Origin of the sequence: Bradyrhizobium sp. th-b2, assembly GCF_000426785.1 — a bacterium.
Lineage (GTDB): Bacteria > Pseudomonadota > Alphaproteobacteria > Rhizobiales > Xanthobacteraceae > Bradyrhizobium > Bradyrhizobium septentrionale.
Window position 1 is genome coordinate 1 of the sequence record NZ_AUGA01000052.1, and the last position, 49,817, is coordinate 49,817.

Annotated in this window: 47 protein-coding genes, 1 tRNA gene and 2 pseudogenes; 31 read left to right on the top strand and 19 right to left on the bottom strand. The window is 65.1% G+C overall.

Going from position 1 to position 49,817, the window contains the following annotated elements:
* Positions 1-86: 86 nt before the first annotated feature.
* Genes K359_RS54290 through K359_RS0137785 form a run of 5 tightly spaced genes read left to right on the top strand, consistent with a single transcriptional unit; the run spans position 87 to position 1,770 of the window.
* Entirely contained in the window at positions 87-488 is a 402-nt protein-coding gene (locus K359_RS54290) for a hypothetical protein (RefSeq protein WP_051346633.1), read from the top strand.
* Between the two features lie 49 nt (positions 489-537).
* Positions 538-801: a hypothetical protein gene (locus tag K359_RS0137770; RefSeq protein WP_029083877.1), complete on the top strand. Its 264-nt coding sequence runs from the start codon at positions 538-540 to the stop codon at positions 799-801.
* Positions 798-1,166: a hypothetical protein gene (locus tag K359_RS0137775; protein ID WP_029083878.1), complete on the top strand. Its 369-nt coding sequence runs from the start codon at positions 798-800 to the stop codon at positions 1,164-1,166. Before K359_RS0137770 ends, K359_RS0137775 begins: the two co-directional genes overlap by 4 nt.
* Entirely contained in the window at positions 1,166-1,564 is a 399-nt protein-coding gene (locus K359_RS54295) for a hypothetical protein (protein ID WP_035977817.1), read from the top strand. The genes K359_RS0137775 and K359_RS54295 overlap by 1 nt, the downstream gene beginning before the upstream one ends.
* Positions 1,561-1,770, top strand: coding sequence for a hypothetical protein (locus K359_RS0137785; RefSeq protein WP_029083879.1), 210 nt, complete (start codon positions 1,561-1,563; stop codon positions 1,768-1,770). The genes K359_RS54295 and K359_RS0137785 overlap by 4 nt, the downstream gene beginning before the upstream one ends.
* Positions 1,771-1,797: 27 nt before the next feature.
* Here the strand turns inward: K359_RS0137785 and K359_RS0137790 are convergent, their stop codons facing one another.
* From K359_RS0137790 to K359_RS0137810, 6 genes and pseudogenes are all read right to left on the bottom strand, one after another.
* Positions 1,798-2,136: a hypothetical protein gene (locus K359_RS0137790; RefSeq protein ID WP_029083880.1), complete on the bottom strand. Its 339-nt coding sequence runs from the start codon at positions 2,134-2,136 to the stop codon at positions 1,798-1,800.
* A 33-nt stretch (positions 2,137-2,169) separates the two neighbouring features.
* The gene (locus K359_RS0137795) at positions 2,170-2,409 is read right to left on the bottom strand and encodes a hypothetical protein (protein WP_029083881.1); all 240 of its coding nucleotides are present in this window, start codon (positions 2,407-2,409) and stop codon (positions 2,170-2,172) included.
* A gap of 61 nt (positions 2,410-2,470) precedes the next feature.
* Positions 2,471-3,040: a PIN domain-containing protein gene (locus K359_RS0137800; RefSeq protein WP_084518645.1), complete on the bottom strand. Its 570-nt coding sequence runs from the start codon at positions 3,038-3,040 to the stop codon at positions 2,471-2,473.
* A complete protein-coding gene (locus tag K359_RS0137805) occupies positions 3,033-3,866 on the bottom strand; it encodes a hypothetical protein (RefSeq protein ID WP_029083883.1) in 834 nt (277 codons plus the stop codon). The genes K359_RS0137800 and K359_RS0137805 overlap by 8 nt, the downstream gene beginning before the upstream one ends.
* 4 nt (positions 3,867-3,870) lie before the next feature.
* Positions 3,871-4,038 (bottom strand): annotated as a pseudogene (locus K359_RS64860) (IS1595 family transposase); the annotation flags it as partial.
* Between the two features lie 281 nt (positions 4,039-4,319).
* Positions 4,320-4,396: transfer RNA gene (locus tag K359_RS0137810), tRNA-Arg, on the bottom strand.
* Positions 4,397-4,683: 287 nt separating this feature from the next.
* On the opposite strand from K359_RS0137810, the gene K359_RS0137815 reads away from it, so the two are divergent.
* The 7 genes from K359_RS0137815 to K359_RS0137845 all read left to right on the top strand — a co-directional run bounded on the left by K359_RS0137815 (position 4,684) and on the right by K359_RS0137845 (position 18,005).
* Positions 4,684-9,909, top strand: coding sequence for an alpha-2-macroglobulin (locus tag K359_RS0137815; RefSeq protein WP_029083884.1), 5,226 nt, complete (start codon positions 4,684-4,686; stop codon positions 9,907-9,909).
* A gap of 95 nt (positions 9,910-10,004) precedes the next feature.
* Positions 10,005-12,116: a penicillin-binding protein 1C gene (gene pbpC, locus K359_RS0137820; RefSeq protein WP_029083885.1), complete on the top strand. Its 2,112-nt coding sequence runs from the start codon at positions 10,005-10,007 to the stop codon at positions 12,114-12,116.
* A gap of 82 nt (positions 12,117-12,198) precedes the next feature.
* Complete coding sequence (locus K359_RS0137825) at positions 12,199-13,944, top strand: glycosyltransferase family 39 protein (protein ID WP_029083886.1); 1,746 nt, start codon at positions 12,199-12,201, stop codon at positions 13,942-13,944.
* A gap of 1 nt (position 13,945) precedes the next feature.
* Positions 13,946-14,791: a phosphatase PAP2 family protein gene (locus tag K359_RS0137830; protein WP_035977819.1), complete on the top strand. Its 846-nt coding sequence runs from the start codon at positions 13,946-13,948 to the stop codon at positions 14,789-14,791.
* A gap of 84 nt (positions 14,792-14,875) precedes the next feature.
* On the top strand, positions 14,876-15,655 hold the full coding sequence (locus tag K359_RS0137835) for a glycosyltransferase family 2 protein (protein WP_035977822.1): 780 nt from the start codon (positions 14,876-14,878) through the stop codon (positions 15,653-15,655).
* A complete protein-coding gene (locus tag K359_RS0137840) occupies positions 15,655-15,993 on the top strand; it encodes a lipid-A-disaccharide synthase N-terminal domain-containing protein (RefSeq protein WP_029083889.1) in 339 nt (112 codons plus the stop codon). Before K359_RS0137835 ends, K359_RS0137840 begins: the two co-directional genes overlap by 1 nt.
* 200 nt (positions 15,994-16,193) lie before the next feature.
* Positions 16,194-18,005: a M23 family metallopeptidase gene (locus tag K359_RS0137845; protein ID WP_029083890.1), complete on the top strand. Its 1,812-nt coding sequence runs from the start codon at positions 16,194-16,196 to the stop codon at positions 18,003-18,005.
* A 45-nt stretch (positions 18,006-18,050) separates the two neighbouring features.
* On the opposite strand, the gene K359_RS0137850 is transcribed toward K359_RS0137845, so the two are convergent.
* Together K359_RS0137850 and K359_RS0137855 are read right to left on the bottom strand one after the other, a co-directional pair.
* Positions 18,051-19,733 (bottom strand): Na/Pi cotransporter family protein, encoded by a 1,683-nt coding sequence (locus K359_RS0137850; RefSeq protein WP_029083891.1) that lies wholly within the window; start codon positions 19,731-19,733, stop codon positions 18,051-18,053.
* 167 nt (positions 19,734-19,900) lie between these two features.
* A complete protein-coding gene (locus K359_RS0137855) occupies positions 19,901-20,164 on the bottom strand; it encodes a hypothetical protein (RefSeq protein WP_029083892.1) in 264 nt (87 codons plus the stop codon).
* A 264-nt stretch (positions 20,165-20,428) separates the two neighbouring features.
* Between K359_RS0137855 and K359_RS0137860 the strand changes: the two genes are divergently transcribed.
* Together K359_RS0137860 and K359_RS54300 are read left to right on the top strand one after the other, a co-directional pair.
* Positions 20,429-20,674 carry a PilZ domain-containing protein gene (locus K359_RS0137860; RefSeq protein WP_029083893.1) on the top strand — a complete coding sequence of 82 codons (246 nt, stop codon included), beginning with the start codon at positions 20,429-20,431 and terminating at the stop codon, positions 20,672-20,674.
* Positions 20,675-20,815: 141 nt separating this feature from the next.
* Positions 20,816-21,649: a tetratricopeptide repeat protein gene (locus tag K359_RS54300; protein WP_051346634.1), complete on the top strand. Its 834-nt coding sequence runs from the start codon at positions 20,816-20,818 to the stop codon at positions 21,647-21,649.
* A gap of 42 nt (positions 21,650-21,691) precedes the next feature.
* Here K359_RS54300 and K359_RS0137870 read toward each other — a convergent pair whose 3' ends face one another.
* The 5 genes from K359_RS0137870 to metC all read right to left on the bottom strand — a co-directional run bounded on the left by K359_RS0137870 (position 21,692) and on the right by metC (position 27,503).
* Positions 21,692-22,963 (bottom strand): AAA family ATPase, encoded by a 1,272-nt coding sequence (locus K359_RS0137870; protein WP_029083894.1) that lies wholly within the window; start codon positions 22,961-22,963, stop codon positions 21,692-21,694.
* The gene (locus K359_RS0137875; RefSeq protein WP_156928869.1) at positions 22,960-23,703 is read right to left on the bottom strand and encodes a CpaD family pilus assembly protein; all 744 of its coding nucleotides are present in this window, start codon (positions 23,701-23,703) and stop codon (positions 22,960-22,962) included. The genes K359_RS0137870 and K359_RS0137875 overlap by 4 nt, the downstream gene beginning before the upstream one ends.
* A gap of 30 nt (positions 23,704-23,733) precedes the next feature.
* Complete coding sequence (locus K359_RS0137880; protein WP_029083896.1) at positions 23,734-25,203, bottom strand: type II and III secretion system protein family protein; 1,470 nt, start codon at positions 25,201-25,203, stop codon at positions 23,734-23,736.
* A gap of 13 nt (positions 25,204-25,216) precedes the next feature.
* On the bottom strand, positions 25,217-26,020 hold the full coding sequence (gene cpaB, locus K359_RS0137885) for a Flp pilus assembly protein CpaB (RefSeq protein ID WP_029083897.1): 804 nt from the start codon (positions 26,018-26,020) through the stop codon (positions 25,217-25,219).
* Positions 26,021-26,306: 286 nt separating this feature from the next.
* Entirely contained in the window at positions 26,307-27,503 is a 1,197-nt protein-coding gene (metC, locus tag K359_RS0137890) for a cystathionine beta-lyase (RefSeq protein WP_029083898.1), read from the bottom strand.
* Between the two features lie 324 nt (positions 27,504-27,827).
* On the opposite strand from metC, the gene K359_RS0137895 reads away from it, so the two are divergent.
* The 4 genes from K359_RS0137895 to K359_RS0137910 are packed head-to-tail and all read left to right on the top strand — an operon-like array spanning position 27,828 to position 32,344.
* Entirely contained in the window at positions 27,828-28,844 is a 1,017-nt protein-coding gene (locus K359_RS0137895) for an amino acid ABC transporter substrate-binding protein (RefSeq protein WP_029083899.1), read from the top strand.
* 24 nt (positions 28,845-28,868) lie between these two features.
* Positions 28,869-30,074, top strand: coding sequence for an amino acid ABC transporter permease (locus K359_RS0137900; protein ID WP_029083900.1), 1,206 nt, complete (start codon positions 28,869-28,871; stop codon positions 30,072-30,074).
* Positions 30,071-31,591, top strand: coding sequence for an amino acid ABC transporter permease (locus K359_RS0137905; protein WP_029083901.1), 1,521 nt, complete (start codon positions 30,071-30,073; stop codon positions 31,589-31,591). Before K359_RS0137900 ends, K359_RS0137905 begins: the two co-directional genes overlap by 4 nt.
* A gap of 12 nt (positions 31,592-31,603) precedes the next feature.
* The gene (locus tag K359_RS0137910; protein ID WP_029083902.1) at positions 31,604-32,344 is read left to right on the top strand and encodes an amino acid ABC transporter ATP-binding protein; all 741 of its coding nucleotides are present in this window, start codon (positions 31,604-31,606) and stop codon (positions 32,342-32,344) included.
* A 98-nt stretch (positions 32,345-32,442) separates the two neighbouring features.
* Here the strand turns inward: K359_RS0137910 and K359_RS0137915 are convergent, their stop codons facing one another.
* Positions 32,443-33,477, bottom strand: a complete 1,035-nt coding sequence (locus tag K359_RS0137915; RefSeq protein WP_029083903.1) for a cysteine synthase A — start codon at positions 33,475-33,477, stop codon at positions 32,443-32,445.
* A 205-nt stretch (positions 33,478-33,682) separates the two neighbouring features.
* Positions 33,683-33,880, bottom strand: a complete 198-nt coding sequence (locus tag K359_RS61965; protein WP_156928870.1) for a hypothetical protein — start codon at positions 33,878-33,880, stop codon at positions 33,683-33,685.
* Positions 33,881-34,083: 203 nt separating this feature from the next.
* Between K359_RS61965 and K359_RS0137920 the strand changes: the two genes are divergently transcribed.
* Genes K359_RS0137920 through K359_RS0137940 form a run of 5 tightly spaced genes read left to right on the top strand, consistent with a single transcriptional unit; the run spans position 34,084 to position 44,089 of the window.
* The gene (locus tag K359_RS0137920; RefSeq protein ID WP_156928878.1) at positions 34,084-35,562 is read left to right on the top strand and encodes an efflux transporter outer membrane subunit; all 1,479 of its coding nucleotides are present in this window, start codon (positions 34,084-34,086) and stop codon (positions 35,560-35,562) included.
* Complete coding sequence (locus tag K359_RS0137925) at positions 35,552-37,048, top strand: efflux RND transporter periplasmic adaptor subunit (RefSeq protein WP_029083905.1); 1,497 nt, start codon at positions 35,552-35,554, stop codon at positions 37,046-37,048. Before K359_RS0137920 ends, K359_RS0137925 begins: the two co-directional genes overlap by 11 nt.
* 48 nt (positions 37,049-37,096) lie before the next feature.
* Positions 37,097-40,225, top strand: a complete 3,129-nt coding sequence (locus K359_RS0137930; protein ID WP_029083906.1) for an efflux RND transporter permease subunit — start codon at positions 37,097-37,099, stop codon at positions 40,223-40,225.
* Entirely contained in the window at positions 40,222-43,326 is a 3,105-nt protein-coding gene (locus K359_RS0137935) for an efflux RND transporter permease subunit (protein ID WP_029083907.1), read from the top strand. Before K359_RS0137930 ends, K359_RS0137935 begins: the two co-directional genes overlap by 4 nt.
* 37 nt (positions 43,327-43,363) lie before the next feature.
* Positions 43,364-44,089, top strand: coding sequence for a tRNA-uridine aminocarboxypropyltransferase (locus K359_RS0137940; RefSeq protein ID WP_029083908.1), 726 nt, complete (start codon positions 43,364-43,366; stop codon positions 44,087-44,089).
* Between the two features lie 582 nt (positions 44,090-44,671).
* Here the strand turns inward: K359_RS0137940 and K359_RS0137945 are convergent.
* The 3 genes from K359_RS0137945 to K359_RS54305 are packed head-to-tail and all read right to left on the bottom strand — an operon-like array spanning position 44,672 to position 46,472.
* Complete coding sequence (locus K359_RS0137945; RefSeq protein WP_156928871.1) at positions 44,672-44,869, bottom strand: hypothetical protein; 198 nt, start codon at positions 44,867-44,869, stop codon at positions 44,672-44,674.
* A gap of 50 nt (positions 44,870-44,919) precedes the next feature.
* Positions 44,920-46,215 (bottom strand): hypothetical protein, encoded by a 1,296-nt coding sequence (locus K359_RS0137950; RefSeq protein WP_156928872.1) that lies wholly within the window; start codon positions 46,213-46,215, stop codon positions 44,920-44,922.
* Between the two features lie 2 nt (positions 46,216-46,217).
* Positions 46,218-46,472, bottom strand: a complete 255-nt coding sequence (locus tag K359_RS54305; RefSeq protein ID WP_051346635.1) for a hypothetical protein — start codon at positions 46,470-46,472, stop codon at positions 46,218-46,220.
* 364 nt (positions 46,473-46,836) lie between these two features.
* Here K359_RS54305 and K359_RS0137960 point away from each other — a divergent pair, with 364 nt between their 5' ends.
* Positions 46,837-47,427 carry a DUF4118 domain-containing protein gene (locus tag K359_RS0137960; RefSeq protein ID WP_156928873.1) on the top strand — a complete coding sequence of 197 codons (591 nt, stop codon included), beginning with the start codon at positions 46,837-46,839 and terminating at the stop codon, positions 47,425-47,427.
* Here the strand turns inward: K359_RS0137960 and K359_RS0137965 are convergent.
* Positions 47,372-47,710, bottom strand: a complete 339-nt coding sequence (locus K359_RS0137965) for a helix-turn-helix transcriptional regulator (protein WP_156928874.1) — start codon at positions 47,708-47,710, stop codon at positions 47,372-47,374. The genes K359_RS0137960 and K359_RS0137965 overlap by 56 nt on opposite strands.
* A gap of 87 nt (positions 47,711-47,797) precedes the next feature.
* Here K359_RS0137965 and K359_RS54310 point away from each other — a divergent pair, with 87 nt between their 5' ends.
* The 7 genes and pseudogenes from K359_RS54310 to K359_RS0137995 all read left to right on the top strand — a co-directional run.
* The gene (locus tag K359_RS54310; RefSeq protein WP_156928875.1) at positions 47,798-48,016 is read left to right on the top strand and encodes a hypothetical protein; all 219 of its coding nucleotides are present in this window, start codon (positions 47,798-47,800) and stop codon (positions 48,014-48,016) included.
* A gap of 124 nt (positions 48,017-48,140) precedes the next feature.
* Entirely contained in the window at positions 48,141-48,440 is a 300-nt protein-coding gene (locus K359_RS0137975; RefSeq protein ID WP_029083913.1) for a hypothetical protein, read from the top strand.
* Positions 48,441-48,451: 11 nt separating this feature from the next.
* On the top strand, positions 48,452-48,619 hold the full coding sequence (locus tag K359_RS61970) for a hypothetical protein (protein WP_156928876.1): 168 nt from the start codon (positions 48,452-48,454) through the stop codon (positions 48,617-48,619).
* Positions 48,616-48,861, top strand: coding sequence for a hypothetical protein (locus K359_RS54315; protein WP_035977824.1), 246 nt, complete (start codon positions 48,616-48,618; stop codon positions 48,859-48,861). Before K359_RS61970 ends, K359_RS54315 begins: the two co-directional genes overlap by 4 nt.
* A complete protein-coding gene (locus K359_RS0137985) occupies positions 48,858-49,124 on the top strand; it encodes a DUF2312 domain-containing protein (protein ID WP_029083914.1) in 267 nt (88 codons plus the stop codon). Before K359_RS54315 ends, K359_RS0137985 begins: the two co-directional genes overlap by 4 nt.
* Positions 49,124-49,606 carry an HNH endonuclease gene (locus K359_RS0137990; protein WP_029083915.1) on the top strand — a complete coding sequence of 161 codons (483 nt, stop codon included), beginning with the start codon at positions 49,124-49,126 and terminating at the stop codon, positions 49,604-49,606. The genes K359_RS0137985 and K359_RS0137990 overlap by 1 nt, the downstream gene beginning before the upstream one ends.
* Positions 49,603-49,817: pseudogene (locus K359_RS0137995) on the top strand (hypothetical protein); the annotation flags it as partial. The gene K359_RS0137990 and the pseudogene K359_RS0137995, both read left to right, overlap by 4 nt.

Genomic DNA, 49,817 nt, shown 5'->3' on the forward strand with positions numbered 1-49,817 from the left:
GTCGCCGGCGTCGGCGTCCTGGTCTGGTTCGTGGCCGACACGCTCGAGCAGCGTCGCCTAGCCGATTACCGCGCGGGGAAACACGCATGAGCTGGATCGTCGCGATCGTCATGCGCCTGGCCGGCGCCGCCGGCGTCAGTCTCTCGCCATTCGCGGCCGGCGCGCTGTTCGCCGGCGGCCTGGCTGTCGTCGCCGGCGGCGCCGCGATAGCCGGCGCCGCGCATCTCTACAACGCCGGCTTTAGCTCGGCCGATGCCAAATGCGAGGCGGCACAGGTCGCCGAGCAGAATGCTCAATTGCAGGCGCGCCTCGAGGAGAAGGATCGCCAGCTCGTTTTTGCCAACGCCCTGCAGCAGCGCGACGCCAAGCGCGCCGCGGAGGCCGAGGCGCAGCTCAAGTCAAACCAGGGGGCAATCGATGCAACGCCGGCTAACGCTAACAAGTGTTTTACTCGCGACATGTCTCGCCGGGTGCGCGGGGTTCGGTAGCCAAGAGCGGCTGCAGGCTCCGCCTCCGGATGCGCCGAACATTCCCGCGATGCCGGCGGACGTTGCGGCCTGCGAGCGGACGCCGGTCGATACGCCGGATCGCGACCTCAACGCCGGCGAGATCGAGCGGCTCTGGAAAACCGACCGCGCGGCGCTGGCAAAGGTCAATGCCTGCCTGCGTCGCGCCGTCTGCCAGTACCAGGACGTCCGCGAGGGCATCGGCCGCGTCGAGGGCGCGGCCTGCGAGAACATCACGCTGGCGGAAAAGCCGGCGCCTCGGTTCGGCCTGTTCAAGCGAAAGAAGGCGAAATGAGCGACGCGGTTACATGGGGCGCGATCGTCACGGCGATCGGCGCGCTGGCGACGATCGTCGGTTTCTGGACGCGCTACTCCGACCGGATCACAAAAGCCGAGGCCGCGGCGGCGGTTGCGGCCACGGCTGCGGCCGAGGCCAAGCGCGAGGCGCAGGCGGCATCCCAGCATGCCGCCGAGCTCGCCGCAAAGCTCTACCAGGTTGAGATCTGGTCGCGAGACGAGTTCGTTCGCAAGTCGAGTTTTGAAATGGTTGTGTCCAGGCTCGAGCGCGGTTTCGCCGAGCTCAAGCAGGACATTTCCGGGCGCCTCGATCGCATGACCGATCGGATCGAGACGATCAAGAGCAACTCTCCGCAGCACTGATGTTTCGCATCGTTGTCGCCGCCGCGCTCGTGCTGATCGTCGCGAGCTCGGCGGCCGAGGCGCGGCCACGCCTGGCGCGCGCCTGGCCGGCGCCGCAAACGCTCGGCGGCCGGCCGCATGGCTGTCCGCATGCGTTCTGCGGCTGCGGCGCAAGCCTGTACCTGTTCGGCCGCATCATTCCGCGGCTCAACCTGGCGGCGGCCTGGTTCGCTTTCCCGCGAGCTCGGCCGGCGCCGCGAATGGCGGCCGTGCGCCGGCATCATGTTTTCATCCTGGTCGAGCAGCTCGAGGCCGCGATCTGGCTCGTCCACGATTCCAACTCCGGCGGCGGCCTGACGCGCCTGCATGCGCGATCGCTCGCCGGTTTCATCATTGTCGATCCATCGGGGGGAACATGATTGATTTCGCTTACGACGCCGCTGCGCTGCAGGGCGTTTTCAACAATGCGGCGATTGCGCTCGCGATCGTCGCGGTCGTCCTGCTGGTGCTTTGGGTCGCCGAATACAAACTGCGCCAGCTGCTCGAGCTCGTCGCCTGGTCGGCCATCGCCTGCGCGGCGATTGCCGTCGTCACCTGGCTCGGTATCGCCGTTTGGTGGGACTGATCTGAGATGACGACTTCGACTTCGCGTTTAACCCTCGCTGATTTGAACGTTATCAGTCTGCTCTATCTTGGTCCCGACCCGAGATATCAACGCCCAGCCGCCCGATCCAGATTCATGGCCGCGCGCACCGATCAGAAGCAGAAGCTGGCGCGTGTGTTCGTCCTTTAAGCCGACGACACGGGACAAGCGCTGGATTGAATGCCAGGGATCCTTGCTGTCGGTCAGTATGGCCCTGAGAACACTCATCGCCCGCTGATCGAAATAGTCTGGCGTGTTTTTGGTCAGCCAAGCATTCAATAGCGTCGTTGCCACCGACCCGATGGTTCCGATCGCCGCACCCAATACGACCCAACCACCTTCAGCCATTGCCAGACCGTTTCCGCATCACCACAGCCTCGATCACAACGGCCCTATGCGAACCCACTTGCCATTCACCAGGCCGTCGATCCGCTTGAGAATTTCGGGATCAGAGCCTTCGCCAAAATAGACGTTATGTCCGTACAGCAAGCCGTCATCGCTTTCGTGTGGCTCTAACCTCCAATCGAGTTCGTCCAGTTCGTCGGTGGAAATTCCGAGCGCCGACGCGACAGCTTCCGCTTGCTCGCGCTCGTGCCGTTCCTCCAACAGTTCTTTGCTCATTCCGGCTCTCCTCGTATGGACCTTCTGTGGCCTCACCACAGTCACTCGCGTCATCTACGGCCTAGGCTTTGTCGGTGCCTGTTGCCTGGTTATTGACATCTTTCTCCGCTGTGGCCCGATCAATGGCTTCCTCAAGAGGCGTTTTTTCCGGCTGTGGCGGAGCCGGACGCGCGGGCGGATGACCGATCTTCAATTTGTTTCCATCGGGCCGGACTATTTGTCCGCTGAGGCCGATCAGATTCTCCCGATCATACGTATGCAATTCATCAACGTTGTTGAGCAGCGCCGTAGCGAGGTGAATGCCATCCTGTGGCTTCACGATCGCTGGATAGTTCCTGAGCAAACGCCTCGCCAATGTGCCAACGTCGAAGTCTACTTGAACTCGCGTCACGAAGTCCTGAAGTATGAAGTCCTCGAAGGGCACGTCCTCCGCGACGGTAAGGCTCCTTTGAACTCCGCCGCAAGGTCGCTTGTAGACCTCAGCTAAAGTGAAGTTTGACGTCCAAATCTCAACTTTGCCGCTTCTTGCTTCCTCCACCACGTAAGCGAGGGAATCAAATCTCTCTGCGTCCCCTTGGATCAACGAAATCCAGGCGCATGCATCCCAATAGTATCGCGGCTTATCAGCCAACCACGCCTTCCCTAAATCGCTCTAGATATTCGTTGATGGACAAACCGCCGGTAAAATCAGCATCGCGAATAGTAGTCAGGGGGACTGCCTTTGTTTCAATGCGGCCAATATCCTCGGCCACAACGAAAGAAATAGCTCGGCTTGGCGTATAACGAATGCGACCGCGAACCTGTACACGGCTGTGCTTCCAAAAGTCTTCGAAATCTGCCTTATCTGCAAACTTGGCTTGAAGAGCAGGGCTCAACACACACCAGACGATAGCCTTCGTCCGGGACTCGACTACTCCTATAGCGGGCTGATTCCTATAGGTGGATAGGTGAGCGAAGACACCTTCAATAGAGCCAACCTCGCCCTTGGTGCGAGGAAAGTCATAGAGGCTAAGCGTCGGGGATGCGGACAGGACAGCGACCGCAAGCCTGGCAAATCGAGGCGTAAGGACGATCTCTCCGCCCTGCTGGAAATCAACCTTCGTTGCGCCGACGCCATTCAAGTTGCGCTCATAAAGACGCTTGGCAGTCTTCAAGCGTTTGTCGTCCCATCCAGATGGAACATGGCCTGCGGCGATCTCTCGCATTCCATCGGCGACAAATTGCTTTTGAGCGCGGGCAACGACTGTGATGTCAACCGCAGGCTCGAAGCTGACAGCCTCGCCTTCGGCGTAGAAAGGACTGTTTGTGCTAGCTCTGGACAACCGCCATTCCACGGCAGTGTCACCCGCCGTGAGCAGATCGAAAACGTCCAGCACCTGCCGCATGGCATCCTGTACGGTCAGGACGTCGGGGTGAGCGCCGGAAGCGCTGACTGTCACTGTAACTTTCTCGGCCACGGCCTTAAAACTCTCGCGCGTCCGAGACGGGCGAGTCTCGGAAAGTCAGGCGCTTTCCAATCGTACCACGAATGGCACAACGTGTCCGCTCGACATCATCGATGCCAAGAGCCTCGCGCCTATCCTGACGGAAATCGAACTCTGCCAGATAACGGTTAAGATGTTTCTGAGAGACCGGGAGCTGTGCGGTATCGCGTCGTCGTGCCCGTCGTCCACCACAGAGAATCAACCTCGCGGCTAGTCTCGGAAATACGCGCTGGACTTGGTACACCACAGGAGATCACGTTCCGCTGTGCGAAATTGGTTCGGGAATTTTTCCGGGGATTTGGTGCAACATTCGGCCGCAAACAGCTGCATTGATCCGCATTCGTTCTACACAAACTGTGAATGCCTGTCCCGTGGATAAAGGGGGTAAATCCTTTTGATTTAAAAGGAATTTTCGCCCGTTTTCTTTGGCGATCCCGGCAGGATTCGAACCTGCAACCCGCGGAGTAGAAATCCGCTACTCTATCCAGTTGAGCTACGGGACCGTGGCCGCCTTGTAGCACCCGCAATATGAAAAATCCGCTTTCCCGCCAAGTCCGTCCGAACCGATTTCTGGGGGCGGACGACAAAGCGGAGCAGGGGTCCCCGCCCTGCGTTGGCCTGTCCAGTCCGCCGAGCCGGCATGAGCTGCCGCCGGGGCTGGTCAAAGGAAGTCGGCAATGCGACCTGCGACGTTTTCGTCCGTTCATATCAGCGCCTTCACTCCGTCACCTTTTCGCGCATTTTTGGCCCCAACGCGGCGCTCGACCGCGGGGCGTTCAGGAGCTCCATCATGATCGGATTGGTTCGTGCCGCCGCAGTCTGCACCGCGCTGGTGCTTGGCCTGGTGAGCGCCCAAATGAGCGCCCAGGCCGCGGACAAGGCCTTCAAGCGCGACGATCTCGCCGATTCCGCGATCAAGCTGGAGGCCCAGATCAAGAGCGAGGCCGGCGCCGTCAACAAATCGGCAGCGACCCTGCGCACCGATGCGGACTCAGCCTTCAAGCGCAATGATTTCCGCGGTGGGCTGCAGATCCTCGGCCAGATCGCCGCCACCACGCCGGAGGACGGCGCCAACTGGCTGCGGCTCGCCAGGACCGTGTTCCAGATCCGCTCCGCCAGCTCGAGCGAACAGACCTTCCTGATGGAGCGCGCCTCCACGGCCGCCTACATCGCCTATCAGCGGGCCGGCAATGCCGGCGAGGAGGCCGACGCGCTGGCCGTGCTCGGCAAGGCGCTGGCCGAGCGCAAGCTGTGGCGCCCGGCGCTTGATGCGTTGCGGATGTCGCTCGACCTGCGCGAGGTGGCCGATGTCCGCGGCCAGTATGAGAAGATGCGCGACGAGCACGGCTTCCGGCTGCTCGACTATACCGTCGATTCCGACGCGGCCTCGCCGCGGGCCTGCTTCCAGTTCTCCGAGGAACTGGCCAAGCGCGTCGACTTCGCGCCTTACCTCGCACTGGCCGGCACCGACAAGCCGGCGCTGTCGGCGGAGGGCCAGCAGCTCTGCGTCGACGGGCTGAAGCACGGCGAGCGCTACAACATCAATCTGCGCGCCGGCCTGCCGTCGACCGTCAAGGAGACGCTGCCGAAATCCGCCGAGTTCAACATCTATGTCCGCGACCGCAAGCCGTTCGTGCGGTTCACGGGGCGGGCCTATGTGCTGCCGCGGACCGGGCAGCGCGGTATCCCGCTGGTCAGCGTCAACACGCCGGCGGTCACGGTCGACGTCTTCCGGATCGGCGACCGCAACCTGATCAACACAGTGATCGACAGCGACTTCCAGAGCACGCTGAGCCGCTACCAGCTCTCCGATCTCGGCGACCAGCGCGGCGTCAAGGTCTGGTCCGGCGAGCTTGCGACCGCCACCACGCTGAACCAGGACGTCGTCACGGCGTTTCCGGTCGACCAGGCGCTCGGCGACCTGCAGCCGGGCGTCTATGTCATGACCGCCGCGGCCAAGGGGCCGGGCACCGACGACGACGGCACGCTGGCGACGCAATGGTTCATCGTCTCGGACATGGGCCTGTCGGCCTTCTCCGGCAATGACGGTATCCACGTCTTCGTCAACTCGCTGGCCTCGACCGAGCCGGTCGCCAATGCCGAAGTGAAGCTGGTCGCCCGCAACAACGAGATTCTCGCCACCCGCAAGACCGATGCGGCCGGCCATGTGCTGTTCGAGCAGGGGCTGGCTCGCGGTGAAGGCGGGCTGTCGCCGGCGCTGCTCACGGTGACGGGCGAGAAGGCCGACTACGCCTTCCTGAGCCTGAAGACCAACGCCTTCGACCTGACCGACCGCGGCGTCGCGGGGCGGGCGATCCCGGCCGGCGCGGACGCCTTCGTCTACGCCGAGCGCGGCGTCTACCGCTCCAACGAGACCGTCTACCTGACCGCGCTGCTGCGCGACGGGCAGGGCAACGCCCTCACCGGGACACCGCTGACCATGGTGATCGAGCGCCCCGACGGCGTGGAATTCCGCCGTACCGTGCTGCCCGACCAGGGCGCCGGTGGTCGGATGCTGGCAGTGGCGCTGAACTCGGCGGTGCCGACCGGCACCTGGCGGGCCCGCGTCTTCACCGATCCCAAGGGCTCCTCGGTCGGCGAGACCACCTTCATGGTCGAGGATTACATCCCCGAGCGGGTCGAATTCGATCTGACCAGCAAGGAGAAGATGATCAAAGCTGAAGTTCCAGTGGAACTTCAGGTCTCGGGCCATTTCCTCTATGGCGCGCCGGCCTCGGGCCTGCAGCTCGAGGGCGACATGCTGGTGGCGCCCGCGGCGGCCGGCCGGCCCGGCTATGCCGGCTACCAGTTCGGCGTCGACGACGAGCAGACCGCGAGCAACGAGCGGACCCCGATCGAGGACCTGCCGGAGGCCGATGCCAATGGCGCCGCCACCTTCCCGGTGAAGCTCGAGAAGGTGCCGACCTCGACCCGGCCGCAGGAGGCCCAGATCTACATCCGCATGGCGGAGACCGGCGGCCGGTCGGTCGAGCGCAAGATCGTGCTGCCGGTGGCCCCAGTGGCATCGCTGATCGGCGTCAAGCCGATGTTCGGCGACAAGAGCGTGGCCGAAGGCGACAAGGCCGAGTTCGACGTCGTGTTCCTTGCGCCCGACGGCAAGCAGCTGCCGCGCAACGGGCTGCGCTACGAGCTGTTGAAGCTGGAGTCGCGCTACCAGTGGTACCGGCAGAACTCGTCCTGGAACTATGAGCCGGTCAAATCGACCCGCCGCGTTGCCGATGGCGACGTCAACCTCGCGGCCGACAAGCCGATGCGCCTGAGCTTCCAGCCGCAGCCCGGCCGCTACCGGCTCGACGTGAAATCGACCGACGCCGACGGTCCCGTGACCTCGGTGCAGTTCGACGTCGGCTGGTATTCCGACGGCAGCGCCGACACGCCCGACCTGCTCGAAACCTCGATCGACAGGCCGGAATATCAATCCGGCGACACCATGACGGTGTCGGTCAACGCACGCACCGCCGGCAAGCTCACCGTCTATGTGCTCGGCGACCGCCTGCTGACGACCCAAAGCGTCGACGTCAAGGAGGGCACCCAGCAGGTCAAGCTCCCGGTCGGCAAGGACTGGGGCACCGGCGCCTATGTGATGACGACGCTGCGCCGTCCGCTCGATGCCGCCGCCGGGCGCATGCCGGGCCGCGCGATCGGGCTGAAGTGGTTCGGCATCGACAAGAAGACGCGCACGCTTGCCGTCGAGCTGTCGCCGCCGGCATTGGTGCGGCCGGGCTCGACGTTGAAGATCCCGGTCAAGCTCGGCGGGCTCAATCCCGGCGAGGACGCCAAGGTGGTGCTGGCTGCGGTCGACGTCGGTATTCTCAATTTGACCAATTACAAGCCGCCGGCGCCGGACGATTACTATCTCGGCCAGCGCCGTCTGACCGCCGAGATCCGCGACCTCTATGGCCAGCTGATCGACGGCATGCAGGGCACCCGCGGCCAGATCCGCAGCGGCGGCGACGCCGCCGGTGCCGAGCTGCAGGGCTCGCCGCCGACGCAGAAGCCGTTGGCGCTCTATTCCGGCATCGTCACGGTCGGCCCTGATGGGACTGCCGAAGTGAGCTTCGACATCCCCGAATTCGCCGGCACGGCGCGGGTGATGGCGGTGGCGTGGAGCGCTACCAAACTCGGCCGCGCCAATGTTGATGTGATCGTACGCGATCCCGTGGTGCTGACCGCGACCTTGCCACGCTTCCTGCTGACCGGTGACAAGGGCACCATCAGCATGGATATCGACAATGTCGAAGGCGCCGCCGGCGACTACGCGATCAGCGTCAAGGCGAGCGGCCCGATCAAGGCCTCGGGCAATCCGACCACGAAGGTGAAGCTCGCCGCCAAGCAGCGCTCATCGCTGTCGCTTGGCCTGGAGGCCGGCGGCGCCGGACGTGCCGATTTCGACGTCGACATTTCGGGGCCGAACGGGCTGACGCTGGTGCGTCACTATGCGCTTGACGTCAAGCCGGCGACCCAGGTGCTGGCGCGTCGCTCGATCCGCACGCTGGCGAAGGGCGAGAGCCTGACGCTGACCTCGGACATGTTCTCCGATCTCGTCCCGGGTACCGGCAGCGTCTCGATCTCGGCGAGCCTGTCTACCGCGCTCGATGCTGCCAGCATCCTGAAGGCGCTCGACCGCTACCCCTATGGCTGCTCCGAGCAGATCACGAGCCGCGCGCTGCCGCTGCTCTATGTCAACGATCTCGCCGCCGGCGCCCATCTTGCGATGGACACCGCGGTCGACCAGCGCATCCGCGACGCGATCGAGCGTCTCCTGGCGCGACAGGGCTCCAACGGCTCGTTCGGCCTGTGGTCGGCGGGCGGCGACGACGCCTGGCTCGACGCCTACGTCACCGACTTCCTGACCCGGGCCCGCGAAAAGGGCTTTGCGGTGCCGGACGTGCTGTTCAAGAACGCGCTCGACCGCGTCAGGAACTCGGTGGTCAATGCCAACGAGCCGGAGAAGGACGGTGGCCGCGATCTGGCCTACGGCCTCTACGTGCTCGCGCGCAACGGCGCGGCGCCGATCGGTGATCTGCGCTATCTCGCCGATACCAAGCTCAACAACCTGGCGACGCCGATCTCCAAGGCGCAGCTGGCCGCGGCGCTGGCGCTGGTCGGCGACAAGGCGAGGGCCGAGCGGGTCTATGGCGCGGCGCTTGATGCGCTGAACCGCAAACCCGTGATCGAGTTCGGCCGGGTCGACTACGGCTCGGCGCTGCGCGATGCGGCTGCGCTGGTCTCGCTTGCGGGCGAGGGCAATGCGCCGCGCACCACGCTGACCCAGGCCGTGCTGCGGGTCGAAGCTGCGCGCGGGCTCTCGCCCTACACCTCGACGCAGGAGAATGCGTGGATGGTGCTGGCGGCGCGCGCGCTCGCCAAGGAAACGCTGGCGCTCGACATCAATGGCCAGCCGGTCAAGACCGCGGTCTATCGGAGCTACAAGGCCGAGGAGATGACGGGCCAGCCGCTCCGGATCACCAACACCAACACCGGCGACGCGCCCGTGCAGGCAGTGGTCTCGGTGTCGGGCTCGCCGGTCACGCCGGAGCCGGCGGCTTCCAACGGCTTCAAGATCGAACGTGCCTACTACACGCTCGACGGCAAGCCGGCCGACGTCACCAAGGCGAAACAGAACGACCGCTTCGCAGTTGTCCTGAAGGTGACGGAAGCCAAGCCGGAGTTCGGCCACATCATGGTGGCCGATTATCTGCCGGCCGGGCTCGAGATCGACAATCCGAATCTGGTGTCATCAGGCGATTCCAGCACGCTCGAGTGGATCGAGGACGGCGTCGAGCCGAAGAACACCGAGTTCCGCGATGACCGCTTCACCGCGGCGATCGACCGGGGCGCCAACGACAAGTCGGTGTTCACGGTCGCCTATGTGGTACGCGCGGTGTCGCCGGGCAAATATGTGCTGCCGCAGGCCTATGTCGAGGACATGTACAATCCCTCGCGCTACGGCCGCAGCGGCACCGGCGCGGTTGAGGTCAAGCCGGCGAAATGAGTGATCGCGGAATGAGCGAAGACGCGCGTCCAGCACTCTCCTCGTCATCCCCGGGCTTGACCCGGGGATCCACGTCTGCGGCGTGTGAGGAAGAAGTGGATGCCCGGGTCAAGCCCGGGCATGACAAGCGCGGTGAGAGGTGGCCCCTACGCCTCTTTGCCGCGATGGCCGTCGTGCTCATCGCGATCACCGGTGCCTTCGCCGCCTGGGTCGTCTCGCTCGGGCCGCTGCCGCTCACGCAGGCGCAGCAGGTCTCGACCACGGTCGTCGATCGAAATGGAAAACTGCTCCGTGCCTATGCGATGGCGGACGGGCGCTGGCGGCTGCCGGTCGACGCGAAGACGTCGGTCGATCCGACTTATCTGAAGCTGTTGTTCGCCTATGAGGACAAGCGCTTCTACGAGCACCACGGCGTCGATCCGCTGGCGCTGTCGCGCGCCGGATTCCAGCTTCTCACCCGCGGTCATATCGTTTCCGGCGGCTCGACCATCACGATGCAGCTGGCGCGGCTGATCGAGCCGCGGCACCAGCGCTCGGTCTACGCAAAACTGCGGCAGATGGTGCGCGCGGTTGAACTGGAGCGACAGCTCTCGAAGGGCCAGATCCTCGATCTCTATCTCGCGCTGGCGCCGTTCGGCGGCAATCTCGAGGGCGTGCGCGCCGCCTCGATCGCCTATTTCGGCAAGGAGCCGAAGCGCCTCTCGCTTGCGGAAGCTGCGCTGCTGGTGGCGCTGCCGCAATCGCCGGAGCGGCGGCGGCTCGACCGTTTCCCCGAAGCTGCGCATGCCGCGCGCGACCGCGTGCTCGCCCGCATGGTCGAGGATGGCGTGGTGTCGAAGGAGGATGCCGCGCAGGCCACGGCGACGGCAGTGCCGAAGATGCGCAAGCAGATCCCGATCCTGGCGCCGCATTCGTCCGATCAGGCGATCGCGACGATGAAGGATACGCCCGTCATCAAACTGACGCTGGACGCCACGCTGCAACGAAACCTGGAGGCGCTGGCGCGCGACCGCGCCATCGCGCAGGGGCCTGACGTCTCGGTCGCGATCATCGTGGTCGACAATGAAACGGGCGACGTGCTCGCGCGCGTCGGCTCGGCGGATTATTTCGACGAGCGGCGGGCCGGGCAGGTCGACATGACGCGCGCGGTGCGCTCGCCGGGCTCGACCTTGAAGCCCTTCATTTATGGCCTCGCCTTCGAGGATGGTTTTGTCCATCCCGACAGCCTGATCGAGGACCGGCCGGTCCGCTTCGGCTCCTACGCGCCGGAGAATTTCGACATGACGTTCCAGGGCACGGTGCCGATCCGCAAGGCGCTGCAATTGTCGCTGAACGTGCCGGCGATCGCGCTGCTCGACCGGGTCGGCGCGAGCCGGCTGTCGTCGCGGCTGAAGCAGGCCGGCACCAGCCTCGTGCTGCCGAAGGACGAGGCGCCGGGCTTGGCGATGGGGCTCGGCGGCGTCGGCATCACGCTTCAGGATCTCGCCCAGCTCTACTCTGGCCTGGCGCGGCTCGGCGCGACGAAACCGCTGCGCGAGATCATGCAGGCGAGCGATAGCCGTGACACGATGCGGCTGATGGACCAGGCTGCGGCCTGGCAGGTCGGCAATGTCCTGCTCGGCACGCCGCCGCCGGAGAATGGCGTGCACAACCGGATCGCGTTCAAGACCGGCACCAGCTACGGCTATCGCGACGCCTGGTCGGTCGGCTTCGACGGCCGCATCACGATCGGTGTCTGGGTCGGCCGTCCGGACGGCGCGCCGGTGCCGGGCCTGGTCGGCCGCACCGCGGCCGCGCCGATCCTGTTCGATGCCTTTGCGCGCACCGGCAAGATCCCGGCGGCGTTGCCGAAGCCGCCACGCGGCGTGCTGGTCGCCTCCAACGCAAAACTACCGCCGCCGCTGCGCCGGTTCCGGCCGCTCGGTGAACTGATCCGCAGCGGCAATGACCAGGCGCCGCACATCCAGTTTCCGCTGAACGGCTCGCGCATCGACGTCGATCGCTCCGAAAGCGGCGGTAATGCGCCGATGCCGGTCAAGGTCGCCGGCGGTGTGTTGCCGCTGACCGTGCTCGTGAATGGTGTCTCAGCCGGGGACATCGACAGCCGGCGCCAGCGCCTGATTGACCCGCCCGGACCGGGCTTCGCGCGGCTCACGGTGATCGACGCCACGGGGGCAGCAGATACCGTTGTAATCCGCGTGCAATGATGTGTGATCCGCGTGCAATGATCGCGAGGGAAAGCGGAACTGGACGGTTGTTTGCGCTGCGGTTTCATCGTATGCGAAACCCATGGTGGATAGCCTCCAACCCCGGCGCTTCGGAGCAGGGCAACAGTCTGTAAAACCTGCGCATTCGAGCCGCAGGCTGTTCATGGCGTTCGAGTGCGCAACGGCCAGCCAATGGCGTTCGATCCTGTTCCTGACGCTGACCTGCCTGGTGTTGTTCCTGCCGGGCCTCTTCACCATCCCGCCGATCGACCGCGACGAGGTGCGCTTTGCCCAGGCGACCAAGCAGATGGTCGAGAGCGGCGATTTCGTCGATATCCGCTTCCAGGACGACGTCCGTTACAAGAAACCGGTCGGCATCTACTGGATGCAGGCGGCGGCACTGAAGACGATTTCCGCGCTCGGGGTGCCGCGCGCTCAGGTCCGCATCTGGGTCTATCGCCTGCCGTCCCTGATCGGTGCGATCGGCGCGGTGCTGCTGACCTATTGGACGGCACTCGCCTTCGTGACGCGACAGGGGGCGGCGCTCGCCGCCTTGATGATGGCAAGTTGCGTGCTGCTCGGGGTCGAGGCACGGCTTGCCAAGACCGATGCGATGCTGCTCCTGACAGTCACCGCCGCGATGGGGGCGATGGCGCGGGTCTATCTGTCCTGGCAGCGCGGCGAGGATCCGGCGCGTCCGTCATGGGGGCCGCCTGCGATCTTCTGGACGGCGCTGGCGGTCGGCATCCTGCTCAAGGGGCCGCTGATCCTGATGTTCGTCGGCCTCGCGATGGCCGCACTCGCTATACTCGATCGATCGGCGGCGTGGTTCTGGCGCATGCGCCCGGTCTGGGGCCTGATGTGGACCCTGGTGCTGGTGCTGCCGTGGTTCGTTTTGATCTTCCTGCGCGCCGGTGAGACCTTCTTTGCCGACTCGGTCGGCGGCGACATGCTGAGCAAGCTTGGCGCGCAGGAGTCCCACGGCGCGCCGCCCGGGGTCTATCTGCTGCTGTTCTGGATCACGTTCTGGCCCGGCGCGCCGCTCGCCGGCATGGCGGCGCCGGCGATCTGGCGCGCGCGGCGCGAGCCCGGCGCGCAATTCCTGCTGGCCTGGTTGATCCCGTCCTGGATCGTGTTCGAGGCCGTGCTGACGAAACTGCCGCATTACGTGCTGCCGCTTTATCCGGCGATCGCGATCCTGACCGTGGGCGCGCTGGAGCGGCGCGTGCTGTCGCGCTCCTCGTGGCTGCTGCGCGGCGCCGCCTGGTGGTTCGCGATCCCCGCCTGCGCCTCGGTGCTGGTGATCGTCGGCGCCATCAAGGCGATCCATCAGCCGGTGTTTCCGGCCTGGCCCCTGTTCGCCGTCGCGATGGTGTTCGGCCTGATCGCCTGGTGGATGTTCGAGGACAGCCGCGCCGAGCGCTCGCTGCTCAATGCGGTGATCGCCGCGGCGCTGATGGCGGCCGGCACCTATGGTGTGGTGCTGCCGCGGCTCACCACCGTGTTTCCGAGCCAGGAGGTCGCACGCGCCTTGCGCAACGTCACCTGCGTCGGTCCGAAGGCGGCGGCCGCAGGCTTCCACGAGCCGAGTCTGGTGTTCATGACCGACACCTCGACACTGCTCACCGACGGATCGGGCGCTGCCGATTTCCTGGGGCAGGGCTCCTGCCGCTTCGCCTTGGTCGAACAGCGCTCGGAGCGGTCCTTCGTGCAGCGCGCCGAGGCGATCGGTCTGCGGTACAACGCGCCGGTGCGCGTCGAAGGCTACAACATCTCGCAGGGCAAGGCGGTCTCGATCGCGATCTTCCGCTCCGAAGGGACGGAGTGACATGCCCCCGCCGCCAGCCCCCCTGGAATCCGCCAACTATTTCGGACGATTGCTGACGCTGGTCTGGCTGTCGCTTGCCCAGCTCGTGCGTGCACCGTCGCATTCGCGCCGGGCCGAGGCGGCGCGGCGTTCCGCGCGCCACGTGCTCCTGCTCGTCGTCATCGTCGGCGCTGCCATCATCACGCTGATGTACGTGTTGGACGTCGCCGAAATCAGCGCGATGCCCCCGCGCGGCACGCCGGGCCTCTGGTGGGTGCGAATCCTGACTGATTTCGGCAAGGACGAATATGTGCTGTGCACGCTCGGCCTGCTGCTGGTTGTGGTCGCATTGGCAGCGCCGGCGCTGCGCGGCGTGCCGCGCGCGACCCTGCTCGGCCTTGGAACGAGGCTGCAATATTTGTTCCTGTCCGTCGTGCTGTCGGTGGTGCTCGGGGAAGTGATCAAGTGGATCGTCGGCCGCGGGCGGCCGTTTGTCGGCGGCAAGGCCAATGCCTTCAACTTCCAGCACTTCGCCGGCACAGAGGCCTATTCGAGCTTTCCGTCGGGACATTCGATCACTGCATTCGCGCTCGCCTTTGCCGTGTCGGCGGTGTGGCCCGGTGCGAGGGTTGCGATGCTGGTCTATGCGCTGATCATCGCCGCGACCCGGCTGGTGCTGCTGGCCCATCATCCGAGCGACGTGGTGGCCGGCGCGCTGGTTGGCGTGATCGGCGCGATGACCGTGCGCTACTGGTTCGCTGCCCGCCGCCTTGGTTTCGCCATTCATCACGATGGCACCGTTGTGGCACTGTCCGGGCCCTCGGAAGGGCGCCTCAAAAGGGTTGCGAGGAGCGCCTTCGCCCCATAAAAGCGGTCGCCCGACGGCCGGATCGGGCTGGTTCCATCGCCGATAACACCAACCACGAGTGCCGATTTGCCTGCTCCCGACCAGATGCCGGTCGCCGTTTCCATCGTCGTGCCTGTGCGCAACGAGGCGGACAATATCGCGCCGCTGATCGCCGAGATCGCGGCCGCGCTCGACGGGCGCTGGGCCTACGAGATCCTCTACGTCAATGACGGCTCGACCGATGCCACCGGCGAACGGCTGAGCGCGATCATGGCGCAGCGGCCCAATCTGCGGCAGCTCCGCCACGCCGTCTCGTCGGGCCAGTCGGCCGCCGTGCGCAGCGGCGTTCGTGCCGCGCGCGGTGCGATCGTGGCGACGCTCGATGGCGACGGCCAGAACGACCCCGCTTTCCTGCCGGACCTGATCGCGGCAATCGCGAGCGGCAATGGCCGCGTCGGGCTTGCCGCAGGCCAGCGCGTCGGGCGCAAGGATACCGGCTTCAAGAAACTACAATCGCGCATCGCCAATAACGTGCGCAGCGTTATCCTGCGTGACGGCACCCGCGACACCGGCTGCGGACTGAAGGCGTTTCCACGCGAGGTGTTCCTGGCAATGCCCTATTTCGACGGGCTGCATCGTTTCCTGCCGGCGCTGGTCCGCCGCGAGGGGCTCACGATTGCCTATGTCGACGTCGTCGACCGCCCGCGCCATTCCGGCGTCTCGAATTACGGATTCTTCGACCGGCTCTGGATCGGGATCATGGATCTCGCCGGCGTGTGGTGGCTGATCCGCCGCAAGAAGCCGACACCGGTCGTCACCGAAGTGCCTGATGTCACCGAGGTGACGGGCGTCGCGGAAGTGCCGATCGTGACCAAGGTGAAGTGATGCTGATTCAGTACGGCCAGGCGCTGAGCGCCTATTTCTACGACGTGTTCGTCGCCAAGTTCGACTTCTGGCTGGCGTTTGGCCTCGTCGCGCAATTGCTGTTCACGGCGCGCTTCCTGGTGCAGTGGATTTCCAGCGAGCGCGCCGGCCAGAGCGTGGTGCCGATGGCGTTCTGGTTCTTCTCGATGGGCGGCGGTCTGATGACGCTGATCTACGGGCTCGCCAAGCGCGAACCCGTCATCATCATCGGGCAGGGCCTCGCCACGCTGATCTACATCCGCAACATCATGCTGATCGTGAAAAGCCGGGGCGCCGCGTCGAGGACGCTTGAGCGCTGATCCCTGCGCTTGTCAGCGCGGCGAGCGGTATGCTGAGCCTCCTCCCGAGTCTCGGCGGATGCAGCATCGGCCCGGCTCCGCATTAATTGGACCGCACCCTGAACGAAGGCCAAACAATCGCCCCAAGGCGTATGGCATCTACGGCTTGCCGCGGGCGTGGGGCATCCCGAGACCGTGCGCCGAGGGGATGAGGGGCGTTGATGACCGGCCGTGGCGAAGCGACCAAAGCGGGTAGTCATCGATCGAGCGCCCGCAATATCCCATCGCTTGACGAGCCGCCGCTGACGGTCGAGGGCGAGCCGCCGGACCGGCGCGCGGTCAGTCTCCGCTGGATGGCGGGGACGGTTCTGATTGGCGCCGCTGCTGTCGCGCTCCTGGTTGGCGCGCTTCGCGGAGCATTCGGAGATCACTTGCGATTCGCAGTATCGCCGGTCGTTTCACTTCCGCGCTTCACAGGGCAGGTGGTTGACGAGGCGCGGCGCGGCGACCGTCTGGATCGGAGGCCCGGCTCGCAAGGCAGTTCCGGTGCGCTCAAGATCGAGCAGCTGAGCGATGCCGGTTCGGTCCGTCGATTTACCCGCGTGTCAGCGCGACTCGCGGAGATCGATCCCGAACCACAACAGGACCATCGTCGCGAAGCACCGGGAGACGGTAAGGACGATCAGCGAGTGAGCTCGCAACGCGCGCTGCTGCCGGAGTTGCCATCGATCATGCGAGCAGGTCCATCACGCGTTGGGCTGCCGGGCGGCACCAGCGCCTATGCAGACGATGAAGACGCGCCGCGTCCGCCTTCGCCGACAGGTGAGGCGATCAACGTCACCAGCCTTCCCAAATCTCCTTCGTCGTCTCGTCACCATCGACATGTCATTATCGCCAGAAGCGGTGACACGCTGTCTGCCATTCTGCGGGCGTTAACTGCGGCTGCTGCGGACGCGCCGGCGATCCTTGCCGCTTTCCCATCGGCCGGCGGCCAGGAGACGCTGTCCGGTGGCGAGAAAATCACGATCGTCGAACAAGACGGAGAGGCCGGTTCGGCACTTGGCCATGTCGCGAAAGTGTCGATCGAACGGACGGACGCCAGTGTGTCCGCCGTCGGTCGCGCCGATAGCGGCCAGTACCAGGCGATCGTGCCGGAACAGCCGGATATCCCCCTCGGGAGCGAGAGCTTACTGCGTGAGTCGATCGACACGCATTCCGTCCCCGGTGAAACGCTACGTGATGGTCTCAACGCGCTTGCGCGCTCCAATCACGTCGATGAGGGCATCGTTGCCGAGCTAATGCGCCTGTGTGGCCGCGATTTCGACCTTGATGAGCCGCTCGGCGACGCCGATGTGGCTGAGATCATGTATGCCCCCAACGAAATTGGCCAACCGGAGCTGGTCTTCATTGACCTGACCGCGGGCGGGCAGACGCACCGCTACTACCGCTTCACGGCGCCGGACGACGGCAGCTCCGATTTCTACGATGAGGCTGGCCAGTCCATCACCAGATTCCTGTTGCGCAAGCCGGTCGTGAGCGGGCGCCTCGGTGACGGTTTTGGCTGGCGTACTCATCCGATCCTGGGCGACCGCCGCTTCCATGAGGGCGTCGACTATGCCGCGCCCTATGGTTCGCCCATTGCGGCCGCGGGCGCCGGCGTCGTCGAGACCGAAGGGTACGAACGCGGGTATGGGAAATTTATTCGCGTGCTGCACGATCGCGGCTATGAGACGACCTATGCCCACGTTGCGAGCTTCCCGCCCGGGCTGAAGATCGGCGACCGGGTTCGCCAAGGCGAGACGATTGCCTATGTCGGATCGACCGGGCTCTCGACCGGACCGCATCTCTATTATGAGGTGCGGATCAACGGCCGTAACGTCGATCCGCTTCGGATGAGATTGTCAGGCGGCCGGCTGCTGCAAGGCGATCTCCTTGGCGTGTTCGATCGCCAACGCGACAGCATCGACCAGCTCGCTGCCGCCTCCGCGTTTCCACAGCGGCATCCCGGCTCCGAACACCGGCCGCCGACGTAGCGGAGATCGCAGCGCGCCGTGCTGCTCCGGCGCGCCTTCGCTTGATCAGAGCCGCCCGGGTGCCGGAAGTTCGGCCGTATCCACCGCGTTCTCGCGATCGGCGGCGGTCTCGCCGGCGGCGTCGAGCACGGGGTAGGCGACCGAGCAGATATGCGAATGGATGCGGCGAAGATCGCGCAGCACGTCGAGATGCAGCGACGTGGTCTCGATGGTCTCGGGCCGGCCTTCGCGCAGGCGCACCAGATGCCGCTCGACGGCGGTCAGTTCGGCCGCGCGCAGCGCCGCCTTCTCGCTGAGCAGCTTGCGCGCCTCGTTGGCGTCGCCCGACATGAACACGCCGAACGCGATCCGCAGCGAGTCGATCGTGCGCTTGTGGAACGCCGACAATTCCTCGGCGCCCTCGGCGGAGAATTGCAGGCGGTGCTTGATCTTCTTGGTCGCGAGCTCGCTCAGATTCTTGTCGATGATGTCGCCGATATGCTCGAGATTGATCGCAAAGGACACGATCTCCATGGCGCGCTGGCCTTCGCGCTCGTCCAGGCTGCCGCGGGTGAGTTTCGTGACGTAAAGCTTGATCGCCTCGTTGAGCCGGTCGACGGTGTTGTCCATCTTCGACACCTGGTCGACCAGGGCGCGATCGTTGGTCATCATCGCCGCCATCACTTTGCGCAGCATGGCCTCGGTGTGGTCGCCCATATGCAGCACCTCGCGCGCGGCATCGGCCAGCGCGAGCGACGGCGTCTCCAGCGCGCTCTCGTCGAGATAGCGTGGCTGTGAGGGATCGGTCTCCTGCGCCCGCTTCGGCAACAGACGTTCGAGCAGCCGCGCCATGTGGTCGAGCACGCCGATGAACAGCAGCGCGGTCGCAACGTTGAAGGCAATGTGGAACAGCGCGGTCGCCTTGGCGAGATCGGGCTGCCAAGCATGAATATACTCGGTGATCGGGCGCAGGAACGGTGCCACCAGCAGGATGCCGACAACGCGATTGACGAGGTTGCCGACCGGCAGGCGGTAGCTCGCCGGATTGTCGCGCCGCGCGCCCTCCATCAACGGATTGATGGCGCTGCCGAGATTGGCGCCGAGCACGAGCGCAAACGCGGCATAGGGCGAGATGAACTGGGAATAGGCCAGCGACATCACCAGCAGCACGCTGGCGACGCTGGAATGGACCAGCCAGGTGACGACCGCGCCGATGAAGATGCAGAGCACGGGATCGCCGGTGATCGCGCCCAGGAACACGCGCACGCTCGGTGCATTCTCGGCCGGCGCCATCGTATCGAGCAGGATGTGCAGCGCCAGCAGCATCAGGCCGAGGCCGATCGAGACGCGGCCGATATCCTTGATCCGGGAGCGCGGCCCGCTGCGGAAAGCGACCAGGCCGGTGATGAACAGCACCGGCGCAACAGCGGCAACATTGAACGACAGCACCTGCACGATCAGCGTGGTGCCGATATTGGCGCCGAGCATGATCGCGAGCGCCGGCACCAGGCTGACGATTTCCTCGGCGGCGAAGGAACTGGTGATCAGGGCGGTGGCGGTTGAGCTCTGCAGCAGGGCGGTCAGGCCAAGGCCGGCGCCAAGGGCGCTGAACCGGTTGTTCAGCGCTCTCGCCAGCAACAGCCGCAAATCCGGCCCGAAAGCCCGCAGAATCCCGCTGTGGACCATGTGCAGGCCCCACAGCAGGAGCGCGACGCCCCCCATCAGATCGAGCAGAACTAGGCTTCCCATACTTCCTGATATCCCGGAAAATTCGAGTCGAAGGGGCGCACGCTATAGTCAAATGACCTGATATCAACCCCTTTTTGTTCCCGTTGGAACCTGATGACGGGGAGGGGCCGTCATGAAAGAGGCCGCCAACCGAAGCGGCCTCGATCGATCTGTGGGGTGCCGACGGGCTACTTCAGGCCCAGATTGGTGCAGTACCAGGCGAGGGCGTTGTTATCCCAACCGAGGTTGAGCAGCTTCGAATGGCAATCGTTGACGTTGGCGAAGTTGTAGTAGTTCCTGCATGGCACCGCCGTGCCGCCCCACCCGGTCGTGCCGTTGCATCCGATGCGGGTGTCCGCAGTGATCGTCATGTTGTTGGCGCGTTGCGGGGGTCCGGCATACGCAGGAGCCGCTGACAGGACGGCTGCGACGAGCAGTGACAAGGCTTTCATGTCTGTTTGCCTCCCAATTGTCGGGAACAGCAAATGCTATTCCAGGGCGAGCACGCCCGGCAATGCGACTAGGAAATTGTTAATTTTGGGAGTGTGCCGCGGTCAAACCATGCTGGCGGCACACCGGGGCCAGGCCGCGCCCCCGGTAAATGATTCTCGAACACGACCGCTCAATTGCGATTGGTTCCGCTAGGCAGTTCCCAATCTTTCCTCGTTATGACGGTAGGAACGAGAAACTATCCAGCCGAGGGCTTGGGGATCAGTATGTTCATGAATCGCCGCAAGAGCGAACGCCGCGCGTGCCGGAGCGTCGCCAAAATTCAGTTGGGCACGGGGTCGCTGCCACGCGACTGCATGATCACCGATATCTCCGCCGGAGGTGTCAAGGTGATCGCCGAATATCTCGAGATCCCGCCGGAATTCACCATCATCCTGTCGACCGGCAGTCCGCGTCAGTGTCGTCTGGCTTGGCAGATCGGACACGAATTCGGCGCCCAGTTCGTCGACTGATCGGCCACTACGCCTGCGACCCGCGAAGCGGCCCGTGCCGCCTCGCGGGCAGGCATGGCGGCGACATGATGGCATCCTTAACCGGAACTTAGGGTTAAGCTGTGAGCATCCCGGAACCTTCGCTGTTCCGAGTCTCATTTGATGTCTGAGAAACTATCCCGACCGAAAGGCCGCGCACGCCGTCTCGCTGGTCCGGTATCCGCCGTGGTCCTGCTGGTCCTGCTGGTCGGGCTGTCCGCCTGTCAGACTTCGGGTCCGTCCGACATCACGGGGTCATTGGGCGACACCGCGGAGGCCACGCCGGCTCCCGCCGATCCCCGGCGCGACATCGCGACCTACCACGAGCGCGTCCGCGCCAACCCGAAAGACACCGACGCCGCTCTGAAATACGCCCGGGCGCTGCGCGCCACCGGCCAGCGGGCGCAGGCGGTCGCGGTCATGGAGCAGGCGGTCCTGGCGCAGCCGAGCAACAAGGCGCTGCTCGCAGGCTACGGCCGTGCGCTCGCCGACAACGGCAATTTCCAGCAGGCATTCGACGTGCTCGGGCGCGCACACACCCCGGAAGACCCGGACTGGCGCATCCTGTCGGCGCAAGGCGCCGTGCTCGATCAGCTCGATCGCCACGACGAGGCCCGCCAGTACTACGCGAGTGCGCTCAAGATCGTGCCCGACGATCCGTCGGTGCTCTCCAATCTCGGCCTGTCCTATCTGCTGTCGAAGGATCTGCCGAAGGCCGAGGAGACCCTGCGCCGCGCCCGGGAGCGCGCGCCAGGCGACATGCGGGTGCGAACCAACCTTGCCGTCGTGATCGGTCTGCAGGGCCGCCAGTCCGAGGCCGAGACCATCATGAAGGCCGATTTGGCGCCGGAAGAGGGCTCGGCCAATGTCGCCGCGCTGAAGCGGCTGTTGGCGCGCAGGGACGTGGGCCGGACCGATACGGACAAGATTCCGGTCGCGACCATCCGTCGCGACTAGGTCGAACGATACCTGAGATAGCGAAACCTGGGATCAGCAATGCTAGCCCGCGGCCCGGCGGCCGTCGTTATGGCGCGGCTGCAGCTTCCTGAGGATCGGCGACAGGAACGACTCGCGGGCTTCCGCAAGGTCGGCGCGGCCGGTCAGGCGATGGGCGATCTGCAGGAAGGTCCTCGTGGTGCGATGACGCGCGGAGACTTCCGCGATCATCTGACCATTATTGGCGGCTTCGCCGAACAGCCTGCAGTCGAACGGGATCGCTGCGATCGGCTGGCTGTCGATCGTCTTGGCGAAGTCCTTGACCTCGATCTCTGGACGCTTCGACATGCCGACCTGGTTCAGGCAGTAGAGCGGCGGCCGGTCGTTGGGCCGCGCGGTCTTCAGCAGGTTCATCATGTTCTTGGTGTTGCGCATGTTGGCGAGGTCGGGCTCGGCCACGATCAGGATATCGTCGGCGCCGACCAGCACGCGTTTGGTCCAGGCGGTCCATTGATGCGGAACGTCGAGCACGATGCAGGATGTGGTCATCCGCATCGTATCGAAGATGGCATCGAACGCTTCGGCACCAAAATCGTAGACCTGATCGAGCGTGGCAGGCGCCGCCAGCAGGCTGAGATGATCGCCGCACTTCGAAAGCAGGCGCTCCATGAAGGCGCTGTCCGGCCGCTCGGGGGCGTACACTGCGTTGGCGATGCCTTGCACCGGATCCTGGTTGTAGTCGAGGCCGGCGGTGCCGAAGGCGAGGTCGAGATCGATGACGACCGAATCCAGCCCGAGGTCGCGCGCGATGGTCCAGGCGACATTGTGGGCGATGGTCGAGGCGCCGACGCCGCCCTTGGCGCCCGCGACCGCAATCAGGCGGCCGACGGAAACCGCTTCGGAGGACGAGAACAGGCTGCAGATCGAGCGCACGATATCGAGCACCTTGACCGGGCCGATGACGTAATCGTTGACGCCGCGCCGCACCAGTTCGCGATACGGCGCAGCCTCACCGGGCATGCCGAGCACGACGACGCGGGTGCCGGGATCGCAGACCGTGGAAAGCTCGTCGAGACCGGCGAGGAAATCGCTGTCCGGCTCGGTTTCCAGCATGATGACGTTGGGCGTCGGCGCCTTGTGATAGGTGTCGATCGCCGCGGCAATGCCGCCCATATGGACGGAGAGGTGGGCCTTGGCGAGCCGCCGGTCGTCGGCAGCGGCGCGCGCGGTGGTGGCGGTCGCGACGCTGGCGCAGAAGGCCTGCACGGAAATCCGCGGCGCCGGCGCGATGTAGTCGTTGCCGTGCTGCGGCTCGTCTTGTTGTTCGGCTGTCATTTCGCGGCGTCGCTCAGCTTGGCTTTCTCGGCTTCGGGATAGGTGGTCGCGGTCGTTTCGCCCTTGCGATATTTCTCGAACGCGATCGAACGGCGCGGCGTGTAGGCTGCGGTCTCGGTCCTGGGCTGTTCGAGGTCGGACGGATTGGCGACCATCGCGGCGAGGTTGCGCTGCGTGGCGCAGCCGAAATTGTCGTACTGCTTGTTCTCGTTGTAGGCGGGATTGTAGATCGAGGGACCGAGGTCGGCCGGCCACAATCCGCAGGGGCCGGCGACTGCGGCCATCTTCGGATAGCTGAGGCGAATGGTGGCAAGCGCGCGCGGATCGTCCACGCGATAGGCGCGCCTGGTGATGGCGTGGGCGGGCACGCCCATCGACGCGAGCAATCCGCGGATCTCCTGGTACACCGCCTGCGCCGAGCGCGAGTTCGGGGTGTCGGCCGGCACGTCGATCGCAATCGCGCCGGTGCCTTCGCGGCGCCAGGTGCGGGCCAGCCCCATCACGTCGTCGCGTTGGGTTTCGGTGAGATTGCCGCGGGCCCGGCCCACGAAGACCACGATCGACTGCTCGCCCTCGGTGACCGCGATCGGGTGCCGTTGCCGGTAGTCGTCGGGGACCGTTCCGGTGGCCATATTATCGCCGGTCAGATTGCAGCCGCCAAGCGCGATCGCGCTGACGAGAAGGGCGCCGAACAGCGGCAGCGTTCTGGCCCGACCGTTCCGTGTGTTGCGTGTCATCATTCGATCCCCCAACCCCATTAGGTTCCCGCCTCAGTCGATGATGAAGCCGAAATTGACCGGCGTGGCGCCGATCGGTTCGGCACGTGCGGCAACGCCGTAGATGCGATTGACCCGCGCCAGCAGCGCCGACTGCGCGTCGGACGCCGGGGCAAAGCCGTCATCCGGACGGGACAATTCCTTCTGCGCGACGGCACGCACCACATAGGGAGTCACGATGACCATGAGTTCGGTCTCGTTGTTGACGAAGTCCTGGCTCCTGAACAGCTGGCCGAGGACCGGGATCTGATCGACCCCGGGCATTCCGTTGACGGCCTGCTTGGTCTGTTCCTGGATCAATCCAGCCATCGCGATCGAGCCGCCGGAGGGCACTTCCAGGGTGGTGTCGGCGCGGCGGGTCTTGATCGAGGGAATCGTCGTGCCGCCCTGGCCGCCGGTCAGCGCGTTGTCCATCGAGACTTCGGAGACCTCGGTCATCACCTTCAGGCTGATGCGTCCTTCGGACAGCACCACCGGAGTGAAGTTGAGCGAGATGCCGAACTTCTTGAAGCTGACGGTCTGGACGCAATTGCCGATCGTGCCCGACGTCGTGGTCTGGCAGGTGACGCCGGTCGGAATCGGAAACTCGCCGCCTGAAATAAAGGTCGCCGACTCGCCCGAGATCGCGGTGAGGTTGGGCTCGGCCAGCGTCTTGACCACGCCCGCGCTCTCCATCGCGCGCAGCGTCGCGGTGACCGTCGGCACGCCGAGCTTGTTCAGGGCCGCTCCGGTCAGCACGTTGCCCGGGGCGAGCGGTCCATTGTTGGCGGTGAAGGCGTTGGCGTTGTTGAAGACCACCGCGGCGGTGCCGTAGTTCATGTTGGCGCTGAGATCGACACCGAGCTGCTTGACGACGTCGCGGCGCACTTCGGCGACGGTGACCTTGAGCATCACCTGGTCACGGCCGCGCACCACGATGGAGTTGACGACCTTGTCGGCGCTGCCGACCAGCTTCGCGGCGATCTCGCCCGCCTGCTGCGCTTCGACCGGGCTCGCAACCGTGCCGCTCAGCACCACGCTTTCTCCGACGCCCTCGATCTGGACGCCCGGCAGCATCTGCTTCAGCGCCGCGCGCATGCCGTTGAGGTCGCGCTTGATCGCGATGTCGTAGGAGGCGACCTGGTTGCCGTCGGCGTCGAAGAACACCACGTTGGTCTGGCCGACCGCCGCGCCGATGATGTAGGCGCGCTGCGCCGAGCGGATCACGGCGTTGGCGATCTTGGGATCGGCGACCAGGACGTCCTTGGCCTCGCGCGGCAGGTCGACCACGACAGACTTGCCGACGCCGAGCGAGACGAAGCGCGTCTTGGCGGCAATGCTGCTCGTCACCGCGACATCCGCGTTCTTGTCGGGATCGGCCGCGATGGCGAGGGCAGGGATCAGCATCAGCGCGGTCACCGCCGAGAATGACAGCGAACGGACCAGCGTGGTCGGCGTTGCCAGTTGTCTTGCACCCGATGTCATGTCGAAGCCCCCATCACTTCTGTGTCGTCTGAGAGCTCGGGACGCCGAAGCGCACCACCTTGATGCTCTCGCCCCGCTTCGGGGCATGGTCGTTGGTCTGATCGATCGTCTCGTTGACGTCGGCGATGCTGCGCAGCGCGAGCGCCAGCGTGCCGGTTTGCCGCGCACGCGCGAGCGTCTCGGCCTGTTCGGGCTTGAGCTCGAGGGTCACGGTCTTGCCGACGAGGGAGTTGTTGCCGTCCTTCTCCTTCGGCGCCTGGTCGATCGCCAGCACGCGGACGTTGGACAGTAGGATTTCGGTGGTAACGATATCGCGGGCGCCTTGCTGCTGATCGGGATTCTTGTCGCGTCGCGACAGGATCACATCGACGCGGTCGTTCGGCAGGATGAAGCCGCCGGCGCCGGTTTCCGGCGAGATTTCCGTGGAGATCGCGCGCATGCCGGAGGGCAGGATCGCGGCCATGAAGCCGCTGCCATTGGCCTTGACCAGCTTTTGCTCGCGGATCGGTTCGCCGACTATGAAGGGGGCGCGCGCGATCGAGCCGATCACTTCGGTCATGGCGTCGGCATTGGTGTCATGGCGCAGGAACGCGCTGCTCGCGGTTTCAGCCGGCCAGCGCTGCCACTGCACGTCTTCGGCCTTGAGCGACTGACCGAGGCCGATGTCGGACTTCGCCACCAGCACCTCGACGGTCGGCAACTGCGCCACCGGCGGTGGCGGCGGTGCCGGTTTGCGATCGCCAATGCTTGCGAGGTACATGGCCGCGAGGCCTGCGACGCCGGCGATGCCGAGGACCACGATGCGTGCCGTCTTCATGCGATTGTCTGAATGCCCTTAACGCCGGGCAGTCACGTCCTTGCGGCACCGACAGCCCTTCCCGTGAGCATCACTACGGCCGCAAAAGTATAAGGGAACTTGATTGAAGGTCCGGACAATTAAGGGATTGGTGGGGATGGTGAACGGCGAGTTATCGGCGCCGTCACTTCTCCGCAGAATCCCGGAGATCGAGCGGGCTCAACGCGCGCGTCGTCGGTCGCAGCGCGGCGTCACGGCCGGTCGGTCGTGGTTAAATATCGTCTAACGCGCGAGGCGCGCGTCAGGATCAGAGCGCGGCCTTCAACGCCGCAAATCCGCGATCGAGATCCGACTTGAGGTCGTCGAGATTTTCCAGCCCGATGTGCAGCCGCAGTGCCGGCCCGCCCGGCGACCATTTGGTCGCGGTGCGATAGTCGCTGCAGTCGAACGGGATCGCGAGGCTCTCGAAGCCGCCCCAGGAAAAGCCCATGCCGAACAGCGTCAGCGAATTGAGCATCGCGTCGACCGCGCTCTGCGGCACAGGCTTGAGCACGATGCTGAACAGGCCGGAGGCGCCGGTGAAGTCGCGCTTCCAGATCGCGTGCCCCGGATCGGTCTCGAGGGCAGGGTGCAGCACGCGCTCGACCTCGGGCCGCGCCGCAAGCCAGCGCGCCATCTCGAGCCCGGAGCGGTGGTGCTGCGCAAGCCGCACCGAGAGCGTGCGGACACCGCGCAGCGCGAGATAGACGTCGTCAGGTCCGGCGCAGACGCCGAGCAGCCGGATCGCCTCCTGCACCAGCGGCCAGGCCTTCGCATTGGCCGCGATGGTGCCGAACATGATGTCGGAATGGCCGCCGACATATTTGGTGCCGGCCTGCATGCTGATGTCGACGCCCTGTTCGAGCGAGCGGTGATAGAGCGCCGTCGCCCAGGTGTTGTCGTCGATCACGAGCGCGCCGCGGGCGTGCGCGACGGCCGCTATCGCGCGCACATCGGGCATCTCGAAGGTTTGCGAGCCGGGTGCCTCGACCAGCACGGCGCGGGTGCTCGGCTTGAACAGCGTCTCGATGCCGGCGCCGATCAGCGGATCGAAATAGCTGGTCTCGATGCCGTAGCGCTTGAGCATATTGTCGCAGAAATTGCGGGTCGGCCGATAGGCGTTGTCGCACACCAGCAGATGATCGCCGGCCTTCAGCACGGCGAGCAGCGTGGTGCTGATGGCGGACAGTCCCGACGGGGCGAGGCCGACGCCGGCGCATTGCGGGCCTTCCAGTGCGATCAGCACGTCCTGCAGAGCCCGCGTCGTTGGGCTGCCGTGGCGGCCATAGGTAAATTCGGCGCGATGGGCGTGGAGGTCTTCAGCAGTCGGGTAGAGCACGGTCGAACCGTGAAAGACCGGCGGGTTGACGAAGCCCTTTTGGGCCTTGCTGTCGCGGCCGGCCGTGACGAGGCGGGTTGCGGCATGTTGCGGATGGGAGGGCTTGGAGCCGTCGGAGGAGGTCATGGATCGCTGCCATTAGACTTTTTGCCGAGGTCGTAACGCGTCGGGAGGACAGGGCTACGCCGGGAGGTGTTACTAACAGGACGCAGAAGACATGCGTCAACCCCTTGACCCGGCTCGTCAGTCGCTATGTGATGCGGCGCAACTACCAGTCGCCGCACGTTGAGGGGCCTGCCGCGACCTACGATCCGTTGCCTGACCGGTTTGGGCGCCAAAACTGCCGGTCAGATCAGGCATCTTTTGCTGCAAGGGATCATTGGGATGGCCCGTGAACGCGAGGCGATCACAAAGCAAACGTCCAACGGACGACCCTGAAAGGCCCTGCCCATGAAACGCGTATCCCTGGCTGTCATCCTAGCCGCTGCCGCCGCCCTGTCGGTCCAGGCGGCCTCGGCGCAAACCCTCAAGACGGTCAAGGACCGCGGTCAATTGTCCTGCGGCGTCAGCCAGGGTCTGCCTGGTTTTTCATCGCCCGACGACAAGGGCAACTGGACCGGGATCGATGTCGACGTCTGCCGGGCCATTGCGGCCGAAATCTTCGACGATCCGAGCAAGGTCAAGTTCGTGCCGCTGTCGGCCAAGGACCGCTTCACGGCGCTGCAATCCGGCGAGATCGACGTGCTGTCGCGCAACACCACCTGGACGGTGTCGCGCGATACCTCGCTGGGCGCCAATTTCACCGGCGTGACCTATTATGACGGGCAGGGCTTCATGGTGAAGAAGTCGCTCAAGGTCAATTCGGCGCTCGAGCTGAACAGCGCCTCTGTCTGCGTGCAGACCGGCACCACGACCGAGCAGAATCTCGCCGACTTCTTCAAGGGCAACAACATGAAGTACGAGGTGATCGCTTTCGGCACCATCGACGAGGCCGTCAAGGCATATGAATCCGGACGCTGCGACGTCTTCACCGACGACGCCTCCGGGCTCTATGCCAGCCGCCTGAAGCTCGCGAATGCCGCCGATCACATCGTACTTCCGGAGATCATTTCCAAGGAGCCGCTGGGGCCGATGGTGCGTCACGGCGACGACCAGTGGTTCGACATCGTGAAGTGGACGCTGTTTGCGATGATCAATGCCGAGGAACTCGGCATCACCCAGAAAAACGTCGACGCGATGCTGAAATCCGACAAGCCGGAAATGAAGCGGGTGCTCGGCACCGACGGCAATCTCGGCGAACAGCTCGGCCTCACCAAGGACTGGGTCGTGCGCATCGTCAAGGCGGTCGGCAATTACGGCGAAACCTTCGAGCGCAATGTCGGCACCGGCTCGCCGCTCGGCATCGCCCGCGGCGTCAACAATCTCTGGAACAAGGGCGGGATCCAGTACGCGCCGCCGATCCGCTGATCGGCCCAGCCAACGGCTGCCGCGATGAGCATCGCGCCCCGAAAACCACCGCTGCAATTTGCCCTCAGGCTGAAGCGTACGCTTGGCGGCAAGGCCGGCTGGAACGGGTTGGCCGCCCAGATCGGCTTCGCCGCGATCCTGGCCTGGATCGCCTATGAGATCGTGGCGAATGCACGCTTGAACCTGGAGACCCAGCACATTGCGTCGGGTTTCGGCTTCCTCAACTACAATGCGGGCTTTGACGTCAGTCAGAGCCTGATCGCCTACACAAATGCCGACACCTATTGGCGCGTGTTCTTCGTCGGCCTGTTGAACACGATCCTGGTCTCGGTGATCGGCATTGTCTTCGCAACCGTGATCGGCTTCATCGTGGCACTCTGCCGGTTGTCGCCGAACTGGCTGCTGTCGCGCATCGGCGGCATCTATGTCGAGATCATCCGAAACTTGCCGCTCCTGTTCCAGATCCTGTTCTGGTATCTCGCGGTGCTCGCCGCGCTGCCGGCGCCGCGGCAGAGCATCTCGGTCTTCAGTGCGTTCTTTCTCAACAACCGCGGCCTGATCGTGCCGCGACCGGTCAGCGAACCGGGGCTGGATCCGTTCCTGGCTGCACTCGCGGTCGGCATCATTGCGGCGCTGGGCTTGCGGCACTATGCGACGCGCGCTTTGTTCCAACGCGGGCAGATGATCCGGGTCGGACCCTATGTCGCGGGTTGTCTCGTCGGCCTGCCGCTGATCGCGATGCTGATCTTCGGCAGGCCGGTCACCTTCGAACTGCCGCAACTGAAAGGCTTCAACTTTGCTGGCGGGGCGCGGATCATCCCAGAATTCGTCGCGCTCACGGTGGCGCTGTCGACCTACACGGCGGCCTTCATCGCCGAGATCGTCCGCGCCGGCATCCTGTCGGTGCACAAGGGACAGATGGAGGCGGGCTCCTCGCTCGGCCTGAGCCGCAGTACGACGTTGCGGCTGATCGTGGTGCCGCAGGCGATGCGCGTCATCGTGCCGCCGCTGACCAGCCAGTACCTGAACCTCACCAAGAATTCGTCGCTCGCGGTCGCCATCGGCTATCCGGATCTGGTGTCGGTGTTCGCCGGCACGGCGGTGAGTCAGACCGGGCAGGCGATCGAGATCATCGCCATGACGATGGGCGTCTATCTGCTGCTTTCGCTGACGACGAGCACCATCATGAGCATCTACGGCTGGCGCATCAACCGGAGCCTGGCGACATGACGGATATGGCCGCGTCGTCCTTTGTCCGGCAGGATCTGGTCCCCGAGCGCCCCGCGCCGGCAAAGACCACCGGCTTCATCGGCTTGCTGCGTTCGCGGCTGCTGAGCTCGCCAGGCAATATCCTGCTCACGATCCTCGGATTGTTGCTGGTCTGGTACACGGTTATCCCGGCGTTCAGGTTCCTGCTGGTCGACGCGGTCTGGACCGGCAAGGACCGCACCGCGTGCCTCACTGAGAACGCCGGACACGTGGTCGGCGCCTGCTGGCCCTATATCCAGGCCAAGCTGGCGCAGCTGATCTATGGCTTCTATCCGGAAGCCCAGCGCTGGCGCGTCAATCTGACCTTCCTGCTCGCCGCACTACTGCTGCTGCCTCTGCTCGTTCCGCGACTGCCGGCCAAGGGGGTGAACTCCGGCCTGTTCTTCTTCGCCTTTCCGGCGGTGGCATTGTTCCTGCTGCATGGTGGCGGCATCGCCGGATTCGGCGTGAGCTGGACGGCCGGCCTGTTGCAGCTGTTCGACGAGAGCATTGGCGGCGCCGGGCTGCTCCTGGTCAATCTCAGCAAGACCTCGGCGATCGCCCCGTTGTTCTGGGTGCTCGGCAAGCTGATCGTCCTGATCGGCTTGCTGATCCATTGGTTGATCTATCCGCTGAGCTGGCTGCGCGACCAGATGCAGGCCTCGTCGCAACCGGTCTGGGTCGACTTTCTCGTCACCGCCGTGATCGTCTCCGCCGTTCTGTTCGTTCTCGGAGGTGGCATGCGGACCGGCCGCCGGGCGCTAATTGGCAGCCTCGTGACGTTCGCCGGGATCGCTGTCGTGATCAAGCTGATGGGGCTCGACCGCGGCGGCCTTCCGATCGTCGATACGCGGCTGTGGGGTGGCCTTCTGGTGACGCTGGTGATTGCCATCACCGGCATCGTCGCCTCGATGCCGATCGGAATCGCGCTGGCGCTCGGCCGTCGGTCGAGCATTCCGCTGATCCGGATCTTCTCGATCACCTTCATCGAATTCTGGCGCGGCGTGCCGCTGATCACGGTGCTGTTCTTCGCGACCTACATGCTGCCGCTGTTTGTGCCGGGCAATTTCGCCGTCGACGGCCTGATGCGCGCGCTGATCGGGGTCGCGCTGTTCACCGGCGCCTATCTGGCCGAGGTGATCAGGGGCGGCCTGGCGGCCGTGCCGCGTGGGCAGCCGGAAGCCGCCTCCGCGCTCGGCCTGTCGTGGTGGAAGACGACCTCGCTGATCGTGTTGCCGCAGGCGCTGCGCTACGTGATCCCCGGCATCGTCAACACCTTCATCGGGCTGTTCAAGGATACCTCGCTGGTATCGATCGTCGCGCTGTTCGATCTGTTGGGCTCATTGCGGGCGTCGTTCGCCGATCCGGTCTGGACCACGCCGACGACCGCATTCACCGGCTTCGCCTTCGCCGGCCTCATCTACTTCGTGTTCTGCTTTGGAATGTCGCGCTACTCGCTGTCCGTCGAAAATCGGCTCAACGCCCACCGCCGCCACTGAACAAGGGTCACCATGTCCACAACCCCGATCGTCAACATTTCCACGCTCAACAAATGGTACGGCGACTTCCACGTGTTGCGTGACATCAACCTCGAGGTCGGCAAGGGCGAGCGCATCGTGATCTGCGGCCCGTCCGGCTCGGGCAAGTCGACGCTGATCCGCTGCATCAACGCGCTGGAGGAATTCCAGGAGGGCGAGATCGTGGTCGACGGCATCGAGCTCGGCCCGAACCTGCGCCGCGTCGACGAGGTTCGCCGCGAAGTCGGCATGGTGTTCCAGAGCTTCAACCTGTTTCCGCATCTCACCGTGCTCGACAATTGCACGCTGGCGCCGATCTGGGTGCGCAACATCCCGAAGAAGGATGCCGAGGCGGCCGCGATGAAGTTCCTCGAGCGGGTCAAGATTCCGCACCAGGCCAACAAGTTTCCCGGCCAGATGTCCGGCGGTCAGCAGCAGCGCGTCGCGATCGCCCGCGCGCTGACCATGAACCCGAAGGTGATGCTGTTCGACGAGCCGACCTCGGCGCTCGACCCGGAGATGGTCAAGGAGGTGCTCGACACCATGGTCGATCTCGCCAGGGAGGGCATGACCATGCTGGTCGTGACCCACGAGATGGGCTTTGCCCGGGAGGTGGCCAACCGCGTCGTGTTCATGGACGCCGGCCAGATCATCGAGTCGAACACGCCGCAGGAGTTCTTCGCCAACCCGCAGCACGCGCGGTCGAAGCTGTTCTTGAGCCAAATCTTGCGGTGATTGTTTCGGTCATTCCGGGTTCGATGCTTACGCATCGCCCCCGGAATCTCGAGATTCCGGGTTCGGTCCTGCGGACCGCCCGGGAATGACGTCGCCTGCTACACAAGCGGCAGCTCGATCTTGCTGCGCTTTTCCAGCCATTCCGGGACCGGCAGATTCTTCGAACGCATGAAGGCCGGGTTGAACAGTTTGGACTGATAGCGGTTGCCGGAGTCGCAGAGAATGGTGACGATGGTCTTGCCCGGGCCGAGCTGCTTGGCGAGCTGGATCGCGCCGGCGATGTTGATGCCGGTCGAGCCGCCGAGGCACAGGCCTTCGTGCTCCAGCAACTCGTAGATGATGGTCACGGCTTCCTCGTCGGAGATCAGGAATGCGGTGTCGACGTTCGCCGTCTCGACCACAGGCGTGACGCGTCCGAGCCCGATGCCTTCCGTGATCGAGTCGCCCGGCGTCGATTTGACCTGTCCATTCTTGAACAGTTCGTACATCCCGAAGCCGTGCGGATCGGCACAGGCGGTGACGATGGCCGGGTTCTTTTCCTTCAGGTAGCGGCTGATGCCAGCTAGCGTGCCGCCGGTGCCGACCGAGCAGACGAAGCCATCCACCTTGCCGTCGGTCTGCTGCCAGATTTCCGGTCCGGTCGAGTCGTAATGCGCCTTGGGATTGTCGAGGTTGTTCCACTGGTCGGCGAACAGCACGCCGTTCGGTTCGGTCTTGCGAAGCTGTTCGGCGAGACGCCTGCCCAGATGCTGGTAGTTGTTCGGGTTGGAGAACGGCAGCGCCGGCGCCTCGACGAGCTCGGCGCCGCACAGCCGCAGCATGTCCTTCTTTTCCTGGCTCTGCGTCTCCGGAATGACGATCAGCGTGCGATAGCCGCGCGCACTCGCCACGACCGCAAGGCCGATGCCGGTATTGCCCGCGGTCGACTCGACCACCAGGCCGCCCGGTTTCAGCGTGCCGCGCTTCTCGGCTTCCAGGATCATCCATTTGCCGGCGCGGTCCTTCACCGACTGGCCGGGGTTCATGAACTCGGCCTTGCCCAGAATGGTGCAGCCGGTCAGTTCGGATGCGCGCTTCAGCTTGATGAGCGGCGTGTTGCCGATCGCTTCGATGACGTCTTTGTTGAATACCATGTCGGGGAATTTCTTTGCCGGTCTGTGTCTTGCTTGCCGCGAACCTAGTGTGCTGATCGAAAAAGGGAAGGGCTTTTGCACTGCGGCAAATGGCGGGCCCAACACGCTTTGCCGCGCGGGCGCGGATATCACGGGCATCGGGAGAACGGCGTTTTGCGGCGGTCGGGACGCCCAGCAGAATCGTCCTGCGATCCGCGGTTTTGCGTCAGTTGCGCACGGCAGATCCGATCAAAACCCGACGGCGCGGGGCGCGATACTGCGAGATCGGCGTTGCTCCGGCACATCCTTGCGGATTCGGCGCAACAGGGCTGAGAAATCCCCATGAAATCTTTGTAAGAATCGTGACTTCCGGCACGGCTCCGAAATGTGCGGAAATGCCATAAAAATAGAGGAAAGTCGGCATTCGGGGTGGCCCCGAATCGCCTGCCATGCGACGTCGCGCGATCGTGACGGGGCTGTGCGCCCCATCGTCCCAAGGGTAGGATGGGACAGTCAGGTACCATTGGAAGCATGACCCGTGAACGTCACCCAGATCATCGCTGAACGCGCCATTCGTGCGCCGCGGGCGAAGGCTGGCTGCGGCGGAGAACGGGTGTGACCCAGTCCATGTCCGTCACGGTGCCTGGAGGCCGGTTTGGCCTCGCCGTCCGCGCGCGACGGCTCGCGACCCGGTCGCTCCTCGCGCTTGGCCTGGTTGCGGGCTCGGCCGGCTGCATCCTGACCCAGGACATCCCCGATCCGGCGCTCGACGTCCCGCAGGGCTACAAGGCCGCGCGCCTCGGCCGGCCAGGGGACGCGCTGCCGACGCTCGACTGGTGGCGCGGCTTCCGCTCCAAGGAGCTGACACAGCTGATGGAGGAGGCGCAGACCGTCAATCTCGACATCGCCGCGGCAGTCGCGCGATTCCGCCAGGCCGACGCGCTGGCGCGGCAGGCCGGCGCGGCGCTTTTGCCGACCCTCAATCTCAACGGATCGGAAACCTACTCCCGCACCTCCGGCTCCAGCGCCAGTGGCCTCACCAATGGCGGGCGCGAGGTGGTGAATTATAGCGCCTCGCTGAGCGCCAGCTACCAGCTCGACTTCTGGGGCCAGAACCGCGACGCCGCGCAAGCGGCGGAGGAGACCGCCGTCGCCAACCGGTTCGACCGCGAGGTGGTGGCGCTGACCACGCTGGCGAGCGTCGCCAACGCCTATTTCACGGTGCTCGCCAGCCAGGACCGGCTGCGCACGGCACAGCGCAACATCGCCAGCGCCGAGCGCATCCTCAACGCGATCAAGGAGCGCTTCAAGGCCGGCACCGGTTCCGACCTCGACGTCGCGCAGCAGGAAACTGTGCTCGCCAACCAGCGCGCGCTGGTGCCGCCACTGCGGCAGACGCTCGACCAGAGCATCAACGCGCTCGCGGTGCTGGTGTCGCGGCCGCCGGAAAGCGTGCGCGTCATCGGCGGCTCGCTCAACGCAGTCGGGATTCCGCGCGTCACGCCGGGATTGCCGTCGGAATTGCTGACCCAGCGTCCCGACATCCGCAGGCAGGAGGCGCAACTCGCATCCGCCACCGCCAATGTCGGCAGCGCGCGGGCGCAGTTCTTTCCAAGCATCCAGCTGACCGGGCAGGGTGGCTATCAGAGCCAGGCGCTGGTCTCGCTATTCCAACCGCATGCGGCGTTCTTCAACCTGGTCGGCGGCATGACCCAGCCGATCTTCGATGGCGGCCGGATCCTCGGCAATTTCGAGTACACCCAGGCCAAGCAGGACGAGCTGCTGCAAACCTATCGCAAGACGGTGGTTCAGTCGTTCACCGACGTCGACAATGCGCTGGTTGCCATACGCGAGACCACGCGGCGGTTGCAGCTGCAGCGCGACGTGCTGTCGTCTTCGCGGCGCGCCTTCGACCTCGCCGAGCAGCAGCTCAAGGCCGGCACTGCCGACATCGTAACTGTGCTAAACACGCAGCTGACTCTGTTTCAGGCGGAAGATGCTTATTCCCAGGCCCAGCTGGCCCGGCTATTGGCGATCGTGAGTCTGTACCAGGCATTGGGGGGCGGCTGGGAACCGAAGATGGAAAGACCGGTCGATGCTCTTTAAGCCCGACTCGACGGACGATGAGAAAAGGACGGCGCCGCGCAAGCGGGGCCTCCTCTCGCGCCTGCTCGGGCGCATGGTGTCGCTGCTCATCACGCTTGTGATCCTGGGCGGGCTCGGCTATCTCGGCTGGCTCGCCTTCCAGCCCAAGCAAAACGGTGGCGGCGGGCGCGGCGCCAACGGGCGGCCCGATTTGCCGGTGCCGGTGCTTGCGGCGACGCCGCATGTGCAGGACGTGCCGGTCTATCTCGACGGCGTCGGCTCGGTGAAGGCGCTGAACACGGTCACGGTGCGCTCGCAGGTCGACGGCAAGCTGCTCAAGGTGAATTTCGTCGAGGGCCAGGACGTCAAGAAGGACGACGTGCTGGGCGAGATCGATCCCGCGATCTATCAGGCGCAGTACGACCAGGCCGTCGCCAAGAAGGCACAGGACGTAGCCCTGCATGCCAACCAGAAGCTCGACCTCGCGCGCTATGAACAGCTCGCCGCCAGCAATGCCGGCTCCAAGCAGCAGGCCGACACGCAGCGCGCGCTGGTGGCGCAGCAGGAAGCGCTGATCAAGGCCGACCAGGCCGCGATCGACAATACGGGCGCGACGCTGGGCTACACCAAGATCGTCGCGCCGATCTCCGGCCGCGCCGGCCTGCGCCAGGTCGACCAGGGCAACATCATCCACGCCTCCGACACCATCGGGCTCGTGATCCTGACCCAGCTGCAGCCGATCGCGGTGTGGTTCAGCCTGCCGCAGCAGCAGATCATGCGGGTGAACGCCGCCGCGGCGAAGGGCCAGCTTGCGGTCGACGTGTTCGGCAATGACGGCGTCACCGTGATCGACACCGGCAAGCTGACCGGCATCGACAACCAGGTCGATCCGACCACCGGCACGCTGAAGCTGAAGGCCGAATTCCCCAACGCCAGCTACCAGCTGTGGCCCGGCCAGTTCGTCAATGTGCGTCTCAAGGTCGAGACGCTGCCGCAGGCCATCGTGGTGCCGACCTCGGCGGTGCAGCGCGGTCCTGCCGGCACGTTCAGTTACGTGATCGGCGAGGGCGACATTGTCACCGCCAAGCCGGTCACGGTCACCCAGCAGAACGAGCATGAAGCGGTCATCGCGAACGGCCTGACCACATCGGACCGCGTCGTGACGACGGGGTTTGCCAATCTCGCCGATGGCGCGAAGGTCGTGGTCGGCAAGGATGACGCGGCGCCGACCGCCGATCTCGCGCCGCGCAAGCGCAGCCGCAATCCTGACGGCAAGCGCGGCGGCCAAGGTGGAGCGCAAGGCGGCACGCAGGGAGGCGGAGCGCAAGGCGAAGCTCCGGGCAAGGATCAGGGCAAGGACGGCAAGAAGGACTGGCAAGGCAAGAACGGCGAGCATCGCGGCCGGCACGAGCACGGCGAAGGCGATCAGAAGGGGCAGGCCGGACCGGCGCCTGCGCCGGCAGCAGGGGGCGAACAGTCGGGCGGCGCACCGAAGGCGCAGCCATGACCGGCATCCTGACCTCGTAATGTCCGACCTTACAGCGAGTACGCAACCATGAGCGTCTCCGAACCGTTCATCCGCCGGCCGATCGCCACCTCGCTGCTCGGCATCGCGCTGATGATCGGCGGCGCGCTCGGCTACTGGGCGCTGCCGGTCTCCGCGCTGCCGCAGGTCGACTTCCCGACCGTGCAGGTGTCGACGCAATTGCCCGGCGCGAGCCCCGACGTGGTGGCCTCGCTGATCACGGCGCCGCTGGAGCGGCAGCTCGGCCAGATTCCGTCGCTGTCGTCGATGAACTCGACGAGCTCGTTCGGCGTCAGCCAGATCTCGCTGCAATTCGATCTCAACCGCGACATCGACGGCGCCACCCAGGACGTCCAGGCCGCGATCAATGCCGCCGCCGGCATCCTGCCGAAGACGCTGCCGTATCCGCCTGTTTACGCCAAGGTGAACCCGGCGGATGCGCCGGTCATGACCTTGGCGCTGACCTCGGAGACGACCTCGCTGCGGGCGATGAGTGATCTCGCTGACACCATCCTCGGGCAACGGCTGAGCCAGATTTCCGGCGTGGGCAGGGTCTCGATCCTCGGCGGCCTGAAGCCGGCGGTGCGCGTGCAGGCCGATCTGGCCCGGCTGGCGGCCTACGGCATCGCGATGGAGGATCTGCGCAACGCAATCGCCGGCGCCAACGTGTCGGGGCCGAAGGGATCGCTCGACGGCGCGCAGCAATCCTACACCATCGCCGCCAACGACCAGATCGCGGCTGCCGACGCCTACCGGCCGATCATCATCGCCTATCGCAACGGCTCGCCGGTCACGATCGGCGACGTCGCCCAGATCGTCGACGGGCTGGAGAACGACCGCACCGGCGGCTGGTACCAGGGCACGCCGGCCGTCATCATCGACATCCAGCGCCAGCCGGGCGCCAACGTTATCGACGTCGTCAAGCAGATCCGCGCCGAGATCCCGCGGCTGCAGCGGTCGGTCCCGGCCGGCGTCAAGCTGACCATCGTCTCCGACCGCACCGTGACGATCCGCGCCTCGGTCCACGACGTGCAGTTCACGCTGATCCTGAGCGTGGTGCTGGTAACGCTGGTGGTGCTGTTGTTCCTGCGGTCGCTGCGCGCGACCCTGATCGCCGGCGTCGCGCTGCCGCTGTCGCTGATCACGAGCTTCGGCGTCATGTATTTCGCAGGCTTCAGCCTCGACAATCTGTCGCTGATGGCGCTGACCATCGGAACCGGCTTCGTGGTCGACGACGCCATCGTGATGATCGAGAACATCGTCCGCCACATGGAAAACGGCGAGACCGTGATGGAGGCCTCGCTGAAGGGCGCCAGCGAGATCGGCTTCACCGTGATCTCGCTGACGGTGTCGCTGATCGCGGTGTTCATCCCGCTGCTGTTCATGTCCGGCCTGGTCGGTCGCATGTTCCGCGAATTCGCGCTGACCTTGACGATCGCTGTCGTGACCTCGGCGATCGTCTCGCTGACGCTGACGCCGATGATGTGCTCGCGGCTGCTCAAGAACATTCATGAGGAGATGGCGGTCCCGGGCCTCGCCGCAGTCAGCCGCTTCATCGACCGGATGGTGGAGTTCTACCATCGCACCCTGCTCTGGGTGCTGCAGCGCCAGCGCGCGACATTGCTGGTGACGTTCGCGACGATCGCGCTGACCCTGATCATGTATGTGCTGGCGCCGAAGGGTTTCCTGCCGCTGCAGGACACCTCCTCGATCACGGCGGTGACCGAGGCGGGGCCCGACGTCTCGTTTGCCGAGATGCAGCGGCGGCAGACCGCGGTCTCCGACCTCATCAAGGCCGATCCTGATGTGGTCGGCGTGGTCTCGGTGATCGGCTCGGGCTCGGTCAATCCGACCACCAATGTCGGCCGGCTGGTGATGACGCTGAAGCCGCTCGACGAGCGGCGGGATGGCGTCGTCAAGGTGATCGAGCGCCTCAAGCAGAGGGTCGCGACGGTGCCCGGCATGACCGTCTACTTCCAGCCGGTGCAGGACGTGCAGATCTCGACGCAATCGAGCCGCTCGCAATACCAGTACACTCTGACCGCGACGGATGCCGCCGAAGTCTCGCAATGGGCGCAGAAACTGGTGGCCGAGATGCGGCGCGACCCGATCTTCCGCGACGTCTCGTCGGAGGCGCAGGAGGGCGGCTTGCGCGCGGCGCTCGACGTCAATCGCCAGCGCGCCGGCCAGCTCGGCGTCAATCTGCAGGGCGTCACCGACACGCTGAACGATGCCTTCGCGCAGCGGCAGATCTCGACGATCTACGGCCAGGCCAACCAGTACCGCGTGGTGCTCGAGGCGCTGCCGATGTACCAGCGCGACCCGTCGATCCTCGACAAGCTCTATCTGCCCGGCGCCGCCGGCGCGCAGGTGCCCCTGTCGGCGGTGGCAACCCTGATCCGCACCACGGCGCCGCTCGCGATCTCGCACCAGGCGCAATTCCCGTCGGTCTCGCTCAGCTTCAACCTTGCGCCGGGCGAGGCGCTCGGCGACGCGGTCGAGGCGGTGAAGGCGATCGAGACCCGGATCGGGATGCCCGGCAGCATCGTCGGCATCTATTCCGGCGACGCCGCCGAATTCGCCCGCTCGCTTGCCGGCCAGCCCTGGCTGATCCTGGCCGCGATCATCACGATCTACATCGTGCTCGGGGTGCTCTACGAGAGCTACATCCACCCGATCACCATCCTGTCGACGCTGCCCTCGGCCGGCGTCGGCGCCATCCTCGCCCTGATGCTGTGCGGGCAGGACCTCTCGGTGATCGGCCTGATCGGCATCATCCTGTTGATGGGCATCGTCAAGAAGAACGCGATCATGATGATCGACTTCGCGCTCGAGGCCGAGCGTCACAAGGGCATGTCGTCCTATGACGCCATCGTGCAGGCCTGCCTGCTGCGCTTCCGCCCGATCATGATGACGACGCTGGCGGCGCTGTTCGGCGCGCTGCCGCTTGCGATCGAGAGCGGCACCGGCGCCGAGCTGCGCTTTCCGCTCGGCATCTCGATCATCGGCGGCCTGTTGCTGAGCCAGCTGCTGACGCTCTACACCACGCCGGTGATCTATCTCGCGCTCGACCGGCTCAACCGCCGGATCGAGCGGGCCGTGCCGGAGGCTGGTCCCAGCGGGCCGCCGATCGCGGGCGCCACCGAGGGCATGCAGTGATCTCGATCTCCGAGCCCTTCATTCGCAGGCCGGTGGGCACCACGCTGCTTGCGATCGGGCTGTTTTTGGTCGGGATCGTCGCCTACCAGTTCCTGCCGGTGTCGTCGGTGCCGAATGTCGACTTCCCGACCATCCGGGTGTCGGCGTCGAGGCCCGGGGCCGATCCGTCGGTGATGGCCGCGACCGTCGCCGCGCCGCTGGAGCGCAAGCTCGGCACCATCTCGGGCGTCGACCAGATCACCTCGACCAGCTCGCTCGGCACCACCAGCATCCAGGTGCAGTTCTCGATCGGCCGCAACATCGACCGCGCCGCGCGCGACGTGCAGGCCGCGATCAACGCCTCGCTCGCCGATCTGCCGAGCGACCTGCCGTCGCTGCCGAAATTCCGCAAGGCCAATCCGGCCGCGGCGCCGGTGTTCGTGCTGGCACTGACCTCGCAGACGATCTCGACCAGCGCGATGTACGACGTCGCCGATACCGTACTGGCGCAGCGCATCTCGCAGGTGCCGGGGGTCGGCGAGGTGACGGTCAGCGGCGCCGACCAGCCGGCGGTGCGCATCGCGCTCAATCCGGTGTCGCTGGCCAACGCCGGGATCGCGACCGACGACGTCCGGCTCGCGATCATCAATGCCAATCCACTCGGCCCCGTCGGTATCTTCAATGGCGACCGGCTGAGCGAGACGCTGTCGATCAACAAGCAGATGCGCACCGCGGCCGAATTCCGCGACATCGTCATCAAGAGCTCGAACGGCAATTTCGTCCGCCTCTCTGATGTCGCCGAGGTCGAGGACTCCGTCCGCAACTCGCGCTCGATCGCCTGGTTCAACAAGCAGCCGGCCGTGCTGATCCAGATCACCAAGCAGGGTGACGCCAACGTCATCGACACCGTCGACAATGTTCGCAAGCTGCTGCCGGAACTGAAGCAATGGATCCCGGCCGGGGTCGAGATCTCGACGCTGGTCGACCGCACCGGAACCATCCGCGCCAGCGTCGAGGACATGCAGTTCACACTGCTGGCGACTATCGTGCTCGTGATGGTCGTGGTGTTCGTGTTCCTGCGCCGCCTGGTGCCGACGATCGCCGCCGGCGTCTCGGTTCCGCTGGCGCTGGCCGGCACCTGCGCCGGGATGTGGCTCGCCGGATTTTCGATCGACAATCTGTCGCTGATGGCGCTCGCGATCTCGGTCGGCTTCGTGGTCGACGACGCCATCGTCATGATCGAGAACATGTACCGCAATCTCGAGCAGGGCATGGCGCCGTATCCGGCCGCGGTCGAGGGCGCCAAGCAGATCGGCTTCACGGTGCTGTCGATCTCGCTGTCGCTGGTCGCGGCCTTCACGCCGCTGATCTTCATGGACGGGATTGTCGGCCGGCTGCTGCGGGAATTCTCGCTGACGCTGGTGTTTGCGATCGCGGTCTCGACCGTGGTGTCGCTGACGGTCACGCCGATGATCTGCGCGCACTACATCAAGGAGGCGACCTCGGATCACGCCACCTGGTACGACCGCGCCATCGAAGGCACGCTGTCCCGGGTCGTGGCGTTCTATGCCCGGACGCTGCGGAGTGTGCTCGGATACCCCTGGCTGACGATGGTGGTGTTCACCGCCACTGTCGCGCTGACGGTGGTGCTCTACGTCAAGACACCGAAGGCTTATTTCCCGACCGACGACAGCGGCTTTGTCATCGGCTCGACGCGGGCCTCAGCGGATATCTCGTTCCAGGCGATGCTCTTGCTGCAACAGCGGCTCGCCGACATCGTGATGGCCGATCCCGCAGTCGCCGGCATCGGCTCGTCGGTCGGCTCCGGCGGCGGCCCGGGCGGCGCCACCTCCAACCGCGGCACGATGTTCATCAGCCTGAAGCCGCCGGAGGAGCGAGGCGGGCTTTCGACCACGCAGGTGATCGACCGGCTGCGCCGCAATTTGTTCATGGTGCCGGGCATCCGCCTGTTCATGTTCGCCGCCCAGGATATCCGCACCGGCGGCCGGCAGAGCGATTCCGACTACCAGTACACGCTCGCCTCGACCGATCTCGATTTGTTGCAGAAATGGGCGCCGATCGTCGCCAAGCGTATGGAGACGGTGGAGAGCATCACCGACGTCTCCTCCGACCGCGATCCAGGCGGCCTGCAGCTCAACCTCGTGATCGACCGCAAGACCGCTTCCAGCCTCGGCGTCCGCGTGCAGGACATCGACAACGCGCTCAACAACGCCTTCTCGCAGCGGCAGATCTCGTACATCTACACCCAGCGCAACCAGTACATGGTGGTGCTCGAGATCGATCCGAGATTCCAGAGCGACCCGTCGAACCTCGATCGCATCTATGTCGCCGGCGCCAATGACGTGCAGGTGCCACTGTCGGCGCTGGTGCACTACGAGCGTGGTCTGTCGGCACTCGCGGTGTTTCACTCCGGCGGCTTCCCCTCGACCACGGTGTCGTTCAACCTGCTGCCGGACGTGCCGCTGGAGGTCGCGACCACCAATATCCAGCGGGCGGTCAACGAGCTGCATATGCCGGAAGGCATCCGCGGCAGCTTTGACGGCAATGCCGGCGACTTCAACAAGACCAGCGGGCGACAGCCGCTTTTGATTCTTGGCGCGCTGGTCGCGATGTATATCGTGCTCGGCGTGCTCTATGAGAGCCTGGCCCATCCGATCACGATCATCTCGACCTTGCCGTCGGCTGGCCTCGGTGCCTTGCTGGCGCTGCAGGTGACCAACACGCCGCTGACGGTGATCGCCTTCGTCGGCATCATCCTGTTGATCGGCATCGTCAAGAAGAACGGCATCATGATGGTCGACTTCGCGCTCGAGGCCGAGCGGCATCAGGGCCTGTCGTCGCGGGATGCGATCTTCGAGGCCTGCCGGGCGCGGTTCCGCCCCATCCTGATGACGACGATGGCGGCGCTGTTCGCCGGCATTCCGCTTGTCATTGCGACCGGTCCGGGCACCGAGCTGCGCCGGCCGCTCGGCATCACCATCATCGGCGGCCTGTTCGTGTCGCAGATCCTGACCCTCTACACCACGCCCGTGATCTATCTCCTGATCGACCGCCTGCGCCGGCGCCCGGCGCCGTCGGGCGTGCACGCGCCGGCGGAATAGGTTGAACTGAACGGCTCCGCGCGCGTATAGCGAAGCGATGTCCGAACCGACCGAAGCAAAGACCGAGATTGCCGCCGAGATCCCGGATTGCCCGCATTGCGGCAAGCCGATGCCGCTCTGCATCTGCGACAGCGTCACGCCGATCGAAAGCCGCATCCAGCTATTGATCCTGCAGCATCCGCAGGAGCAGGACAGGGCGCTCGGTACCGCCCGGCTGACGGCGCGGCATTTCAAGAACGCCGTGGTCCGGATCGGGCTGTCCTGGCCGAGCCTGTCAAAGGCGCTCGGTCGGCCGGTAGCCGATCCGTCGCGCTGGGCCGTGCTGTATCTCGGGTCGGCCAAGGTCGAGGATCTCGATACCGATGCCGAGATCGTCGCGATCAACCGCAAGGGCGAGCTTGAGCCGCATCAGCGCGCCGTCCTGTCGGACATCGAGGGCATCGTGCTGCTTGACGGCACCTGGAGCCAGGCCAAGGCGCTGTGGTGGCGCAATGCCTGGATGTTGAAGTGCCAGCGGGTGATTCTCGGACCGAAACGGCCCTCGCGCTACGGCCAGCTGCGCCGGGAACCGCGGCGCGACGGCCTTGCGACCATCGAGGCGGCCGCGCTTCTGCTGGCGGGGCTGGAGAAGCGGCCGGATATTGCCGCAACGTTGTCAGGTAGTTTCGAGCGGATGCTGGCAAAATTCCACGAAGTACAGGCGGAAATGCCGGAATTGGCCCCAAAACCGAAGAAACGGGATTTCCGCAAGCGCCGACGCTAGCTTCCAGCTTGGTTGCCTATCTGAGAGAGGGCGTATATGAAGCGCCGCGTGGGGCCACGTGGCGGAGTGGTGACGCAACGGTCTGCAAAGCAGATGGGTTTGCAAGCAATTTCAACGCCAAGTTCTGAAAACGGGCGGTTTTTGCCTCATTGATCTTGCTGGATTATTTTCGAGTTTCAGAACTCAAGAACGGCCGCGGCTCAAGAACGGTTATAAGCCGACTACCTTTTTCGCAAAGTCGACCGGCTTGAAATTCAGCGGGTCGCATCCTGCGCCGACCGCCATCGCGGGAAAGGCGAACGTCCCATTGGTTATGTACGACCGACGACCGGAGCGAGATTAGATCGAGTTCAGCTTGGATGGCCGCGTGATGTTCGATTCCCTGCCAAATATGCATGTTGGGAATCAACCGGCCCTCCAAACGAACCTATGTTCCGAACCGCGTGGGTCCAGTCATTTCAGCGATCAGATCGCGGCGTGGAAGTTGTGCTACATTGTCAGAGATCGGCTTCTCCTCGGCGCAACCGCCATACGGGGCGCACATGATGGCGGTCTGGCATTCGCTCATCGTTCGGCGGCAAATCATCTAACTAACCCTCCTAGACGCCGAAGGATCTTGCGCTCCCGGCGCGCACGGCGCTCCGGGGTGATGTGGATCACCTGGGCGGGGCCGAGCACGACCGTGCGGATAGTAAGGGTGACGTTTGGCCTCGTCAGTTCATCGCAAACCGACGCCACGAATTGCAAAGGCGCGAACGCTAAATCAATGAAAAATAACATTTTTGATCTCCTCGGCATTAAAACTATAAAAACTAGGTTGCGTTCCTCGGTCATGACCGCTTGCGCGATGCCGGCGCCTCGATCGCCGGCGTCGACTCCGCCCCAGCGTCCATTGACGCCCGGTGCGCATAGCGCTTCCGCGTCGCCGCCAGGGCCCGTTTCTCGGTCCGTTTCGCATAGCCCTCATAAGCCTTCGACTTGTGCCCTGACAGCGCGCGGCCCTGGCCATCGGTCAGCTCGGCTTCCTCGAGCTCGGTCATGCCGCCGTGCCGGCAGGCGTCCAGCGTGAAGGTGTCGGGCAGCCCGAGCGCCTCGCGCAGCTTGCGCACGTGGCGGGCCATGGTATGGATGTCCCAGGTGGTCGCAACGTGCTTCGGCGTGCGGCCGGGCTTCATGATCAGGCCGGTGGCGAGCTTCGGCAGCTTCGCCAGCACCTGCTCGGCCTCTTCGTAGAACAGCACCTGCTCGCCCTCAACGGCCTCCTCGAGCGGGTGCAACACCATCTCGCCGGTCTTGTGGTGCTCGATCCGGATCTGGTTGGGGTGTGACTGCCCGCGGTACCCGGTCCATGTGACATAGCCCGCCAGCACGTTCTCAGGCCGCTGCAGCCATTCGAAGCAGATCACGGCTGCAGCGGCGGGCTGAACCTGACCGAGCCCTATGGCACCCCAGGCGAAGGCGTAGACGTCCTCTCGGGACACGGCCGGCTTGGTGGCGTGCTTCCGCTTCTCCATCGCGACGCCGTCCCACGGATTCCATGCGGGGCCGTCGATGAACATCGCCGGATGCAACCGCTGCACGGCGCGCCAGGCGTGCCGGCATAGGACCACGACCTTCTCGGCCGAGCGCGGCCGCTCCGACTTGCCCTTGCGCACCGGCGTGGTGCGGATCTTCTCGTAAAGCTTGTCGGCGACCACCGGCGTGATCGACGTGACCATACGGTCGCCGACCCGGATTCCGGACGCGCCGACGAGATCGGCGAGCAGATCCATCGTGATCTCGTAGTCCGGCGCGGTGCGCTTGGAGACACGGTTCTTCCAGTCGGTCGAGGTCTTGTAGGTCCTGAACAGCCAGTCGACGGTGCCGGCGCGGATCTCGACCTTTGGCTTCGGCGGCTCGCCAAGCCGTATCCGGTCCCAGTCGTCGAACAGGCCATTCAGGACGGCCGCACGGCCGCCGGCGCCGTCCTTGCCGCAGGCAGCCTCGTAATCGTCGCCGAGTGCCGTCTCGTGCTCCCCGTGCAGGGTGCAGCCCTGGCGGCGGTAATGGGTCGGCAGCGTCCAGTAGTAGCGGGTGCGGCCTTTGACCTGCTTGGTCAGCACGAAACGGGGCAGGGGGCGGCTCACGGTCAGAAATCCGCCGCGACGTCCGCCGCGGTTTCGTTTGCGCAAGGCTGGCCTGCTTGGGCCATTGCCCTGTCCAGCTCCGCTGTCAGCCATATCTGACGCCGTCCTCTCTTGATCGCGGGCTGCGGGTAGGTTCCCGCTTTCACCTCACGCAAGAAAGACTCAACCGAGATCTCGCCGCAATAGCCGGCGGCCATGGCGGCCGGCTGGCGCGGGGGATAAACGCCGGGGAGGAGGGCCGCGGGGCGATGGGTCATGCGAAATACTCGATGCCGTCTGGCGTCTGCCAGTGCTCCCGAAAGCGCCGCATGCCCGCCTCAACGGCGATGCCGGCGCGGTAATGAATCGTGGAAGGGGCTCCGTTTCGCGCGATGCGTGCGCGGGGCGGAATTGCAACAGGTTGAGGAGCCGCGCCGCTTGAATCTTCTGGTTGCATAGGGGCGGCTGTGACCTTGTCACTCAATCCACACCCGTAAATTTGCGGTGTAGGCATCCGGTTGATTGTCCCACTAGAAACATTCGCGTTCCCGGCTCGAATGCCGGGAGCCATGGATAATCACAAAACGTGAATATTTGCAACGCCAGCATTAACGGCGTGTGAATGCCAGTGGAAAAACAACAATGAAAACACTTATGTCGAGCCGCCCGCGGTCATCGGAGGCAAACCGTCACCTTGCTTTGCAGCTCGCGATCCAGTTGCCTTCTGATTCTGCCGAGGATGCGCGGCAGGTCGTCGACGAGCTCGCTGTCCTGCTCGAGGGTTACATGACGGCGCCGGGGCCTCGGCCGCTATGGGAGCGGCAGGTCATGGCGCTGGATCCGCCATACCGCGCCGGGCTGGCGCTGTTCTGGACCGTGGCGCTGTTCCTGCTGGTGATGCCGGTCGCTATGGCGCTCGTTTCGCTGGTGGGTATCCAGGCGGTTGAGATCCCACTGATGGCGCCGCTGGCGGCCGGCTGTTCGATGGTGTTCGGCCGGCGCTATGGCGTCCTGGTCGGCGTCCTGGCCGGCGTCGCGCATAATCTGCTGATCGTGCCGCCGGCGCTCGAGCTATCTATTCCGACAGCGCGCGAGCTCGTCTTTGGTGGTTGCTATGCCGTCGCGGCGATCGTGGTGCCGACCATTGCCAGGCACTCGGCGGCATTGCGCGCGGCGGCTATGAGCGCTTGCGTGCGGCTCGCTCCAGCGCCTGGATCGCCGTCGCCAGGTTGACCGGGACGTCGTTTGCCATGCCGCGATAGATCCAATTGAGGCCGACGCCGGTCGCCTTGCAGACCTTGAGGGCGGCGTCGATCGTGATGCGCCGCCCGCCGACCTCATAGTTATTCCACTGCGGCCCATCGATCCCAACCAGGCGGCACCAAGCCGCCTGGTTTAGCTTCATGGCTTCACGCGTCCGCTTGAGGCGATGCGCAACTGCCTCGGTGTTCTCGGGATTTTGGTCTGCTGCTTTGGCCGCCATAACGAGCGGCAATGTCGCTGATGCTGCCAACATTTACCATTTACCGAATGTGAACCGTTTGGAGCTTCACAATCTGTGAAGTATGTTCCGGGCGGCATGAATGATTCGCGGTTCAAAAAATTGAGCAGTGCAAGGGAAGTCGTCGACGCGGTCGGCGGCACCTTCAGGGCTGCTGCTCTCGCAGGTTGCAAACCGCCGGCGATTTCCAACGCGATCGCCCGCGGCTGCCTGCCTTCCACGACATTTCTGATTTTCGGGGCCGAGCTCGCGGAGCGCGGCCTGACGGCGCCGCCGGAGCTCTGGGGCATCCGGCCGGCGCCGCGTCGCAAGCGTCACTAACGGTTTTTCGCGCAGGGGCAACATGGGGCGAGAGGCTACACAAGTTCCGGCCGGGAACGCAAAAAAGCGGACCGGCCAACAGGCCGGGACAAACCGGCCAGCTGGCCGGACGATCGCGCCGGCGATGCAGGTTTTCCGCAGGCTTTTCCCGCATCAGACCGCGGCCGAGCTCGCGATCCGAACCGGCGCCGAGATCCGTCATTGCGAGCGCTGCCTCGCCGGCGATCGGGATCTCGGCAGCGCCTTCCAAGCCAAGCTGCTGCAGTCCGACGTCGGCGACAAGATCCTCGACGCGATCATGGGCGAGGCGCGGCCGGCCTGGTGGGTCGGATTCAAAAAACAGCTCGAGCTCTCGAAACTGGTCAAGGCGCAGGCCGAGCTCGGCCGGCAGATCGAATCCATGCAGCGCGGCATGGCGGATTAGTGGGGCAATCCATGGAGCAAAACACCCTCGCTGGCGTCGACGTCAACGATCTGCGTTTTCTCGTCATGATGGGGTGCGTCCTGCTCGCCGCCGCGTTCGCCGCGGTCGGCGCCGCGATGCAGCCTTTCCTGGATCGCCGCCGCAACGCCGGCGCCGGTTTCCGCTGGGTGCGTCGATGAGCGGAAAGTCAGCCGTCCGCGCCGTTCGCGCCGTGCTGTTCGGTCTCGAGCGCAATCGCATCATGGGCGCGATCCGTCTGCCGATCGTCGCCGACGACGACGTCCCGCAGCTCGTCATGCTCGACGGCGAGCCGTTCCTGCGCATGCCGACGCCGCCGGCGTGGGAGCGAAAAGACGTCGTCTGTTACGCGCAGACGCGGCCGTTCCGCGTCGACGGCGGCCTGCTCGAGGCGATCGCATGACCAAGAACCCAGCCGCAGAAACTCGCGCGACGACGATCGCAAAAGACCAGCTGAAATCGATCGTTGAGCGCGTCGAGCGGCTGATCGAGGAGAAAAAGACGATCTCCGACGACATCAGCGACGTCTATGCCGAGGCCAAGGGCAACGGTTTCGACGTCAAGGCGCTCCGCGCAATCGTCAAGCTGCGCAAGCTCGATCCGATCGAGCGCGAGGCCGAGGAGGCGATCCTCGAGACCTACATGCAGGCGTTGGGAATGCTTTGATGCACGGCTGTTTCGCAAAGACGCGCGAGGAGCTCGAGGCATCGGCGGACCTGGTCGACCTGACAGGCACGCCATGGCGGCGGATCTGGCTATCGGCGCGCGAGCCGATCTGGACGCTGGTCGACGCCGTCGATTACGCCTGGCTGTCGGAAAAGATCTGGAACGTCTGGCACGCCGGCCGCGGCGACTGGATGCGCTACGCGAAGCGCAACGTTGACGTCTCGCGGGCGACCGTCCGCATGCATCGCGAGATCATGGTCCTCGCCGAGCCGCGAGACGAGGCTTACCTGCGCTCGCATTTCGTCGACCATATCAACGGTCAGACGCTCGACAACCGCCGCGCAAATCTGCGCTGGGCAACCAAGCAAGAAAACGCAGCCAACCGCCGCAGGCGCGGCTCGGCGCCGTCGCTCGAGGACATCGTCCGCGAGCTCGTCGCCGGCCTGCCGCCGCAGCCTCAACTCGAGGAGATCCCGTTTTGACCGAGCTCGTTCGCTATGAGGCCGCGCGCAAGGCGCTGGCCGAGGCCGTCGCGGTCGACGAGGTCCAGGAGATCCGCAGCCAGGCCGAGGCAATGCGCCACTACGCGCGCCAGGCGAAGGATCGCGACCTCGAGATCCAGGCGGCGCAGCTGCGTTTCCGCGCCGAGCGGCGCCTCGGCGAGATGATCGTCGCGCAAAAGGAAACGGTCGG

Excerpts from the sequence above, each read along its gene's own strand:
- K359_RS0137910 (WP_029083902.1), top strand. The coding sequence starts at position 31,604 with ATGTCCACAACCCCGATCGTCAACATTTCCACGCTCAACAAATGGTAC.
- K359_RS0137990 (WP_029083915.1), top strand. The coding sequence starts at position 49,124 with ATGCACGGCTGTTTCGCAAAGACGCGCGAGGAGCTCGAGGCATCGGCG.
- K359_RS0137790 (WP_029083880.1), bottom strand. The coding sequence starts at position 2,136 with ATGGCTGAAGGTGGTTGGGTCGTATTGGGTGCGGCGATCGGAACCATC.
- K359_RS0137940 (WP_029083908.1), top strand. The coding sequence starts at position 43,364 with ATGTCCGAACCGACCGAAGCAAAGACCGAGATTGCCGCCGAGATCCCG.
- K359_RS54300 (WP_051346634.1), top strand. The coding sequence starts at position 20,816 with ATGTCTGAGAAACTATCCCGACCGAAAGGCCGCGCACGCCGTCTCGCT.
- K359_RS54295 (WP_035977817.1), top strand. The coding sequence starts at position 1,166 with ATGTTTCGCATCGTTGTCGCCGCCGCGCTCGTGCTGATCGTCGCGAGC.
- K359_RS0137785 (WP_029083879.1), top strand. The coding sequence starts at position 1,561 with ATGATTGATTTCGCTTACGACGCCGCTGCGCTGCAGGGCGTTTTCAAC.
- cpaB (WP_029083897.1), bottom strand. The coding sequence starts at position 26,020 with ATGAAGACGGCACGCATCGTGGTCCTCGGCATCGCCGGCGTCGCAGGC.
- K359_RS0137815 (WP_029083884.1), top strand. The coding sequence starts at position 4,684 with ATGATCGGATTGGTTCGTGCCGCCGCAGTCTGCACCGCGCTGGTGCTT.
- K359_RS0137915 (WP_029083903.1), bottom strand. The coding sequence starts at position 33,477 with ATGGTATTCAACAAAGACGTCATCGAAGCGATCGGCAACACGCCGCTC.
- K359_RS0137795 (WP_029083881.1), bottom strand. The coding sequence starts at position 2,409 with ATGAGCAAAGAACTGTTGGAGGAACGGCACGAGCGCGAGCAAGCGGAA.
- K359_RS54290 (WP_051346633.1), top strand. The coding sequence starts at position 87 with ATGAGCTGGATCGTCGCGATCGTCATGCGCCTGGCCGGCGCCGCCGGC.
- K359_RS0137870 (WP_029083894.1), bottom strand. The coding sequence starts at position 22,963 with ATGACAGCCGAACAACAAGACGAGCCGCAGCACGGCAACGACTACATC.
- K359_RS0137965 (WP_156928874.1), bottom strand. The coding sequence starts at position 47,710 with ATGTTGGCAGCATCAGCGACATTGCCGCTCGTTATGGCGGCCAAAGCA.
- K359_RS0137900 (WP_029083900.1), top strand. The coding sequence starts at position 28,869 with ATGAGCATCGCGCCCCGAAAACCACCGCTGCAATTTGCCCTCAGGCTG.
- K359_RS0137770 (WP_029083877.1), top strand. The coding sequence starts at position 538 with ATGCCGGCGGACGTTGCGGCCTGCGAGCGGACGCCGGTCGATACGCCG.
- metC (WP_029083898.1), bottom strand. The coding sequence starts at position 27,503 with ATGACCTCCTCCGACGGCTCCAAGCCCTCCCATCCGCAACATGCCGCA.
- K359_RS0137855 (WP_029083892.1), bottom strand. The coding sequence starts at position 20,164 with ATGAAAGCCTTGTCACTGCTCGTCGCAGCCGTCCTGTCAGCGGCTCCT.
- K359_RS0137830 (WP_035977819.1), top strand. The coding sequence starts at position 13,946 with ATGCCCCCGCCGCCAGCCCCCCTGGAATCCGCCAACTATTTCGGACGA.
- K359_RS0137905 (WP_029083901.1), top strand. The coding sequence starts at position 30,071 with ATGACGGATATGGCCGCGTCGTCCTTTGTCCGGCAGGATCTGGTCCCC.
- K359_RS0137775 (WP_029083878.1), top strand. The coding sequence starts at position 798 with ATGAGCGACGCGGTTACATGGGGCGCGATCGTCACGGCGATCGGCGCG.
- K359_RS0137920 (WP_156928878.1), top strand. The coding sequence starts at position 34,084 with ATGTCCGTCACGGTGCCTGGAGGCCGGTTTGGCCTCGCCGTCCGCGCG.
- K359_RS54315 (WP_035977824.1), top strand. The coding sequence starts at position 48,616 with ATGAGCGGAAAGTCAGCCGTCCGCGCCGTTCGCGCCGTGCTGTTCGGT.
- K359_RS0137975 (WP_029083913.1), top strand. The coding sequence starts at position 48,141 with ATGCAGGTTTTCCGCAGGCTTTTCCCGCATCAGACCGCGGCCGAGCTC.
- K359_RS0137860 (WP_029083893.1), top strand. The coding sequence starts at position 20,429 with ATGTTCATGAATCGCCGCAAGAGCGAACGCCGCGCGTGCCGGAGCGTC.
- K359_RS61970 (WP_156928876.1), top strand. The coding sequence starts at position 48,452 with ATGGAGCAAAACACCCTCGCTGGCGTCGACGTCAACGATCTGCGTTTT.
- K359_RS0137880 (WP_029083896.1), bottom strand. The coding sequence starts at position 25,203 with ATGACATCGGGTGCAAGACAACTGGCAACGCCGACCACGCTGGTCCGT.
- K359_RS0137825 (WP_029083886.1), top strand. The coding sequence starts at position 12,199 with ATGGTGGATAGCCTCCAACCCCGGCGCTTCGGAGCAGGGCAACAGTCT.
- K359_RS0137875 (WP_156928869.1), bottom strand. The coding sequence starts at position 23,703 with ATGATGACACGCAACACACGGAACGGTCGGGCCAGAACGCTGCCGCTG.
- K359_RS0137925 (WP_029083905.1), top strand. The coding sequence starts at position 35,552 with ATGCTCTTTAAGCCCGACTCGACGGACGATGAGAAAAGGACGGCGCCG.
- K359_RS0137840 (WP_029083889.1), top strand. The coding sequence starts at position 15,655 with ATGCTGATTCAGTACGGCCAGGCGCTGAGCGCCTATTTCTACGACGTG.
- K359_RS61965 (WP_156928870.1), bottom strand. The coding sequence starts at position 33,880 with ATGCCGACTTTCCTCTATTTTTATGGCATTTCCGCACATTTCGGAGCC.
- K359_RS0137985 (WP_029083914.1), top strand. The coding sequence starts at position 48,858 with ATGACCAAGAACCCAGCCGCAGAAACTCGCGCGACGACGATCGCAAAA.
- K359_RS0137960 (WP_156928873.1), top strand. The coding sequence starts at position 46,837 with ATGAAAACACTTATGTCGAGCCGCCCGCGGTCATCGGAGGCAAACCGT.
- K359_RS0137850 (WP_029083891.1), bottom strand. The coding sequence starts at position 19,733 with ATGGGAAGCCTAGTTCTGCTCGATCTGATGGGGGGCGTCGCGCTCCTG.
- K359_RS54305 (WP_051346635.1), bottom strand. The coding sequence starts at position 46,472 with ATGACCCATCGCCCCGCGGCCCTCCTCCCCGGCGTTTATCCCCCGCGC.
- K359_RS0137835 (WP_035977822.1), top strand. The coding sequence starts at position 14,876 with ATGCCGGTCGCCGTTTCCATCGTCGTGCCTGTGCGCAACGAGGCGGAC.
- K359_RS0137845 (WP_029083890.1), top strand. The coding sequence starts at position 16,194 with ATGACCGGCCGTGGCGAAGCGACCAAAGCGGGTAGTCATCGATCGAGC.
- K359_RS0137895 (WP_029083899.1), top strand. The coding sequence starts at position 27,828 with ATGAAACGCGTATCCCTGGCTGTCATCCTAGCCGCTGCCGCCGCCCTG.
- K359_RS0137945 (WP_156928871.1), bottom strand. The coding sequence starts at position 44,869 with ATGTTATTTTTCATTGATTTAGCGTTCGCGCCTTTGCAATTCGTGGCG.
- K359_RS0137930 (WP_029083906.1), top strand. The coding sequence starts at position 37,097 with ATGAGCGTCTCCGAACCGTTCATCCGCCGGCCGATCGCCACCTCGCTG.